We start from the raw sequence: 57,671 nt of genomic DNA, 5'->3' as shown, positions 1-57,671 counted from the left end.
CTTTCCATACGCCGCGTCGTCAGCACCTTCTCCAGCCAGCCGATCTCCATTTCCGGAACGGATTTCAGCAGCAGGTCGGTGTAGTCGTCGAAAGGCGGCGACAGCACCTTGGACTTCGGCCCGAAGCGCACCAGCTTGCCGCGATGCATGACGGCGACACTGTCGGCAATCGCACGGACGATGGCGATGTCGTGGGTGATAAAGACATAGGAAACAGCGGTTTCCTCCTGAAGCTTCAGAAGCAGATTCAGGATGCCTTCGGCCACCAGCGGGTCGAGCGCCGAGGTCGGTTCGTCGCAGAGGATGAGTTCCGGCTTTGCCGCAAGCGCGCGGGCGATGGCGACACGCTGTTTCTGGCCGCCGGAGAGTTCGGCCGGATAGCGGTCGAGGAACCGGTCGCCCATCTCGATCTGGTCGAGCAGTTGCTTGACCCGTTCCGTCTTCTTGGCCCCATGCAGGCCGTAGTAGAAGGAGATCGGCCGGCCGATGATGTCGCGCACCGTCTGGCGCGGGTTCATCGCAGTGTCGGCCATCTGGTAGATCATCTGGACGCGGCGAAGCTCTTCCTTGGTACGTGATCGCAGCGCCTTCGGCAGTTCCTTGCCGTCGAAGGTGATCTTGCCTTCGGACGGCGGGAGAAGGCCGGTGATGACGCGGGCCAGCGTCGATTTGCCGGAGCCGCTTTCGCCGACGATCGCCAGCGTCTGGCCCTTGGGCAGATGCATGGAAACGTCATGCAGAACCTTGAAGCCGTTGGCGTAACCGGCGCTGATATGTTCGATCTTCAGCAGCGTATTGCTCTGGTCGTGCGCTTCCTCGCGCTTGGTCTGGCGGACGCTGACCAGCGCCCTTGTATAGTCCTCGTTCGGTGCCTCGATGATCTGCTTGGTCGTTCCGTATTCCACCGTCTTGCCATGGCGCAGCACCATGATGTCGTCGGAAATCTGGGCGACGACGGCAAGATCATGCGTGATGTAGAGGGCGGCCGTGTGGGTTTCCTCGATCGCATGCTTGATCGCAGCCAGCACGTCGATCTGCGTTGTGACGTCGAGCGCCGTCGTCGGTTCGTCGAAGACGATCAGCTCGGGATTGGGGCAGAGCGCCATCGCTGTCATCGCGCGCTGGAGCTGGCCTCCGGAGACCTGATGCGGGTAACGCTGCCCAAAGGTTTCCGGGTTGGGCAGACCAAGCACCCTGAAAAGGTAGAGCGCTCGTTTCTCAGCATCTTCACGGCTCATGATCTTGTGCCGCAACGACGCCTCGATCACCTGCTCGCCGAGGCGGTGCGCCGGGTTGAAGGCTGCGGCTGCCGATTGCGCGACATAGCAGACCTTGCAGCCGCGGATCGTGCGGATGCCATTGCGATCGAGCGCCAGGATGTCCTTGCCGTTGATCAGCACTTGACCGCCGGTGATCGATGCGCCGCCACGGCCATAGGCCAAGGCGGAAAGTCCGATAGTCGATTTGCCGGCGCCGGATTCACCGATCAGGCCAAGCACTTTGCCCTTCTGGACATCGAAGGAGACGTTTTCGACCAGGGTCACGGTCTTTGGCGGCTCGCCCGGCGGATAGCTTGTTGCTTCGATCTTCAGGTTTCTGACGGAAAGTAGATCAGGCATCGCCGCGTCCTCCCTTGAGGCTTGAGGTTCGCTTCATCAGCCAGTCGACGACGAGGTTGACGCAGATGGCAAGACCGGCGATCGCGCCGCCCGGCACAAGTGCTGCCGAGATGCCGAAGATGATGCCGTCCTTGTTGTCCTTGACCATGCCACCCCAGTCTGCGGCCGGCGGCTGGATGCCGAGGCCGAGGAAGGAGAGGGTGGAGAGAAAGAGGATCGAGAAGGCAAAGCGCAGGCCGAATTCGGCCAGTAGCGGCGACAGCGTGTTGGGCAGGATTTCCCGGAAGATGATCCAGCGGGTGCCTTCCCCACGAAGACGCGCCGCCTCGACGAATTCCATCACCGCCACGTCGAGGGCGACGGCCCGCCCGATACGGAAGACGCGGGTACTGTCGAGGACCGCCATCACGAGGATCAGGATCCAGAGCTGCTGCGGCAGAACGGCCAGTACGACGAGGGCGAAGATCAGTGTCGGGATCGCCATCATCAGGTCGTTGAAACGCGAGAACAGCTGGTCGATGAAACCGCCGGTAACGGCTGCGGTGAACGACAAAAGCATGCCGAGCGAGAAGGAGATGACCGTCGCGGCAAGAGCGACGAAGATCGTGGTTCTCGCCCCGAAGATCAGCCGGGACAACAGGTCGCGGCCGAGATTGTCGGTTCCCAGCAGGAAGTCGCCGCCCATCGGGAGCCAGATATCGCCGACGACGTCGCGTTCGCCGAACGGGGCGATCCATGGCGCGAATATGGCGCAGAAGAGGGCAAGGGTGATGCCGGCGATGCCGACCCAAGCGCTTATGGGAATTGAACTCAATCTCATCGCGGGTGCCTCAATCTCGGATTGGCGAGGATGGCGAGAATATCCGCGGCCATGTTGAGGAAAATGTAGAAGGCGGCGAAGATCAGGCCGCAGGCCTGCACCACCGGCATGTCGCGCACCGTCACCGCATCGACCATGTACTGGCCCATGCCCGGATAGACGAACACCACTTCCACCACGACGACGCCGACCACGAGATAGGCGAGATTGAGCGCGATGACGTTGATGACCGGGGCGACGGCGTTGGGAGCCGCGTGCTTGGCAATGATGCGGAAAGCGCCGAGGCCCTTCAGTTCCGCCGTCTCGACATAGGCCGACGACATGACGTTGAGGATGGCGGCGCGGGTCATGCGCATCATGTGGGCAAGAACGACCAGAACCAGCGTTGCAACCGGCAAGGCAATGGCCGAGAGCCGTTCGCCGAAGCCCATGCTGTCATAGACGGTCGCTGGGAAGGTTGCGACACCCAACTGCACCGCAAAGAACAGGATCAGCAGGTAACCGACGAAGAACTCGGGCAGCGAGATCGCCGCGAGCGAAACGACATTGATGATCTTGTCCGGCAGCCGGTTTCGATATTGCACGGCGAGCATGCCGAGGGCGACGGCAAGCGGAACCGAGACAATCGCCGCGAAGAATGCAAGGAACAGGGAGTTTCCGAGGCGCTTGCCGATCTGCTCGCTGACGGAGTTCTTGCTGGCCCAGGATTTGCCGAAGTCACCTTTGACCGCACCACTCAACCAGGTGACGTAGCGCTCCGTCAGCGGCCGGTCGAGGCCGAGATCCTTGCGGATATTTTCGACGGCCTGCGGCGTGGCCGACTGGCCGAGATAGGTGGTGGCGAAATCGCCGGGCAGGGCTTCCACGCCGCCGAAGATCATCAGCGACACGGCAAAGAGGAGGCCAACGCTCAAGCCGAGCCGCTGGATTATGAGGGCCGCCAAAGGACGGCGCAGGGTGAAACGGCGCCAGAACGTACCGGTGACCTTGCCCGCTGCGGGCAAAGCGGCTGTCCCGGATAGAGTACCGGTTTGCGGGAGGCTTTCGCCCCCCGCTACCGTACCCGTTGTCAGCGCCGGACCACTTTCAGGTCCAAGCGCGGCCATTAGGCGTCGAGCCAGACGCGGGTCGCGACGTAGCCGTTCGACATGTCGTTGCCGATGTCGTGGACATAGCCCTTCACCTGCTTGGTGGAGGCGTTCACGAAGTCGTTGAACATCGGCAGGATCAAACCGCCTTCGTCGCGGACCATCATGGCCATCGAGCGGTACATCTCCTTGCGCTTTGTTTCATCCAGTTCCGAACGGGCCTCCAGCAGGAGCTTGTCGAAATCCGGGCGCAGGAAACGCGTGTCGTTCCAGTCGGCGGTCGAAAGGTAAGCCGTGGAATACATCTGGTCCTGGGTCGGGCGGCCGCCCCAGTAGGATGTCGAGAAGGGCTGGACGTTCCAGACGTTCGACCAATAGCCGTCGCCGGGTTCGCGCTTCACTTCGATTTCGATGCCGGCCTTCTTGGCGCTTTCCTGATAGAGTACCGCCGCATCGACCGCACCCGGGAAGGCGACGTCGGACGTGCGAAGGAGAACCGGGCCGCTATGACCGGATTTCTTGTAGTGGAAGGCCGCCTTGTCCGGATCGTAGGCGCGCTGCTCGATGCCTTCCGGGAAGAGGGCATAGGTCGAGTTGATCGGGAAATCGTTGCCGACCTTGCCGTAGCCGCCGAGGATGGTCTGCACCATGTTCTCGCGGTCCATCGCGTATTTCAACGCCATGCGCAGGTCGTTGTTGTCGAACGGCGCCGTGTTGCAATGCATGATGAAGACGTAGTGGCCACGGCCCGAGGTCGAGAGTATCTCGACGGTCGGCGCGCGCTTCAGGAGCGAAACGGTCTTCGGATCGACGCGGTTGATGTAGTGAACCTGGCCGGAGGAGAGGGCCGCGATACGGGCCGTGGCGTCGTTCATGTTGATGATTTCGACGCTGTCGACATAGCCGCGGTTCGGGTTCCAGTCGTTCGGGTTCTTTTCGAACGTGGCGCGCACGCCGGCTTCGAAGCTGGTCAGCTTGTAGGGACCGGTACCGATGGCGGCATTCGGATTTTCGTAGCCGCCGCCCGGCTGGATGATCAGGTGGTAGTCGGTGAGCAGCAGCGGCAGGTCGGCATTGCCTTCGGTCAGGGTCAGGACGAGATCGCCGCCCTTGTCCTCGATCGTCTTAATCGACTTCATCACGCCGAGCGCACCGGATTCCGACTTCTCGTCGGTGTGGCGCTGCAAGGTCTTGACGACGTCGTCGATCGTCAGTTCCTTGCCGTCGTGGAACTGCACGCCCTTGCGGATCTTGAAGGTCCAGACGGCGGCATCCGGCGACGGCTCCCAGCTTTCAGCCAGTGCCGGAACGGCGGCACCGGTCAGCGGGTCGGATTCGACCAGCATGTCGCCCCAGTTGCGGCCGACGCAGAAAAGCACCTGCGACAGCGCCTTTGCCGGATCGAGCGTATCGGTTGCTGAGCCGCCTTCGAGGCCGAGCTTCAGGTGCCCGCCTTTTTTCGGCTCCTGCGCCGAGGCGCTGGTGGCAAACAGCGTGCCGGCGCTCGACAGAGCCACGCCTGCGGCCAGGGTGCGGCCCATGAATTCACGGCGGTTCATCTTGCCCAGCATGACCTGATTGGCGAGGTAGTTCTTGTAATCGCTCATTCCCCTGTTCCCTTTGTTTGATGGCTTTTCGCCGTTTTTCATTGTTGTTTTCGATCGTGATTGATCGGGTTGTTGCTAGAATGCATGCCCGAGGGCAGGTAAGCCAGTCACTTCTGCGGTTTGCAGGCCGTTTCGTCGCCTTTTGTGAAGTCGGCCGTCCGTTACCGGAAAGCCCTGTTAAAATTCATGGTATCGTCCAAATGACGACCTGTATTCACACAAAAATTCCGCAGTTTTCATAAATTCAGCTTATGGCATCTTGCCGTAAGAAGGTATGCGAGGCAGTGCGTTTCCGTGCTGAAGCCTTGGCGGGTTATTTCCCCTTCCACACCGGATCGCGTTTTTCCGAAAAGGCCCGCGCGCCTTCCAGCTGGTCGTCGCTCGAATAGAGGATATCGACCGTCTTGAACTGGCGCTTGGTGATCTTGTTCATCGTCGTCTGGAAGTCCTCGCCCTCTGCGGCGCGGACCACTTCCTTGATCGCGGCATAGACCAGCGGCGGACCGCTTTCGAGCAGGCGGGCGAGTTCCCAGGCACGCTCCATAAGCTTGTCCGCAGGCAGGATCTCGTTGACGAAACCCCAGCGATGCGCTTCCGTCGCGTCCAGCCAGCGGCCGGTGAACAGCATGTCCATGGCGATGTGATAGGGAATGCGCTTCGGCAGCTTGATCGAGGCAGCATCGGCGACCGTGCCCGAGCGGATTTCCGGCAACGCGAAGGTCGCATGCTCGGCGGCAAGGATCATGTCGGTGGATAGGGCAATCTCAAGCCCGCCGCCGCAGCAGATGCCGTTGACGGCCGATATGATCGGTTTGTTGAGGTCGCGCAGTTCCTGCATGCCGCCGAAGCCGCCGATCCCATAGTCGCCATCGACAGCGTCGCCGGCAGCAGCGGCTTTCAGATCCCATCCCGGACAGAAGAATTTTTCACCCGCGCCGGTGATGATCGCGACGCGCAAGGTTTCGTCATCGCGGAAGTCGCGGAAAATTTCGCCCATGATCCGGCTGGTCACCAGATCGATCGCGTTGGCCTTCGGCCGGTCGATGGTGACTTCGAGAATGCCGCCTTCGCGGCGGGTTCTGATAGGTCCGGTCATAGGTGTCATTTCCTTCGACGGATCAGGGCATCGGCCGCGACGGTTCCAGAACCTTGCGGTAACACCATGATAGGATTGATATCGAGTTCTTCGAGCTTTGTAGCGTTTGCAGCGACATAGGATGCCACGGTAGCGACAGCGGCCGCGAGGGCCTGAATGTCGCCTTTCGGACCGCCGCGATACCCGTCGAGCAGTTTCCTGATTTTCAGGCCGGAAATGACCTTGGTTATGGCTTCCGGCGTTGTCGGCAGGGTCAAAATCGCCGAATCTTCGAGCAATTCCACCAGAATCCCGCCGGCACCAATGGTCAGTACCAGACCGGCAACGGGATCGCGTAGCGCCCCGACGATGATCTCAGCGACGGGTTTTGCGATCATTTTTTCGACGAGATAGCCGGAGGCGACGCCCTTCATGGCGTCGGCCGCATCGAGGACGGACCGGCGGTCGGCGAGATTGAGCTTGACGGCTCCGGCCTCGGTCTTGTGGGCGATGCCCAAGCCTTTGAGCACGACTGGAAATCCAAGCTCTTCGGCCGCATCCGCAGCTTCAGTAGCGGTGATGGCCACCTTGCCCATCGGCACGACGAGGCCGAAGCGCGCCAGTTCTGCCTTGGCATCGCTCTCGCTGATGGTGACGATCTCGCCATCATCGGCTGTGGGAGAGAGGAGTGGTTCGGGAGCGGGTTTTGCCCAGGCCGCGCCGATCCCTGCGGAAATTTCAGCGGCTGCCAGCGCCTCATCGATGCCGGAGAAGGCCACGACATCCGCGCTCATGAGCGACAGCGCCGTTTCCTCTGGCATGTTCTCGCCAAGGCTGGCGACGATGCCGGCGACGGCGCCCGTCGCCCTGGCCGATGCGATGACGGCGTCGCAGGTGGTGTTCCAGTCGGTTGCGTCGCAACGGTCCTGACGCGGGAAGTCGAGTACGATGAGGTTCAGCGCATAATCGCCCTTCATCATCGCCGTAAAGGCCGTTGTCTGCTTCTCCAGATTGCCCCAGACGAAGGTGTGATAATCGAGCGGATTGGCGATGGTGACCATCTCGCCGAGGCTTTCGCGCAGCGGCTGGCGCTGCTCGTCCTTCAAGGCGCGGAACACGGTCTTTCGCTTCACGCCGGCATCGGCCATCAGCGATGCCTCGCCGCCGGAGCAACTCATCGAGGAGATATCGAGGCTTTTCAGCGGCGGATGCAGGTGCAGCAGCTTCAGCGTTTCCAGCAGTTCCGGCAGGGTATCGACGCGACCAATGCCGAGCCGCTCCAGCAGGGCGCTGGAGACGGTGTCGTTGCCGGCCAGCGATGCGGTGTGCGAGACCGTGGCAAGCTGGGCGGCTTCGGATTTGCCAACTTTCAGGGTTACTACCGGCTTTTTCAGTTCCCGCGCTCTGACCGCAAGCCGCTGCAAAGCCTCGATGCTGTCGAAACCTTCGATATGCAGGCCGACGGCAGTGACGCGCGGGTCTTCAAGGGCTGCGATCGCAAGTTCGGAAAGGCCGGTCTGCGCCTGGTTTCCGGCGGTCATGATGTAGGCAAGCGGCAGGCCGCGCATCTGCATGGAGATGTTGCAGGCGATGTTAGACGACTGGGTGAGAACCGCGACGCCACGTTCGACACGCTGCATGCCATGCTGGTCCGGCCAGAGCAGGGCGCCGTCCAGAGCGTTGATGAAGCCGTAGCAATTGGGGCCGACGATCGGCATGTCGCCGGCCGCTTTGACCAATGCTTCCTGCAGGTCGTTGCCATCGGCGAGTTCGCTGACAGCTTCCCGGAATCCGGATGCATAGCAGATGGCCCCGCCGGCACCACGTGCGGAAAGATCGCGGATGATCTCGATGGTGAGCTGGCGGTTGACGCCGACGAAGGATGCATCGGGAGCGGCGGGCAGTTCCGCCACCGAGCGGTAGCATCTGCGCCCGAAAATCTCGTCCTGTTTCGGGTGTACGGGCCAGATGTCGCCTGTGAACCCCATCTTGTCGCATTGCTCGATCACCCGGCGCGCTTCCTTGCCGCCGAAGACGGCAATGGATTTTGGCCGGATTAGACGGTCGAGGGATCGCGTCATGCTCACGCTCCCAGCGGGCGCAAGAGGTCGCGGCTGATGATGTGCCGCTGGATTTCCGAGGTGCCGTCCCAGATGCGCTCGACGCGGGCATCGCGCCAGAAGCGGGCGAGCGGCAGGTCGTCCATCAGGCCCATGCCGCCATAGATCTGGATCGCCTCGTCAGTGACGCGGGCAAGCATTTCGGAGGCGTAGAGCTTGGCAGAGGCGATCTCGCGGTTGGCGGGCAGCTTCTGGTCGAGCCGCCAGGCTGCGGCCAGTGTCAGATAGTCGGCGGCGTCGATCTCGGTGATCATGTCGGCGAGCTTGAAGGACACGCCCTGGTTGGCGCCGATCGGCTTGCCGAACTGCTTGCGCTCGGCGGCATAGGGCAGGGCATAGTCGAACACCCGGCGGGCGCGGCCGACGCAGGTGGCGGCAACGGTGATGCGGGTGGCGTAGAGCCAGTCGTTGGCGATGTCGAACCCCTTGTGGACTTCGCCGAGAATGGCGGACGAGGGCAGGCGGCAATCGTCAAACGAGAGGATACAATTCTTGTAGCCACGATGGGAAACCGAGTCGTAGCCGTTGCGGATTTCGAAGCCCGGCGTGCCGCGATCGACGAGGAAGCAGGTGATCTTCTTTTTTGGCCCGCGCGGGGTTTCTTCCTCGCCCGTGGCGATGAAGACGATGACGAAATCGGCGATATTGGCATGCGAAATGAAATGCTTGGTGCCGTTGACGATCCAGTCGTCGCCATCGGGCTTGGCAAAACACTTCATGCCGCGCACGTCGGAACCGGCATCGGGTTCGGTCATGGCCAGCGCATCGAACTTCTCGCCCTTGACGGCGGGGATCAGATATTTTTCGCGCTGCTCTTCGTTGCAAGCCATGAGGATGCCGGAGGGGCGACCGAAGAAGACGGTCAGGCCCATCGAGCCACGGCCGAGTTCGCGCTCGACCAGCGTGAAGGTCTGATGATCGAGCCCGGCGCCGCCAACCTCTTCCGGCATGTTGCAGGCAAAGAAACCGAGATCCTTGCACTTCTGCGCGATCTCCTGGCCAAGTTCCTTCGGCACGATGCCGGTGCGCTCGACCTCGTTTTCATGCGGATAGATCTCGGTCTCGACGAAGCCGCGAACGGTGTCGACGATCATCTGCTGTTCTTCGGTCAGTGCGAAATCCATCTTATAGTCCTCCGTATCGTTCCGTAGGTGCGCCTTTGGCGCCACCCCCCTCTGTCCCTTTCGGGACATCTCCCCCTCAAGGGGGGAGATTGTTCTTCACCTTCGTGCCCCAAAAGCTGGCGGCTGATCTCCCCCCTTGAGGGGGAGATGTCGGCGCAGCCGACAGAGGGGGGTAGGTGTCCGCGAACTCTGTGCCTTACAGCTTCTGCCCCACACTCCGCCCGACACCCTCGGGCTTGACCAATCCCGCATGCGCCTCGGCAATCGCCTTCACCCTGTCGAGGACGACGGCCGATGCCGGCACAGCCTTGCTGGCCTTCGAGTCCACATGCAGCAGCATCTGCTCGGCGGTGGCAACCGCTTCGTTGGTCGCGCCGTTGTAGATGGTCGAGAAGATGTGCAGCCGTTTTTCGTCGTGCGACAGGATCTGGCAGGTTGAGTAGAGCGCGTCGCCGAGCTTGGCTTCGCCGAGGTTGCGGATATGGGTTTCGACCGTGTAATAGCTGTGGCCGTTCTTGACGTATTCTAGATCGACGCCAATCAGGCGCAACAGGCCGTCGGACGTGTCGCCGAACACCTGCAGGTAGCGATGCTCGGTCATGTGGCCGTTGTAATCGACCCAGGCGGCGTTGACCTTGGTGTCGAGAATGCGGATCGGCTGCGCTTGTCCGAGATCGGTCTTCGGCTTTTCGGCGGAGGCCCAGAGGCTCTGCTCGAAATCCGCCAGCAGCTTGCCGGCACCCCAGCCCTTGCCGCCATCGCCGCTTTTCAGCGCGTGCATGATGCCGACGAGGTTTTCGTCGCGGATGCGTTCAAGGTCGCGAATGCCACGGGCGCCCGACTGCGCATCCGATTGGCCGGCGATCTTGTCGACCAGTTCATCATCGAGATCGACGACGTCCATCAGCTTGGTCCAGGGCCAGGAGAGGCAGGGGCCGAACTGGGCGAGGAAGTGGCGCATGCCGGCTTCGCCACCGGCGATGCGGTAGGTCTCGAACATGCCCATCTGCGCCCAGCGCATGCCGAACGAATAGCGGATGACGTCGTCGAGCGTCTCGGTATCGCAGATGTCGTCCTTGATCAGCCACAGGCCTTCACGCCAGACGGCTTCGAGCAGGCGATCGCCGACGAAGGCCTCGATCTCCTTGTTGATGATGACGCCCTTCATGCCGATCGGCGAGAGCTTTGCCTTGGCGTCCTGCAGGGTCGCCTTGGATGTCTTCTCGCCGCCGACGAGTTCGGCGAGCGGCAACAGGTAGACCGGATTGTAGGGATGGGCGACGAACATGCGCTCGGGATGTTTCATGTCCCTCTGCAATTCCGTCGGCATGATGCCGGAGGTGGACGAGCCGATCAACGCCTTTGGGTCTGCGGCAGCATCGATCTGGGTGATGACGTTGCGCTTCAAGTCGACCCGCTCGGGAACGCTTTCCTGAATCCAGTCAGCGCCTTGCACGGCCTCTTCAACGCTCTTGACGAAGGTGAGCTTACCCTTCTTCGGCAGCGGCGCCATGGTCAGCATGGCATAGGCGCGCTCGGCATTGGCCAGCACTTCGCCGACGATGCGTTCCGCTTCCGGATGCGGATCGAACATGTTGACGTCGATGCCGGCAAGCAGGAAACGAGCCGCCCAGGCCCCGCCGATAACGCCGCCGCCGATGCAGGCCGCCTTGGTGATTTTGGTCATTGTTGTCGTGTTCCCTCTTGTATGTCCGTTTCGCGGTTCCCCCTCATCCGGCCCTTTGGGCCACCTTCTCCCCGCTGGGGAGAAGAGGGTGCGCGCAGCGTCTTCGCGGGTTCATTTCCGACCTCGGCGATTGCCGCGGTTTCCCCTTCTCCCCAGCGGGGAAAAGGTGCCCGAAGGGCGGATGAGGGGGCTTACCCCCCACTCCGCCCGTTCGCCTTTATCGCTTCACCAGCTTCAGCTTCTCCCGCACCTCAGCCGGCCCGATGATCCGTGCGCCCATGCCTTCGATTACGGTCACCGCCTTTTCGACGAGCTGCGCGTTGGTGGCGAGCTGGCCCTTGCCGACATAGAGGTTGTCTTCCAGCCCGACTCGGACATTGCCGCCGGCAAGGATTGCCGCTGCCGGATAGGCCATGGCATTGCGGCCGATGGAGAAGGCGGAGAAGGTCCAGCTCTTCGGCACATTGTTGACCATCGCCATGAAGGTGTTGAGGTCGTCGGGGGCGCCCCACGGAATGCCCATGCACAGCTGGATCAGCACCGGATCCTCGATCAGGCCTTCCTCGACGAGTTGCTTGGCAAACCACAGATGGCCGGTGTCGAAGGCTTCGATTTCAGGGCGCACGCCAAGATCGGTCATCATCTTGGCCATGGCGCGCAGCATCGAGGGCGTGTTGGTCATGACGTAATCGCCGAGCGAGAAGTTCATGGTGCCGCAGTCGAGCGTGCAGATTTCCGGCAGGCATTCGGCGACGTGGCTAACGCGCTCGGTGGCGCCCGCCATGTCGGTGCCCTGCGGATTGAGCGGCAGCGGGCTTTCGACATTGCCGAAAATCAGATCGCCGCCCATGCCGGCCGTCAGGTTCAGCACCACATCGACGTCGGCGGAGCGGATGAGGTCGGTCACTTGCCTGTAGAGATCATTGCGGCGGCTCGGAGCACCGGTTTCCGGATCGCGCACGTGACAATGAACGATGGCGGCGCCGGCCTTGGCGGCATCGATGGCCGAGGCGGCAATTTCTTTTGGCGATCTCGGCACGTGCGGAGACTTGCCGGCAGTGTCGCCGGAGCCGGTCACGGCACAGGTGATGAAAACGTCGCGGTTCATGCTCAGCGGCATAAAAATCTCCCCTTGTTCTTGTCGTCCATTACGAGCCAAGAAGGAGCGCTCTGCTTTCCTTTTTCAGATTTACATTATACATTTTCAGAATTCAAAGTGGGAGAAAGGCGAATGCTCGTTCCACGGGATGAAACCCAGCATATCGATCTGCTGGTGTTGCCGGAGACCAATCTGATCCTTGTTGCGTCGGTGATCGAGCCCTTGCGCGCAGCAAATCGCATTGCCGGAAAAACGCTCTACGACTGGGATATCTTCAGCCCGGACGGCACCGCGATCGAGACCAAGAGCGGTATTCCGATCCCGGTTGCCGGGCCCTTCCGGCCGCAGAAGGAAACCGCACCGCTCTTCGTGCTGTCGAGCTACAACTGGCAGGCCTACACGACCTCGCACCTGCGCATGCAGCTTTCTCAGACCGCCCGACATCGCGAGGTGATGGCCGGCATTGAATCGGGCTCGTGGATGCTGGCCGAGACCAGCCTGCTCGACAATTGCTCGGCCACCACCCATTGGGAGGATTTCGAGGATTTCACCGCCGCCTATCCGCAGATCACCATGGTGCGCGAGCGCTTCGTCATCGATGGCAAGAGGATCACCACCGGCGGTTCGCTGCCGACGCTCGATCTGATGCTGGAACTGATCCGCCGTCAGCACAGCTACTCGCTGGCGCTCGAAGTTTCCCGGCTGTTCATCTATGAGCAGGAGCGGACGCGGGGTGACCTCTTGCAGGTGCCTGCCATCGGCAACATGCGCATTCTCGATGCGCGGGTCGGTGCTGCCGTCAGGCTGATGGAGGAGACGGTCGATGCGCCATTGACGTTGACCCGTCTTGCCCGCCGGGCCGGCGTCAGCGCCCGCCATCTTCAGGACCTGTTTCACGAGACGATGGGTGTAGCGCCTCATGCGCATTATCTGGCGCTCAGGCTCAACGCGGCCCGGCGCAAGGTGATCGAGACGCGGGCCGATTTCGCCGACATTGCCGCTGCCACCGGCTTCAATTCATCCTCGGCCTTTTCGCGCAGCTATCGTGCGCACTATCGCGAAAGTCCGAGCGAGACGCGCCGGCGGCTGAAGCTCAAGAACTGATTCAATTCGCTCATGTGTCGATTCAATTGGCGATGAATTCCTGAGTCCCGTCAGGGCTTTAATCGCCATTGGAGAGAAAATGATTCAAGCGTGAAGAATGGTCGTGGCGGATTTCCGATCTGCGAGCATCATGCCGAGCATGGCTTCCGCCACCTGCCGGGAGAGAGCATTTTTCTGCCACGCCAGCGACAGGCTCTGCATGTAGCCGGGCCCGAGCCTGCGCATCGCGGGGGCGTTTCGCACGCGCGCGGCGGAGCTTTCCGGGAGCACCGAGAGATAGCCATGGTCCATGACGAGATTGAGGATGACGGGGATGGAATCGACTTCCGTCAGCGTCAGCATGCCGCGCTCCTGTTCACTCAGTGCTGCCTCGATGAAACGGGTCGCCTGCTGGCGTAATCCGCTCTTGAGGCTGGGGACGGCGATGGGATTGGATTGAAGCAACCCGCGGATATCGTCGCCATGTCTGGCAAACAGCGATGCGTGTCCCGCCAATGCCAGCGGCGTGCGGGAGATAAGTGTACCTTCGAACTCGGACGGGAATGATTCCAGATCGAGCAGCACGACGTCGAAGCGGCGATTCTTCAATCCGGCGATCAGTTCGTCGGCCGTGGTGCTGGACACGAACAGGGGCTGGCGCGGGCGGGCGCGGTGCCATTCGGCGGTCAGCGCTGCCAGCATGCGGGCGATCTCGCTTTCCGGACCGAGCGGCATCACCGAGCCGAAACGCCAGGTCGCGGCCGTCCGGCGGAACCGGTCGCTTGATGCACGCGACAGGCGCCGCCAGATGTCGAGCAGGTTTTCGGCGATCGGGATCACGGCCAGGCCTTCCGGCGTGCAGGCGATACCGGAGGGCGAACGGACCAGCAGATCATAACCGAGATCACGCTCCAGATCGTTCATCTGTCGCGTCAGTTGCGGCTGGCCGGTCCCCGAAATCTTCGATGCGCCGCGAATGCTGCCGCTGCGGGCGACGGTGACGAAACGGTCGAGCGCCGTCAGGCTGATCGATGGCGTGGGGCGCGGTTGCGCATCGGATCGGCATGACAGTAGCGACTGCACCGCCTGGTTTGCCGCAGCGAGATCCGCCATCCGGCTCTGCGCCTCCAGCGTCGGCACCAGATTGCCGCCCTCGCGTCTGACGAGCGGTACCGCAATAGCCGCTTCGAAACGCTTCAATGCAGCGCTGACGCTTGCGACGGGCCGTCCGCTCGTTTTTGCCGCCGGGCGGATTCCGCGTGCTTCAAGGATTGCATGAACAAGGGCAAGCGTGGCGATATCCATGGCCTGTTTTCATCTTCGTGATCGCAGCGGCAGAACCGCAGCGATGTGTTCCGGTATCGGCATCTCATGTTTCGTTATTGGGATATATCACAACCGGGGGAATTGGGCATAGCATACCGGGCAACAACGTGAGTCAAAGCATGCACGCATCGGTGAAAACCATCCTGCTCAACGGTAACCCGCTCGACTTCGCGGCGCTGGAGAAGATTGGTTCCGGCTTTTTCGTTCCTGTCGTGGCCGAGCAATCGTTCGAGCGCGTCGATGCCGCGCACAAAGTCATTGCCGATCGTATCGCCATGGGCCTGCCGGTTTATGGCGCCAACACCGGCGTCGGATCGATGAAAGACCGCCTGTGGACGATCGATGACCTCTCGGAATTCAACACCGCGCTGGTGAGGGCGCATCACTTCGGCACGGGACCGCTATTTTCACAGGCGATCGTGCGCAAGGCCATTGCCATTCGCATCAACACCGCGCTCGGCGGTCATACCGGCTGCAGCGTCGATCTCGTCAAGGCTTTCCTTGGCCTTCTGGAGTGCGGCGTCGTGCCGGCCGTCCATCGCCATGGCTCGATCGGCTGCGCCGATATCGGCCTGATGGGGCAGGTGGCCTCCGTACTGACCGGGATCGGCGAGGCCTTTTTCGGTGGCGAACTGCTTGCTGCGGAGGAAGCCTTGCGCCGCGCCGGGCTTCAGCCTTTCGTGATGCTGCCGCGCGATGCGCTGGCGGCGCTCAGCGTCAATGCGACGGCTTTCGCCGCGGCAACCGACGTTCTGCGCGAGGCGGCCTCCGCCGTCCGCGTTTCGATGGCAACCGGCCTGATGTCGTCCCTGGCGCTCGGCGCCTCGGCCGATCCATGGCGGGTTGCCGCGGCACTGGGAACGCGCGGCGAGGCGCTCGTCGGGTCCTGGCTTTACGGTCAGTCCGATTGTGTCGATTGGCCGCTGCCGACGGCGATCCACGATCCCTTGAGCCTGCGCATGACCGCCCAGGTTTTCGGTGCAGCCGTCGATACACTCCTTGTGGCCGCCGAACGGCTGGTCGACGCGACCTATCTGTCCGACGACAATCCGGTGGTGCTCGGCGGGCAGGTTCATGCCTCCGGCGCGTCGCTGCCGCTGACGACGACGCTCTATATCGAGACGGCGCAGATCGCCTTTTCCCACGTGGCGCGCAACATGCTCAACCGCTGCATTCTGCTGTCCAATGGTGTGCGGCGAAACCTGCCGATCAATCTGGTGGCACCCGGCGAAATCGCCAGCGGTCTCGGCCCGTTGATGAAGCTGGTCGTCGAACTCTACATGCGCGTCCAGTCGCTGGCCGTTCCCTTGTCGGCGCAGTCGATCGTCGTTGCCGGCGGGCTTGAGGAGGAGGCGACCTTTCTGCCGCTGATCGTCGAGCGCATGGAAACGCAGGTGCGCGACCTCAGACAGATGGCGGCGATCGAGGCTCTGCTGTCGGCCCAGGCGATCGACCTTCTCGGCGATACGTCGCAAGGGGTCACGCGCATCGCCTATGATCGCGTCCGGGCGCTGAGCCCGATGTACATGAAGGATCGGCCACTCTCCAGGGAGATCGAGGCGCTGCATGTCGCATTTGCGTCCGAGGATTTGCTGCGGGCCATCGTTGCGGCGGCGCCGATGCCGGAATTCGACGATTTTTTCGCGCTCGGCAATTAGGGGGAACTGCGATGTCTGATTTCGATCTGGTCCTGAAAGGCACTGTGGTTCTGCCCGATCGTCTCGTCGAAGGCGGGCTCGTGGCGGTGCGCGACGGCAAGATCGCCTTCGTCGGGCAGGGCGCCATGCCGGCCGCGCGTGAACGCCACGATCTCGGGCAGGCACTCATTTTGCCCGGCGCCATCGATGCGCAGGTGCATTCGCTTTCCCAGAAGGACCAGGAGGATTTCGTCTGGTCGACGCGCTCGGCCGCTGCCGGTGGCGTCACGACGATTGTCGACATGCCCTATGACGAGGGCGATCTCGTGTGTTCGGCCGAGGCCGTACAGCGCAAGATCGATCATGCCGGCGCGCAGGCCCGCGTCGATTTCGCGCTCTATGGCACGATCGATCCGGAAGACGGCCCGGTGCGCATTTTGGAGATGGTCGAGGCGGGTGTCGCCGCCTTCAAGTTCTCGACCTTCGGCACCGATCCGAAACGTTTTCCGCGCATTCCGGCAGCTTTGCTGGAAGACTGCTTTGCCGCCATCGCCCCGACGGGGTTGACGGCGGGTGTTCACAACGAGGATGACGAGGCGGTGCGGGCTGCGATCGACAAGGTCAAGGCCGCCGGCATCACCGACTACCGCGCTCATGGGCTTTCGCGTCCGCCGCTGACGGAACTGCTGGCCACCAACCAGATCTACGAGACGGGTGCTGCAACGGGTTGCCCGGCCCATGTGGTGCATTGCTCCGTCGGGCGCGGCTATGAGATTGCGAGCGCCTATCGGGCGCAGGGATATCGCGCCACCATCGAGTGCTGCATCCATTATCTCGTCCTCGACGAGGAGAACGACGTGAAGCGGCTCGGCGGCAAGGCGAAGATCAATCCGCCGATCCGCCCGCGTGCCGAGGTGGAAAAGCTCTGGCGGCATGTCGCTGACGGCACTGTGACGCTGGTTTCGACCGATCACGTCAGCTGGTCGGAAAACCGCAAGACCAATCCGGATATGCTGGCCAATGCCTCTGGCGTACCGGGGCTGGAAGTCATGGTGCCGCTGTTCGTCAAGGGCGCGCTGGAACGCGGCATTCCGCTGACCCGCGCGGCCGAGCTGGTGGCGCTCAATCCGGCTCGCCATTTCCGGCTTGATCACCAGAAGGGTGCGCTCGAAATCGGCAAGGATGCCGACATCGCGGTGCTGACGCCGGAGCCCTACACCTATGACGCGGCGGCAAGCGGCAACAATGTCGTCGGCTGGTCGCCCTACAACGGCATGCATCTGCCCTGGCGCGTGGCCGCCACCTATAATCGAGGCCGGCTGGTTTTCGATGGGAAGGCCGTGCTTTCGGCGCCGGGTGCTGGTCGGTTTGTCCGGCCGTTGCCCAGCCTGCCACTGCGCGAGGCAGTCTGATGGCCGCTGTCGAGACCAATCTCCCGGTCGATGCCCGCCGCATCGCCGATATCATCAAGGGGCTCGCCCGTATCACCGAGCCGGACCGGCCCTACACGCGCCGCGCTTTCACGCCGTTGTTTCTGGAAGGCCGCGCCTTTCTCGAACAGCGTTTCAAGGCTGCCGGGCTGGAAACCCGGATTGATGCATCCGGAAACCTGATCGGTCGCCGCAAGGGCCGTAAATCGGGGCTTGGGACGATCATGCTTGGCTCACATTCGGATACGGTGCCGGAAGGGGGCCGGTTCGACGGCATCGCCGGTATTGCCGCTGCGCTTGAAGTCGCGCAGGCGCTGAACGATGCCGGCATAAGACTCGATCACGACCTTGAGGTGGTCGACTTCCTGGCCGAGGAGGTGTCGATCTTCGGCGTCTCCTGCATCGGCAGCCGTGGCTTGGCCGGACTGATTCCGGACGGCTGGCTAAGCCGGACGCAAGGGGAACTGACTCTCCGGCAGGGGATGATCGATGCTGGCGGCGATCCGTCGCGGCTGGCACGGCAGAAACGATCCGACATCAAGGCGTTTCTGGAACTGCATATCGAGCAGGGGCCTGTACTCGAAATGGAGCGTTGCGACATCGGCATCGTCACGGCCATTGCCGGCATCACCCGGATTGAAATCCTGTTCGAAGGCCAGGCTGATCACGCCGGCACGACGCCGATGGGGCGGCGGCGCGATGCGCTGACGGCTGCCGCGCGCATGGTCGGCGATGTCGAGCGGCTTGGCTTCGCGTTTTCGAAGGGCGAGGGGCATTTCACGGCGACGGTCGGCGAATTCTCGATCGAGCCGAATGCGGCCAATGTGGTGCCGTCTCGCGCACGCATCCTGATCGATGCCCGCGCGGAACTGCGGCCCGACATGGAGCGCTTCATCGGCGAGATCGATCAGCTTGCCGTCGATATCCAGCGCGACACCGGCGTTTCGATCGCGTCGCCGAAGCTGATTTCCGACAACTTCCCGACGCCCGCCGATCCCCTCGTGATGGGCAATCTCGAAGAGGCCTGCGACCGTGTCGGCGCAAAACGCCGCCGGATGGCGTCGGGCGCCGGTCATGACACCGCCTGGATGGCACGGATTTCGAAGGCTGCGATGATCTTCATCGCCTGCCGGGAAGGGCGCTCGCACACGCCGGACGAATGGGCTGAAAACGACGATATCGCGCTCGGCACGGCTGTTTTGTTCGAGGCCGTCAAAAAACTCGACGCGGCTTTACAGGGAGAGCGCTGATGGGCCGGATACTGACGGAAAAAGACGTCGAGGCGGCGGTCAAGGGCGGCTCGGTCTATGCCGCCGGCGGCGGCGGCTGGGCGGATCATGGGCGTATGCTCGGTTATGCCGCCGTGTCGATCGGCAAGCCGGAGCTGGTTTCGATCGACGAACTCGACGCTGATGATTGGGTGGCAACGGCTGCTGCGATCGGTGCGCCGGCCTCGACCACGCCTTGGGAAATGCGCGGCGTCGATTACGTCAAGGCGGTGGAACTGCTGCAGGAGGCGCTGGGCGAAAAGCTCTCGGCGCTGATGGTCGGGCAAAACGGTAAATCTTCGACACTGAACGGCTGGCTGCCGTCGGCGATCCTTGGCACCAAGGTTCTGGATGCCGTCGGCGATATGCGAGCGCATCCGACCGGCGACATGGGATCGATCGGCATGGCCGGCTCGCCGGAGCAGATGATCCAGACGGCGGTCGGCGGCAATCGCGACGAGAACCGCTATATCGAACTGGTCGTGCGCGGCGCGACCGCGAAAGTATCGCCGATCCTGCGCACCGCCTCCGACATGTCCGGCGGCTTCATTGCGTCCTGCCGCAATCCGCTTCGGGCGTCCTATGTCCGCAAGAATGCCGCGCTCGGCGGCATTACGCTCGCCTTGACTCTGGGTGAGGCGATCATCGCCGCGGAAGGCAGGGGCGGCGGTGCCATCATCGATGCCATCGCCAAAACCACCAACGGCACGATCCTTGCGGAAGGCGTCATCACCGACAAGTCCGTCCTCTACACCAAGGAAGCCTTCGACATCGGCACGGTGACTCTGGGGAAGGGCGATGACTCCACGGTACTCCACATCATGAACGAATATATGGCGGTCGAGGATGCCGGCGGCACCCGGCTCGCCACCTTCCCGGACGTCATCACCACGCTGTCGCCCGAAGGCGAACCGCTGAGCGTCGGGCAGTTGCAGGTCGGAATGACGATCTTCGTGCTGCATGTGCCGAAGACCGTCATTCCGCTGGCGTCGAGCGTGCTTGACCCGAGCGTCTATCCGTCGGTCGAGAAGGCTATGGGGATCGAGTTGGCGAAGTACGCGTTGGGATGATGCAAATGAAACCGACCCATGTAACGATCGTCGAACACAATCGAGTGCTTGTTGAGTTGGGGTCGCTTTCCGAAGCATTCCAGTTTCTACAAATGGGCTTCATAAGGAGTGAAACCTACAAAGATGTCTACGGCTTTGAATCGTTGGAGGAGGAACGCGTTTTCCGCATGTGCGAAACTCTTCGAGACATGAACATACCTTTTTCAACCCATCGAATGGGCGGCGCGGATTATTTCATCGAACTGTTCCGCGACAAGGGCTGTGTCAGTGGAAGGTTCAAGCGCATGAATTTCTTTGGAAACGATCGTGACAAAGATGCTCCGTTTGAAATTGAAGAATTTTGAGGGAAAGACCATCATGCCCAAACCGAACCCCCGTCATCCGAACTTTCCCATCCCCAGTGGCCCCGAGCTTCGCGCGAAAGGCTGGCGGCAGGAGGCGTTGCTGCGGTTGCTGGAAAACGTGCTCTCGGTCGGCGAGGATCCGGACAATTTGATCGTCTATGCCGCGCTCGGCAAGGCGGCGCGCAACTGGGCGTCGCACAAAGCGATCGTCAAGACGTTGCTGGAGATGGACGAGGACCAGACGCTGGTGATCCAGTCGGGCAAGCCGGTCGCGCTCCTGAAGACCCATGCCAAGGCGCCGCTGGTGATCATGGCCAATTGCAACATCGTCGGCCAATGGGCGAAGGCCGAGGTGTTCTATGAGCTGGAGAGGCAGGGGCTGATCTGCTGGGGCGGGCTGACCGCCGGCGCCTGGCAATATATCGGCAGCCAGGGCGTCATCCAGGGCACCTACGAAATCTTCATGCGCATCGCCGAAAACCGGTTTGGCGGCGATCTGGCCGGACGCTTCATCCTGACCGCCGGGCTCGGCGGCATGGGCGGCGCACAGCCGCTGGCCGGTCGCATGGCGGGGGCAGCGATCCTCTGCATCGATATCGACCCCGTCCGGGCCGAAAAGCGCCGGGACATCGGCTATCTCGAACATGTGGCGCCGGACCTCGACACCGCGCTTGCCATGATCAACGAGGCAGTCAAGGAAAAGCGTGCCACCTCGATCGGTCTCGTCGGCAACGCGGCGGCGCTTTACCCGGAAATCGCCAGACGTGGCATCGTGCCGGATATCGTCACCGACCAGACCTCGGCCCATGATCTGGTCTATGGCTATGTGCCGAAGGGCATGAGCATCGAGGAGGTCAAGCGCCTGCGCGTTGACGGGCAGGGACAGCTGATGGCCGCCAGCCGCGCCTCGATCGTCGATCATGTGAGGGCCATGCTGGAGTTTCAGGCGAAAGGTGCTGAGGTATTCGATAACGGCAACCTGATCCGCACCCAGGCGCGCGAGGGCGGCGTCACGAACGCCTTCGATATCCGCATCTTTACCGAAGCCTATCTGCGGCCGCTGTTTGCCCGGGCCATCGGGCCCTTCCGCTGGATGGCGCTGTCGGGCGAGGAGAGCGACATCGCCCGTATCGACGACCTGCTGCTCGAAATGTTTCCCGACAACAAGATCGTCACCAACTGGATCAGGCTGGCGCGGGAAAACGTGCCCTTCGAAGGCCTGCCCGCCCGTATCGCCTGGCTCGGGCATGGCGAACGGACGGAACTTGCCGTCGCCGTCAACGCGCTCGTCGCCTCCGGTGAGTTGAAAGGTCCGATCGCCTTTTCCCGTGATCATCTCGACGCCGGTGCCATGGCGCATCCCAACATCATGACCGAGCGGATGAAGGATGGCTCCGATGCCATCGCCGACTGGCCGCTGCTCGATGCGATGCTGCTCTGCTCGTCGATGGCCGACCTCGTCGTCGTGCATTCCGGCGGCGGAGGCTATGCGGGCTACATGACCAGCTGCGGTGTGACGGTGGTCGCTGATGGTACGGAGGGCGGGGCGGAACGGCTCGGCCACGCGCTGACCAACGACACATCGCTCGGGGTCATCCGCTATGCGGATGCTGGTTATGAGGAGTCGCTGGACGAGATCGAGAAGAAGGGGATTGGATATATCGCGCTGGATTGAAGCGTGACGGTGACAATTGTTCTCTTGCGCCGGATGTCGCAACCGCGTGAATTGGTATTCCGTGATTTCGACAACGGCACGATTTCGGAGGCCAGATTGACAACGATTTCCAATGTAACACCCGCCCTGCGTTTGCCGACATTCGACGACGTCAAGGCCGGGCGTGAACGCATTTCCGGAATGGCACATGTCACGCCCGTCCTGACATCGCGCACGGCCGATGCGATGGCGGGTGCCAGCCTGTTCTTCAAGGCGGAAAACCTGCAGCGGGGCGGAGCCTTCAAGTTTCGTGGCGCCTACAATTCGATCGCCGCGCTGGAACCGGCGGTCCGGCGCAACGGTGTCGTTGCCTTCTCGTCCGGCAACCACGCGCAGGCGCTGGCCTATGCCGCCAAGCTCTTCGGTATCTCGGCAGTCATCATCATGCCGCAGGATACGCCGGCGATGAAGGTGGCTGCGACAAGGGGGTATGGCGCCGAGGTTGTCTTTTACGACCGCTACACCGAGGACCGCGAGGCGATCAGCCAGCAGATTGCCACCAAGCGAGGGGCGACGCTCATTCCGCCCTATGATCACGCCGATGTCATTGCGGGCCAAGGCACCGCAGCGCTGGAACTGATCGAGGAGGTCGGCGAGATCGACTATCTCGTCGTGCCGCTGGGTGGCGGCGGCCTGCTGGCCGGTAGCGCCCTCAGTGCGAAGGCGCTAGCGCCCGGGTGCAGGATTATCGGTGTCGAACCGGAAGCAGGCGACGATGGCCGGCAATCGTTGCTCAAGGGCGAGATCGTGCGCATTCCCGTTCCAAAATCGATCGCCGATGGCGCACTGACCACCTATCTCGGACAACACAACTTTCCAATCCTGAAACGCGATGTCGATGACATCGTCACAGTCAGTGATGCGCAGCTGATCGAGACCATGCGCTTTTTTGCCGAGCGGATGAAGATCATCGTCGAACCGACCGGCTGCCTTGCCGCCGCTGCCGTTCTCCACGGAACCATCGCCTGCCAGGGCAAGCGGGTGGGCATCGTTCTCAGCGGCGGAAATGTCGATCTCAAAACCTTCAGTGCGCTTCTCGATGGGCGATAAAACGCCGCCTGCCGGAATCCAATCCGAGCGCGAAGCATGACGACGAAAACGCCATCCGGCAGGATGGCGCAACCATAATCGAAAGCAGCAACGGCACGTTTACGGCACTTCTCAAGACGTTCAAAAACGCGTGCCGGACTGATCGCCTTCAACAGCCTGCAGCCCCCTAAATCCGATCAACGATTAAACATTGTCCACAATCGATTTCGCCGATTGCGACCCTCTTGACATTTGCTTTCGGCGGGATCATTTCCGCCTTGCAGGGCAATATGTTTTGCACTGCAACAATCAACCGGAGTCATCAACCCAATGCCAAGCGACAGTAACAGTCGATTGCAAGTGCCGTCTGCGGCCTTCGTGGGGTGATCCGCTGGATTGACCTGCCACGATCCGCCGTCGACGGCGGGAAGGCAAGTCAATGAACACCAAGTTTTTTTCCAACTGGGTCGGCCGCAAGTCCGACGTTCACGATCCCATCCTGACTGTCGCGGAACGCGTCGAGCAGTTCAATCTGCTGAAGGCCGCGGATGCGGCACGTGCGCTTGCGGGCTTGCCGCAGGAACAGGCTGTCGCCATTCTGGACCGGCCGGAACTGCACCATGCCGCAGCCATTGTCGGCCGCATGCCGGTCGAGATCGCCGGCCGGCTTCTGAACGCCGCCTCCAACGACCGCGTCGCCGACATTCTCCACGAAATGGCGGAGGACCGGCGCATGCTTGTTCTCGGCGCGCTGGATGCCGATGCGCGGCTGGCGGTCCAGACGCTGATGGGCTATCCGCCGAAGACGGCGGGCAGCATCATGACGACGGAGTTCGTCAGCGTCTCCTCCGGCTGGACCGTGGCGGAAACGCTGGATCACGTCCGCCGTGTCGAACGCTCGCGCGAAACGGTCTATGCCATCTATGTGCTCGATCCCGACAGCCAGGCGCTGGTCGGCCTCGTCACCCTGCGGCGGCTGATCACCGGCGAACCGGATGCGCCGATTCTCTCCGTCGCCCACAAGAGCGCGCCGGTGACGGTGGATCCGATGACCGGTCAGGAAGACGTGGCACAGCTGATCAGCAAGCACGACCTTCTGGCACTGCCGGTGGTCGATGACGCGCATCGTATGCTCGGCATCGTCACCGTCGATGATGTCATCGATACGATGGTGGCTGAAACGACCGAGGACGTGCATCGTTTTGGCGGCATGGAGGCGCTTGGCAAGCCCTATATGAAGATCAGCTTTGCCGGCATGATCCGCAAGCGCGGCGGCTGGCTGGCAGCGCTTTTCCTGGGCGAAATGCTGACGGCGACGGCCATGCAGCATTTCGAGACGGAGCTGGAAAAGGCGATCGTCCTAACGCTGTTCATTCCGCTGATCATGAGCTCCGGCGGCAATTCCGGTTCGCAGGCAACCTCGCTGATCATTCGCGGGCTGGCGCTCGGCGAGGTCCGGCTGCGCGACTGGTGGCGTGTACTTCTGCGCGAAATTCCGACGGGGCTGACGCTCGGCGCCATTCTCGGCGTCATCGGCGTCGCGCGGATCGTTGCCTGGCAGTGGCTCGGTTTCTACGATTACGGGCCGCACTGGATGCTGGTGGCGCTGACGGTCGGCGTCGCATTGACGGGTATCGTCACCTTCGGCTCGGCAACGGGATCGATGTTGCCGTTCCTGTTGCAGCGTATCGGCTTTGACCCGGCCAGCGCGTCGGCGCCGTTCGTCGCGACGCTGGTCGATGTCACCGGGCTGGTGATCTATTTCAGCGTGGCGATCGTCATTCTGCACGGCACCTTGCTTTAGGCGACGGCTTCCCCGCCATCGACCACCAAAATCTGACCGGTCATATAGGATGACCGGTCAGAGACCAGAAACAGGATCGATTCCGCGATCTCGTCGACGCTGGCCCATCGGCCCATCGGCACCTTTTCCCGCACATAAGCCTCAATCGCTGCGCGCCCGCCCATCTGGGCGATGAAAGGGCTGTTGAAGGGCGTATCGACCCAGCCGGGGCAGAGCGCGTTGACGCGGATGCCGAACTTGGCGTAGTCGCCGGCCATCTGCCTGGTCATGGCGATGACGGCGTGTTTGGTGGTGGTGTAAGCGATCATCTCGCGGTCGTAGAGTACGCCGGAGGAGGAGGAGGTGTTGAGGATGACGCCGCGCCCTTGCGCCCTCATCGTCGGCATGACGAAGCGGGCGGCCATGAAATGGGCGCGGACGTTGAGGCTCCAGGAACGGTCGAAACCTTCCACCTCCACCTGCTCGAGATCGCCGGCCACCTGCGCACCGGCGTGATTGTGCAGGATATCGATACGGCCGTGGCGGGTGAGCACCGAAGCGATACCGGCTTCGAGGGAGATATCGTCGGTGACGTCGAGAATGAGGCTTTCGGCGGTGCCGCCGGCATTGCGGATCAGTGCCACGGTTTCCGCGGCACCTTCGGCGCTGCGGTCGGCGACGGCCACATGGGCGCCTTCACGGGCCATGATCGCGGCACCCGCCTGGCCGATGCCGGAGCCGGCGCCGGTGACGATGGCCACATGGTCTTTCAGGATCATGATCTACTCCCCGGCATGCGCTTTTGTCGTCTTGTCCCGCATCAGCACGCGGGCGATCAGGATCATCAACAGCGAGGCGACCAGAACCATGGTGGCGATCGCGTTGATTTCCGGCGTCACGCCGCGCCGGATTGAGGCGAAGACATAGATCGGTAGCGTCGTCTTCGAGCCCGCGACGAAGAAGGCGACGATGAAGTCATCAAACGAGAAGGTGAAGGCGAGCAGGAAGCCTGCCAGCACTGATGGCAGGATCTGTGGCAGGACGATCTGGCGGAAGGTCGTGAACGGCGTGGCATAGAGATCGCTGGAGGCTTCGACGATGTCGCGGCCGAGGCTGGCGATGCGGGCCTTGACGATCATGGTGACCAGCGCCAGCGAAAACAGGCCGTGCGCCGCGATGATCGAGCCGTAGCCGAGGCCGAGTTGCGGCGGCTTGTCGCCGGGCCAGATGCTTGCGAGTGCCGGGTTGAGGAAGGAGAACACTTCGACCAGCGCCACCAGCGTGGCGATGCCGATGACGACGCCGGGGATGACGATGGCGGCGGCAAACAGGCCGTCGAAGATGGCACGGCCGCGGGCACTCAGCCGCTGCATGCCGAGCGCTGCCATCGTGCCGAACACGGCGGCCAGCACTGCGCTGGTGAAGGCGATCATCAGGCTGTTCTGCAGGGCGGTGATCAGGAATGTGTTTCCGAGCGCCTTGCCGTACCACATGGTCGAAAAACCGGTGAACTCGCTGGCGCTGCGTCCCGCGTTGAACGAGAACAGCACGACCAGCGCGATCGGCGCATAGAGAAACAGATAAACGAAGGTGACGAGCGCGCGCATCAGACGAGATCCACCTGTCTTGAGCCGGAGACCTTCCAGGCGACGCGCATGGCAACGCTGAGCACGATGACGACGACCACCACCAGCGTTACGGCGATCGCCGAGCCGAACGGCCAGTTGCGCGATTGCAGGAAGAGATCGACCAGCGCATTGCCGATGAAGAACACCTTGCCGCCGCCAAGCAGCTGCGGGATCAGGTATTCGCCGAGCAGCAGAATTGTGACGAGCGCGACGCCGGTCATCACACCCGGAAGCGACAGGGGCAGGGTGATGCCGAAGAAGGTCGAGACCGGCTTGGCGCCAAGGTCGGCGGAGGCTTCGAGCAGGCGGCGGTCGAGCTTTTCGAGGCTGACATAGATCGGCATGATCATCAGCGGCAGGTAGCCATAGACGATGCCGAGCAGCACGGCGCCGGGCGTGTTGAGCAACCGCACGTCCTCGATGCCGATCATGCCCAGCAGATTGGGGATGCCGCGCGAGCCGAGGATGTACATCCAGGCATAGGTGCGCACCAGCAGGCTGGTCCAGAAAGGCACGACGACCAGCGAGACGAGTACCAGCCGGTATTTCGGATTGGATTTGATCGCCAAATAGTAGGCGACTGGATAGGCGACGATCAGGCAGAGGAAGGCGCCGACGGGCGCGATCATCATGGTGTTCCAGAAGGCGGCCGCGCGCGAGGGAAGATTGGCGAACTGGGCAAAGGTGAAGGCCGCCTGATAGCCGCCTTCCGGCGCGCGTTCGCCGAAGGAGAAGACCACCATGGCCATGAACGGCAGGACGAGGAAGACGAACAGCCAGAGGCCGGCGGGCGCCACAAGCGCGGCCGTGACCAACTGTCGTTTTCTGTCCGGGGTGAGGGGCATGTACGGGTTGTCCTGTTGGTGTGTGGGTGGGCAACAAGGATTGGGTTTGATCTCCCCCCTTGTGGGGGAGATGTCGGCTTTGCCGACAGAGGGGGGTAACTTGCCTCGTGCTTGTGGCTCGCTTACCCCCTCTGTCACTACGTGACATCTCCCCCACAAGGGAGGAGATTAAACAGTACCCTCAAGCCGACTTGAACCGCGCCATCAGTTCCGCGCGCGCCGGGTCCGTCAGCGTCACCGCAGCGCCGAATTCCAGCTTGGTCAGCGATGCCTCGTCCGGATAGACGATCTTGTTCGAGGTCACGTCGGCCGGCAGTAGGGCAAGCACGCGGCTGTCCGTCGTCGGTGCGCCGTTGGCGATATGTTCCTTGACGGCGTTTTCCGGTGTCATCAGGTAGTCGAGCAGCGCATAGCCGGCCGGCTTGTTGGCGGCGCTCTTCGGGATGGCGTAGAAATCGGTCCAGATCTCGCCGCCGTCGGTGCCGAGGATATAGGCGATCTCAGGCATGTCGCGGTTGAGCTGGGCGCCGTCATTGGTCCAGCACATGGTCATCCATGCGTCTGTTGCGCGCATGCCCGGCTGGTAGTCGCTGTTGATGCCGTAGAGATGCGGTTTGACCTTGATCAGCAGTTCCTCGGCCTTGGCCAGTTCTTCCGGCTTGATCGAGTTGAACGAATAGCCGAGCGAGACCAGCGCGTTGCCGATGGTGGTCAGCTGGTAGTCGTGGACCATGGCGCGGCCGTCGGCCTCGGTCATGGCGACCTCGAAGAAGTCCTTCCAGGAGGTCAGCTTCGTCTTGATCTTGGCGGTGTTGACGGCCATGCCGGTTGTGCCCCAGTTCTTCGGCAGGGCATAGGTCGTGCCGTCGATCGCGCCTTCCGAGGTGAAGCGCGCCGATTCCGTTGCCTGCGAGAACGCCGGCAGCTTGCTCATGTCGAGTGGGTCGATGAGGCCGAGCTTCACATAGGTGGAGATCGTGTAGTTGGTCGGAACGAACAGGTCCCAGCCGGTGCCGCCGGCCTGGAGCTTGGCCAGCATCTCCTCGTTCGAGCCGAAGACGTTGACTTCGACGGCAACGCCGGTCGCAGCCGTGAAGGCCTCGAAGGTTGCCGGATCGTGATAGTTCGGCCAGGTGGCGAGCGACATGGTCGTGCCGAGGTCTCCGGCATAGGCTGCGGAATTGAACAGGCCCGGCTGGCGAGCGAGCACGGCGGCGGCCAGACCGAGGCCGGTAACGCCCAAAAAGTGGCGGCGGGTGACCGAGCCGCGCTTCAGGCGCATCCATTCGTCGGTGAGGTTTTCGGCAGTGATCGGGGCATTTTCTCTGTACCACTTTGTCATGACTTCGTTCCCTTTTTTGTCTTGACGCGTACGGCCGTTCCTCAGGCCGGAAAAACATGCACTTTGCCGGGGTCGAAGGTGAGTACGACCCGTTCGCCCGGTTCGACGAGGTCGCTTTCCTGCACGCTGCGTCGGTCGGCGGTGACGAGGAAATCGCCAAGGCCGTCGACGTTGATCTGGTATTCGGCCGTGGAGCCGAGGAAGATGCGGTGGGTGACGGTGCCGGCCAGTTCACTGCCGCCGCCGCCTGATTGCCGAACAAGGTCGATCGCTTCTGGCCGCAATGCGACCGTCGCTGCGCCGGGCTTGAGGCCTGCCTTGGCGTTTGCCGCCAGCGCCATTCCGTTCGACAAGCGCAACGTCGATCCATCAGCCTCGACCGTTGCTGCAATCCGGTTGGTCTTGCCGACAAAATCGGCGACGAAGAGATCGGCGGGCCGGTCGTAGATTTCCCGGGGCCTGGCCATCTGGACGATCCGGCCGGCATTCATGACGCAGACCATGTCGCTCATCGACAGCGCCTCTTCCTGATCGTGGGTGACGAGGACGAAGGTGATGCCGAGTTCGCGCTGCAGCGTCTGCAGTTCGATCTGCATGGCCGTGCGCAATTTCTTGTCGAGGGCTGCCAATGGTTCATCGAGAAGCAGCACCGAGGGCTTGTTGACAATGGCGCGGGCGAGCGCCACGCGCTGCTGCTGGCCGCCGGACATTTCATGGATGCGGCGCTTTTCGAAGCCGCCTAGCCGCACCATCTCCAGCGCCTCACGTGCACGGGCGGAAATCTCGGCCGCGGCCAGTTTCGGCCGGGCCTGTTTCAGTCCGTAGGCGACGTTCTGCTCGACGTCGAAATGCGGGAAGAGCGCATAATGCTGGAAGACCATGTTGACGGGGCGGCGATAGGGCGGGACGCCGTTCATCTCGCGGCCATCGATCAGCACTGTGCCTTCGCTCGGCTGCTCGAAGCCGCCGATCATCCTGAGACACGTGGTCTTGCCGCAGCCGGAAGGCCCAAGCAGCGCCACGAACGCACCCTTGGGCACGGCCAGATTGATGTCCGATACGGCGGTCACGCTGCCATAGCGCTTGGTGACCGAACGGAACTCGATATCGTTCGCTGGAGCGGCTGTCACGTCTCAATTCCCCGCGGTTGTTTTTCAGAATGCCGGGCAGTTTCATGCTGCCCCGCTTCTCACCGTCTGACCAGCAGCCTATTCAAAGCGGTCATTGGCGGTATATACCCCGAAAGAGGTATTTCAAGCCGATCATCGTTGTGGAAGGTGTATACCCTGAAGGCAATTGCCGTTCTTTTTTGCAAAGGCTGGACATGAGCTATGGGCATTGATCTGGAGGCATTGTTCAAAACGCTCGGGCCGATGATCGGCGGAGTGTCCACGGGTGACGAGCAGACAGGCAACGTCTTCTGCTCGCTGATGCACTCGCTCGTGAGTTTCGACTATGCCGTCATTTTCGCCTATCGCGAAAAGGAGCGGCCGATCGATCTCTACAGCACCTTCACGCCGGAGGAGCATGTGATCTTTGTCAGCCTGTATCAGGCCGGGCCATTCCTGCTCGATCCGTTCTATCACGCCGCGCGCGAGCCGAAACCAGGGGTCTGGCGGATGCGCGAACTGGCCCCGGATCGCTTCTTCTCAAGCGAATATTTCCGCAGCTACTACACGCAGACCGGACTGGCGGAAGAGATCGGTTTCTTCATTGTGCTGGAAGAGGGCATCACGGTTGTCCTGTCGCTGATGCGGCGGGAGCGGTCGGGTGTGTTTCCGGCTGCCGAATTCGCGTTGCTGAAAAAAGCGGAACCGGTGGTTGCCGGTCTGGTTCGCCATGCCTGGCCGGATCTCAGTCGGCGTTTCGATGCAGCGCTGGCCAAGAGGGAGAGGGGTGGGCGCAAGTCGGCCCATCCGGCGGCCGACCGCGTGTGGCGCAATCTCAACCTGACGGAACGGGAGGCCTCGATCGTGGAACTGGTGCTGCAGGGCCATTCGTCGGAATCGATCGGGCTGCGGCTGGGCATCTCCACCGGTACGGTGAAGGTTCACCGGCGCAACGTCTACCGCAAGCTCGGCATCTCCTCGCAGACGCAGCTGCTATCGATCTATCTGAAGAATCTCGGGCAATAGGCGTTTAGCAGGTCACGAAAGACAAGATGCTCTTGGTCTTTCGTATTTACAGCGAACTCCCGCCGGTGAAGTTGGCTTGTCAGCATCCTCTCTTCTCGTCATTCTCGCCCTTGTGGCGGGAATCCAGCCGCCGCGCGTCTGCGCGGCGAGGGACCTTGTTTACAAAAAAGTCTTTCGCACCGCAGACGCGGCGCTGCTGGATCCCGGAACAAGTCCGGGATGACGGTGGGAGATTATATTCTGACGGCTTGGATCACGCTGCCACGAGTGCCAGTTGCGCCCGCGCTGCCAGAATCTGCGAGCAAGCGTTCGCCGCTTCCACGCCCTTGACGACGAAATGGTCGCGGAAGAAGCGGATGTGCTGTTCGGATTCCTGGAAGTGATGCGGCGTCAGCACGGTGGAGAGAACCGGGATACCGGTGTCGAGTTGCACCCGCATCATGCCCTCAAGCACGGTGCCGGCGACGAAATCGTGGCGGTAGATGCCGCCGTCGACGACGAAGGCGGAACCGATGATGGCCGAGAAGCGGCCGGTCCGGGCCAGCGTCTGGGCATGCAGCGGGATTTCAAGTGCGCCCGGAACGTCGAAGATCTCGACATCGGATGCCTTGCCGCCGAGTTTTTCCCATTGCGCGACAAACGAATTGACGCATTGGTCGACGATATCGGCGTGCCAGCGGGCGCGGATGATGGCGATTGTCTGGGTGGGGTGGGAAGCGATTGTCATGTCGGTCTGGCCTTTCAAGGTTGCCATTTTTCAATGATCCCCTTGGGCGAACACGCAGGCGCGGCGACCCCTTGAAAATAGGGGCCTCCATATCTGCTTGCTCTCTTTCATCCGGACTTTAACCGTCGGCTCCGGAATTCAACCGGATCTGCTGACCTCCAGGCCGAAACCTGGAGCGCTCGCGGGCTCCGGAAGTTGCCTTCCGTTACCGCCGGTGGGGAGTTTCACCCCGCCCTGAGAACGTGCAAGGCCGACTATAGAGGTTGGCCGTCGGGCGTCAAACGCGCCATGCGACGCGCGCAATGAAAAAGGCGACAGATTTTTTCTTAAAATCCGTCGCCTGAAACATATTTTTCCGCAGTGCCGGTTGTTATTCGCGGATGATCAGCAGGTCGCTTGCCGTGAAGCGCAGCGTTGAGACCTCGCCGACGGCCGGCGGGCTGCGGCCCGGAGCGTTGAACATGTCGAAGGAGATGACGGCGTCGCCGACCTTCATGCGCGTGCGGATGACGGAGCCCAAGAAATTGCTGGAGACGACTTCGCCGGTCAGCGCCGTGTCGCCCTTCGCACCTTCGGCAATCGAGCCTGCTTCCGGGCGGAGCGCCAGCGAAACCGTGTCGCCGGCCTTGACCGTGGAGCCGAGGGGTTCGCGCAGCGTGATGCCCTGGTCGCCAATGACGATCCGGTTGGTTGCGGGATCAACCACCTTGGCCTCGATCAGGTTCAACGTGCCGACGAAGGACGCAACGAAGCGGGTCGCCGGCTTGTTGTAGATGTCGAAAGGCGTACCGATCTGGTCGGCGCGGCCACTGTTCATGACAACGATGCGGTCGGAGATCGACAGGGCTTCTTCCTGATCGTGGGTGACGAAGACGGTGGTGATGCCGAGCTGCTGCTGGATCATGCGGATTTCCTCGCGCAGCGAGACGCGGATCTTGGCGTCGAGCGCCGATAGCGGTTCGTCGAGCAGAAGCACCTGCGGTTTTGGTGCAAGCGCGCGGGCAAGGGCAACGCGCTGCTGCTGGCCGCCGGACATCTGATAGGGGAAGCGGTCGGCGAGATGGCCGAGATGGATAAGACCGAGCATTTCCTTGACGCGGGCATCGATCGCCGATTTTTCCATGCCGGCGATTTTCAGGCCGAAGGCGACATTGTCGTGCACCGTCATGTTCGGGAACAAAGCATAGGCCTGGAAGACCATGCCGATGTTGCGCTGGTTCGGCTTCAGTTCGTTCTGGTTGCGGCCGTTGATGACGACCGTTCCCGCCGATGGCGTCTCGAAGCCTGCGACCATGCGCAGGATGGTCGTCTTGCCGCAGCCGGACGGGCCGAGAAAGGAGACGAACTCTCCCTTTTCGATAGTCATGTCGAAATCCTTGACGACCTGGACGGGGCCAAAGCTCTTCTGAATGCCGGAGAGTTCGAGAAAGGACATGGACGATCAATACCTCAGGGCTTGGAAGGAGCCGATTTGCTGAAACGGGAAACGAGCTGAAGAAGAGCCATGCATCCCCAGGTGATGGCAAACGCGATGATCGCGAGCGCTGGCGGCTCATAGGCGCGATTGGCGCCGATCAGCTGCAGGTAGGGACCAAAGGCCGGGCGGTTGAGCAGCGACGGCATGGTGAATTCGCCGATGACGATGGCAAATGTGATGAAGGCGCCGGACAGGACGCCGCTCATGACATTGGGGAAAATGCATTTGAACATGATGGTCGGCCACGAGGCGCCGAGGCTTTGTGCTGCTTCGGTCAACGTGCCGACGTCGATGGTGCGCATGGCGGTATCCACCGAACGGTACATATAGGGCAGCGACAGTGTCATGAAGGAGAACATCAAAAGCATGTCGGTGCCACGGGCGGAGCCGGTGAACGGAATGTAGGAGGACGAATTATAGAGGCGCAGATAGCCGAAGACGATGACGATGGCCGGGATGACCAGCGGCATCAGCGTGATGAACTCGACCACCGGCCGCATCTGTGGCAGGCGCAGGCGAACCCAGTAGGCCGTCGGTACGACCAGCAACACTCCGAAGATGATCGTCAGGATCGCCATCATGATCGAGTAGCTGAAGGACTCGCGGAACTGGATGTCCGAGAAAACCGAGCGGTAGGCGTCGAAGGAATATTCGCCACGACGCATGCGCAACGAGAATTCGAACGTGGCGATCAGCGGAACGATGAAATAGGAGGCGCCGAACAGGACTGCGATCCAGGCACCGATTTTTTGTGTCTTCATTTCTGCCACCGTTCGGCGCGCATGCGGAGCCAGATATAGATGAGATTGGAAATGCCGGTGATGACGATCATGCCGAGCGCCAGGGCGTAGCCGAGGTTCGGATTGTGCAGGACATCGCCGCGGATCTGGGCATAGAGCTGGATCGGCACGATGTTGAAGGTCGATCCGGTCAGCGAATAGGCGGTGGCGATGGCGCCGAAGGCGTTGGCGAACAGAAGCAGCGTCGTGCCGAGGATGCTCGGAAACAGGATGGGCATGGCCACCTTCGTCCAGTATTGCGTGTTGGTCGCGCCGAGGATTTCGGCGGCTTCGCGCCATTCCTTCTTCAGGCCATCCAGCGCCGGCGTGATAATCAGCACCATCAGTGGAATCTGGAAATACATGTAGGTCAGCGTCAGGCCGATGAAGCTGAGCAGATTGAAGCCGGATGCATAAAGGTTGATGCCGAACCAGTCGCGCAGCAGCATCGTCACCAGGCCGGTGCGGCCGAGGGTGGCGAGAAACGCGAAGGCAAGGGGCACACCGGCGAAATTGGAGGCGACGCCGGAAAAGGTCAGGAGCGACGAGCGGATCCAGGAGGGCAGTCCACCGAGGACCACGGCCCAGGCCAGGAAAAAGCCGATGAACGCGCCACCGATCGAGGAGGCAAGGCTGATCTTGATGGAAATCCAGTAGGACGCGAGAATCTTGTCGGTGAACAGGCCGGCAACGTTGTCGAAGGTGAATTCGCCCGCCGGATTCACGAACGCGCCTGTAACGAGATAGAGCGTCGGGGCGATCAGGAACATGACTGCGAACAGCAGGAACGGCGCGATGCCGAGCCAGTCGATAGCCGTCTTCTTCAAATCAATGGCCTGTTTTGAGCTCATCCGGCAACCGTTTCTTGAAAAGGGAAAATGGTCTTCCCGCGCGATCGCGGGAAGACCGAAATGCGGCAGTCTTACTGGACGTTGGCGCCAACGACTGTATCCCAGCCCTTGGTGATCGTTTCCTTGTAGGCTTCCTGTTCGGCGAGCGTCGGGAACACGGCCTTTTCATAGGCAGCAGCCGGCGGCAGCTTGTCGAGCAGTTCCTTCGGGATCTTGTTGTTCTTGGCAAGATCGTTGAAGCGGATCGGGTGGCAATAGCCCTTCAGCCAGCCGAGCTGACCTTCGTCGGAATAAAGGTATTCCATCCAGAGCTTGGCGGCGTTCGGATGCGGAGCATAAGCCGAGATCGCCTGAACATAGACACCGGCGACGACGCCGGAAGCCGGGATTACGACATCGACCGGCGGGTTGCCGGCCAGCGTGTCACGGTCGGCAAGGGCATTGTAGTCCCAGCGCAGGATGATCGGGGTCGTGCCCTGAGCGAGCGGAGCGGACTTGCCGATGACCGGGACGAAATTGCCCTTGGCGTTCAGTTCCTTGAAGAAGGCAAGGCCGGCTTCGCCGGACTTGGCAACGTCACCGCCGGCGCTGGAAAGACCAGCTGCGAAAACGCCCGAGATAGCCTGGTTTGCCGTGCGCGGATCACCGGCGAGAGCAACCATGTTGGCGAATTCCGGCTTCAGCAGATCGGCCCAATCCTTCGGGCTTTCCTTGACGAGGTCCTTGTTCACTTCGAAAGCCATGACGCCGTAATAGTCGCCGTACCAGAAACCATCGGCGTCCTTGGCTGTATCCGGGATCGAATCCCAGGTAGAGACCTTGTAGGCCTGGATCAGGCCTTCGGCCTTGGCGGACGGGCCGAAGGACAGGCCGACATCGATCACGTCAGGTGCCTGGTCGCCCTTGTTGTCCTTGTTGGCCTTGATGGCTTCGATTTCATCGCCCGAACCGGCGTCGGGGTTGAGTTCGTTGACGGTCAGGCCGTATTTGGCCTTGAAGCCTTCGATGACCGCGCCATAGCCGCACCAGTCGTGGGGCAGGGCGATCGTCGTCAGGGTGCCTTCTGCCTTGGCAGCGGCAATCAGCTCGGCGCTCGGCTCGGCGGCGGCGATGGCGGTCGATGCCATGACCATGGCGGTCGAAAGCGAAAGCAGGCGGCGCATATGTGAAATCACTGGTCTTCTCCTTGTGGTTATATCAGTCAACTTCGATGAAGCTGATACTGGGGTCCGATGAAGCTTATGTGACAGGTGTTGTCCCCTTTGCGACCAGACGTTCGCAGGCGGAACACCTTCATTTCATTTTCAAAATTTAAATCCGCTCAGGTGCAAGCGTCTCTTGTGCTGTTTTCGAATTGCGGTTCGCGACACCTCTGCGCCGGCCAGGCCGGCGCCGCGTTCCTTGCCTCGCACTCCTCCTAAAGCGGCTTTCGAAAAAGCCTTGTTGAATCGAACAGGCCTTCGAGCGTTTTCATGCGATCGTGCGTCTCATCCCAGATGGAACTCTGCACGGCCTCGATCAGCGCTTCGACGGCAAACAGGATGACGACCGAACTGTCCCACGCGGAGGGCGCTTCGATCTGGATGCGGAAGACGCGTCGCGCCGACTTGGCGACAGGCGAACTCCACTGGTCGGTAAACAGGATGATTTCGACGCCACGCTCGCGGGCGATCTTTGCCAGCGTTTCCATTTCCTGCTCGTAGCGGCGGATGTCGAACATGATCAGGACGTCGCCCTTTTTCATATCGAGCACGTAATGCGGCCAGGAGCTGGAATTGGAGGCGATCTGGGTGACGCCGGAGCGGATGACCTGAAGATGGGTGAAGAAATAATCGGCCAGCGCCCGGGTGATACGGCCGCCGACGAGATAGATGTTGCGCTTGCGATCGGCGATCATCGCCGCCGCGCCATCGAATTCCGCCGTCTCCAGCTGCGCCAGCGTGGCGCGCATGTTGTTCATCATCGCATCGGCAAAGCGGTTGAGGATGTGCGTACCCGGTGCGTTTGCGGCCCAGCGGTCATGCTTGCTGATCGGGTTGGAGATCGTCGCTTCCAACTCCTGATGCAGGCGCTGCTGGAAATCGGGAAATCCGCGAAAACCGATCTTCTGTACCATGCGGGCGACCGTCGGCGTCGACACACCGGCGTTCTCGGCAACCGTCGTGATGCTGCCAAGTCCGGAAACCGGATAGTTGTCGAGAAGCGTCGCTGCCAACTGTCTTTCCGCGCGGGTGAGCACGGCAAAGTGGGCGTTGATCACATCCGACACCGTCATGGTGCCTGCAGTGTTGGTCAAAATCGATCCCCTGGGCCGGTCTCTGCCGGCTTTGTGACAGAGTAAACATCGCTGTCACAATTCGAGTCAATTGATTTTTTGAAGAGATCGTTTCAGATTCCGGTTGACACAGGTCAAAACGTGAAGAATTCTTTTCAGTATCGAACGATGACGGCCGCCTTGACGGCATGGTTTGTCGTCCGAGTGTTGTTTCCACGCATGATTTCACGGCTTCACGAAACTTTTGCGAAAATGAGTGCGGCGGACAGCAACCGGAAGGGGACCGGAGTTGACGGGACTTTTGACAGAGGCGGATGGTTCGCCCGTGGCAGTGGACAATGCCGAGGCGTCAGGCCCGGTGCTGCTGGTCTGCGAACACGCGTCGCGCCGCCTTCCGGAAAACATGGGTTCGCTCGGTCTTTCCGCCGCTGCGCTTGAAAGCCATATCGCATGGGATCCCGGTGCGCTCGCCGTCTCGCAGCTGCTGGTCCAAAGCCTTGACGCAGCACTGATTTACCAGCGCTTTTCCCGGCTGGTCTACGACTGCAATCGCCCGCCGGAGGCGGAGGCAGCCATGCCGCCCGTCAGTGAAGTCTTCGAAATACCCGGCAATGCCGCCATTTCGGCGACAGAACGACAGGCCCGGACCGAGGCGCTTTATGTGCCCTTCCGTGACGGCATTTCGGATTTCATCACCAGCCGCAAGGCCGATGGCCGCTCGCCAGTGCTTGTCACAATGCACACGTTCACGCCAGTCTATCACGGCAAGCAGCGCGACGTTGAAATCGGCATCCTGCATGATGACGACCACAGGCTGGCGAACGCGATGCTGGCCGCGGCCGAAAAATCGACACGCTACGTCGTGCGGCGGAACGAGCCCTATGGACCGGCCGACGGGGTGACGCATACACTGATCGAGCATGGCTTGAAGAATGGCCTGCTCAACGTAATGATTGAGATCCGCAACGATCTCGTTCGGGATGAAATCGGTCAAAAGGTCATGGCCGATTATCTGACAGGCGTTTTGGGCGAAAGCCTGATCGCACTGTCGCAATAAAAAGACCTGGGGAGCGGCATGTCCGCGGAGACTGGTCCATGGGCTTCCATGGACACCGGCATTTCAGCCGTCCGGCAATACCGCCGGAGGCTGGTCGATACAGGGGAAAAAGATGTCAGACTATTCAGAAACAGACAAAAAGCACGACGTGGGCGTGCTGCATTCTATGGGCTACGCCCAGGAACTTGAACGGCGGATGAGTTCATTCTCGAATTTCGCCATTTCCTTCTCGATCATCTGCATCCTGTCCGGCGGCATCAATTCGCTGGGGCAGGCAACCTCGGGAGCGGGCGGTGCTGCCATCGGCATCGGTTGGCCGCTCGGTTGCCTGATGTCGGGCCTTTTCGCGCTTGGCCTGGCACAGATTTCATCGGCCTATCCGACGGCGGGCGGTCTCTACCACTGGGGTTCCATCCTCGGCAACCGCTTCACCGGCTGGCTTGCCGCCTGGCTGAACCTGCTCGGGCTCATCACAGTGCTCGGCGCGATCAATGTCGGCACCTTCTACTTCTTCCTCGGAGCATTCGGTGCGCAGTTCGGCATTGAGGACACGATCACGGACCGCGTCCTGTTCGTGGCCGTCATTACCGCCCTGCAGGCAGGCATCAACCATTTCGGCATTGGTCTGACGGCCAAACTCACCGACTTGTCCGGCTACCTGATTTTCGCCGCCGCCGCCGCGTTGACGCTGGTTTGCCTCGGCTCGGCGTCCTCGTTCGAGGTCTCGCGCCTGTTCACCTTCGCCAACTATACCGGTACCGAAGGTGCAAGCGCCGTCTGGCCGGTGGTGACGTCTGGCGGCATGGCATTCCTGCTTGGCCTGCTTCTGCCGATCTACACGATCACCGGCTACGATGCATCGGCCCATACATCCGAAGAGACCAAGAAGGCTTCCGTCTCCGTGCCGCGCGGCATGGTTTCGGCCGTCATCTGGTCCTCGATCTTCGGCTACATCATGCTGTGCGCCTTCGTTCTGATGATCCCGAACATGGACGACGCCGCCAAGCAGGGCTGGAACGTCTTCTTCTGGGCCATGGATGCGCAGGTCAACCCGACCGTCAAGACCATCCTCTACTGGGCGATCTTCGTGTCGCAGTTCCTCTGCGGTCTTGCGACTGTCACCTCGGTTTCGCGCATGATCTTCGCGTTTTCGCGCGACGGCGGCCTGCCGGCTTCGGCGGCACTCGCCAAGGTCAGCCCGAAGTTCCGTTCGCCGGTTGCGGCGATCTGGACGGGGTCCATCCTCTCGGTGCTGTTCGTCTGGTTTACCTCGGCAATCACGATCGCAGGAACGCCGGCCTATTCGATCGTCGTGTCCTGCACCGTCATCTTCCTGTTCCTGTCCTTCGCCCTGCCGATCGCGCTCGGCATCGTGACGGTCGGAACGCCGAAATGGCCAGCCATGGGACCCTGGAACATGGGGGCAGGCGCCTTCAAGGTTGTCGGCGTTCTCTCGCTCGTCTCGATGGCGCTGATCTTTTATATCGGTATCCAGCCGCCGAACGATTGGGCGCTTGAAATTACTATCGGCTTCTTCGTGCTGACGGCAATCGTCTGGTTCGTCTTTGAAAACAAGCGTTTCAAGGGCCCGCCGATCGGCGACATGATTGCCGCGCGCAAGGCGGAGATCGCCGCTGCCGAAAAGGCTGTTGGTCAGATCTGATCATAGCATGACGAGACGGAAGCCGCCCGGTCGGCGGCTTCCGCAACACGTCCAACGGAGCGCGCACCGGCGGCGTTCCTGTCAATCACGGGATTTTTTATCATGAGCGCGAGCTATTCGTTTGAAGAGTTGAAAAAGGATGTCGCCGAGGGCCGCATCGATACGGTGCTGGCCTGCCAGGTGGACATGCAGGGACGACTGATGGGCAAGCGCTTCCATGCGCAGTTCTTCGTCGACAGCGCCTGGGAGGAGACCCACAGCTGCAACTACCTGCTGGCAACCGACATGGAAATGGACACCGTCTCCGGCTACAAGTCGACCAGCTGGGAAGCAGGCTATGGCGACTATACGATGAAGCCGGACCTCTCGACGCTCCGGCGTATTCCATGGCTCGAAGGCACGGCGCTGGTTCTCTGCGACATGCTCGACCATCACACCCACAAGGAGGTGCCGCATTCGCCGCGCGCCATCCTGAAGAAGCAGGTCGCAAGGCTCGAGGCCATGGGCCTCAAGGCCTTCATGGCGACCGAGCTCGAATTCTTCCTGTTCGACCAGAGCTATGACACCGCGCGCGAGAGCGGCTACCGCGATCTGAAACTGGTCAGCGGTTATAACGAGGACTACCACATCTTCCAGACCACCAAGGAAGAGGATGTGATGCGGGCGATCCGCAACGGTCTGCAGGGCGCCGGCATCCCGGTCGAAAACACCAAGGGCGAAGCGTCAGCCGGCCAGGAAGAGGTTAACGTGCGCTACGCCGACGCGCTGACCATGGCCGACCGGCATGTGATCATCAAGAATGGCTGCAAGGAAATCGCCTGGAGCAAAGGCAAGGCGATCACCTTCCTTGCGAAGTGGAACTACGACGCGGCCGGTTCCTCGTCGCATATCCACCAATCGCTCTGGAGCGTTGACGGCAAGACGTCGAAATTCTTCGATAAGGAAGCCGAATACGGCATGTCGGAGATGATGCGGTATTATGTGGCCGGTCTTTTGACCCATGCCGGCGAGATCACCTATTTCCTGGCCCCCTACATCAACTCCTACAAGCGCTTCGTGGCCGGTACCTTCGCGCCGACCAAGGCCGTCTGGAGCAAGGACAACCGCACCGCCGGCTACCGCCTGTGTGGCGAAGGCACCAAGGCGATCCGCATCGAATGCCGCGTCGGCGGCTCGGATCTCAATCCGTATCTCGCCATGGCCGCGCTGATTGCTGCCGGTATTGCCGGTATCGAGGGCAAGATGGAGCTGGAAGCACCGTTCGTCGGCGACGCCTATGGCGGCAAGAACATCCGTGAGATTCCGCGCACGCTGCGCGACGCGGCCGCTGCGCTCAACAGCTCCAAGATGCTGCTCGACGCCTTCGGCGAGGACGTCATCGAGCACTACACTCGCGCTGCCGAATGGGAGCAGGAAGAATACGACCGCCGCGTGACCGACTGGGAAGTGGCACGCGGATTCGAGCGGGCGTAACGCCTTATTTCGGGTGCAGTCGCACTCTATCTGCCACGGTCAGGCCATCGGCCGGTCCGTGGCATCCAGCATTCTCAAAGACGACAAGACAGGAAGATGATCATGACCATGATCCAATGTATTTCCCCGGTGAACGGGGAGGTTTACGCGGAACGTCCGGCGGTAGATGCAGCTGTTGCCTCTGCTGCGGTTGTCCGCGCCCGCGCAGCGCAGAAAAGCTGGGCGAAGCTCGCCATTGAGGACCGCGTCAAGCTGGTCATGGCCGGCGTCGCGCGGCTCAACGAGATGGTCGACGAGGTCGTGCCGGAACTGGCCTGGCAGATGGGCCGGCCGATCCGCTATGGCGGCGAGTTCCGTGGCTTCAACGAACGCTCCAACTACGTGGCGGCGATCGCGGCCGATGCGCTGGCGCCGATCGTCGTCGAGGACAGCGCCAGCTTCGAGCGCCGCATCGAGCGGGTCGCCCACGGCGTCGTCTTCGTCATCGCGCCGTGGAACTACCCCTACATGACCGCGATCAACACGGTGGCTCCGGCGCTGATGGCGGGCAATGCCGTCATCCTGAAACATGCCAGCCAGACGATCCTCGTCGGCGAACGCATGGTGCGCGCTTTCGTCGAGGCCGGCGTTCCGGAAGATGTGTTCCAGAACATCTTCCTTGATCACGCCACGACTTCGGCGTTGATCGCGGCCAAGAGCTTCGACTTTGTCAACTTCACCGGCTCCGTCGAAGGCGGCCGGTCGATCGAGCGGGCAGCGGCCGGTACCTTCACCGGACTTGGCCTCGAACTCGGCGGCAAGGATCCTGGCTATGTCATGGAAGACGCCGATCTCGACGCTGCCGTCGAAACGTTGATGGACGGTGCGATGTTCAATTCCGGGCAGTGCTGTTGCGGCATCGAGCGCATCTATGTGAATGAAAACCTCTATGACGATTTCGTCGAGAAGGCCGTCGCCTTCGCCTCTGCCTACAAGCTCGGCAATCCGCTGGAGCAGGAAACCTCGCTCGGCCCGATGGCGCACAAGCGTTTTGCCGCCGAAGTGCGCGCGCAGACTGCCGAGGCCGTTGCCAAGGGTGCCAGGGCGCTGGTCGATCCGAAGCTGTTTCCACAGGACGACGGCGGTGCCTATCTTGCGCCGCAGGTCCTCGTCGATGTCGATCACTCCATGAAGGTGATGACGGAAGAAAGCTTCGGGCCGGTCGTCGGCATCATGAAGGTCAAGAACGATGCCGAAGCATTGGCCTTGATGAACGACTGCAAATACGGCCTGACCACCTCGCTCTGGACCAAGGACGCCGAACGCGCCGCCCGCATCGGCCAGGACCTTGAAACGGGCACCGTGTTCATGAACCGCGCCGACTATCTCGATCCGGCGCTGTGCTGGACCGGCGTCAAGGAAACCGGACGCGGCGGCTCGCTGTCGGTCATCGGCTTCCAGAACCTGACTCGCCCGAAATCCTATCACCTGAAGAAAGCCTGACCGATGACCATCACAGCCAACTGGAGCTATCCGACATCCATCAAGTTCGGAGCCGGCCGTATCAAGGAACTCGCCGACCATTGCAAGGCGCTGGGGATCAAGAAGCCGCTGCTGATCACCGACCGTGGCCTGGCGCCCATGCCGATCACCCAGAACGCGCTCGACATCCTCGACGCCGCTGGTCTTGGCCGTGCGTTGTTCGCCGATGTCGACAGCAACCCGACCGACGTCAATCTCGAGGCTGGCGTCAAGGCCTTCAAGGCGGGCGGCCATGACGGCGTCATCGCCTTTGGCGGCGGCTCGGGCCTCGATCTCGGCAAGTGCGTCGCCTTCATGGCGGGGCAGACGCGCCCTGTCTGGGACTTTGAAGATATCGGCGACTGGTGGACGCGCGCCAGCGTCGAGGGCATTGCCCCGATCATCGCCGTGCCGACGACGGCCGGTACCGGCTCGGAAGTCGGCCGCGCCTCGGTCATCACCAACTCCGAAACACACACCAAGAAGGTGATCTTTCATCCGAAGTTCCTGCCGGCGATCACGATCTGCGATCCGGAGCTGACGGTCGGCATGCCAAAGGTGATCACCGCGGGCACCGGCATGGATGCGTTTGCCCATTGCCTGGAAGCCTATTCCTCGCCGTTCTACCATCCGATGTCGGCCGGCATCGCGCTCGAAGGCCTGCGGCTGGTCAAGGAATACCTGCCCCGCGCCTACAAGGACGGAACGGATATCGAAGCGCGCGCCCATATGATGTCGGCCGCGGCCATGGGCGCCGTCGCCTTCCAGAAGGGTCTCGGCGCCATCCACTCGCTGTCGCACCCGGTCGGCGCCATCTACAACACCCATCATGGGATGACCAATGCCGTCGTCATGCCGCCGGTGCTGCGCTTCAATCGTCCGGCGATCGAGAGCAAGATCGGTATGGCGGCGGCCTATCTGGGCATTGCCGGCGGCTTCGACGGCTTCTATGACTATGTATTGAAGCTGCGGGAGGAACTGAGCGTTCCGGACAAGCTGTCGGCGCTTGGCGTGGGCACGGACCGTATCGACGAGATGGCCGCCATGGCGATCGTCGATCCGACGGCGGGCGGCAATCCGGTCGAGCTGACGCTCGATGCTGCCAAGCAGTTGTTCCACGATTGCATCTGACCCTGCGCAAACCGCCGTCGCGATGGCGGTTTTGATTGCTTCCTGGAATGGAGCCGGCTCCCGTGGCCGGCTCCATTTTTCATTTTCCGGCTAATAAAAATTCCATCATGTAAAATGCTACTTTCCCTTGTGCAGTTTTGTCGTAAAATTGTCACCGAAGTGTCATGGAGCGCATGAATTCGGGTGTTCGTTTCCCCTTCGTTAACGCTGTTTTGCAAGGCTGATGTTGGAGACCGCTGTTTCGCGAATGGAGTCGGCAGAAGGCAATGGCAGCTGCGGCGTGCCGGCAGGAATCATATGACTGTAATTTCAATTGCGAACGCCAAGGGCGGGGCCGGAAAGACGACAGTTGCATTGCTTCTGGCCATGGAGTTTGCGCAGAAGGGTGAGAAGGTCGTCCTTTTTGATTGCGATCCCCTTGCGTTCGCAGCCAAGTGGCATCGGTTGCCCGGTGCGGTAGACGCCATATACGTGGTGACCGGCATCACATTCGCCAATCTCGGCGGCAATCTGCGTGCACAGCAAGATCAGGCCACCCACATCATCATCGACCTGTCCGGCGCGCGCGACGCGCTGATTGCGCTGGCCGCCGGTCTTTCCGATCTCGTTCTCATTCCCGTGCAGGGATGTGCCATGGATGCGCAGGGCGCTGCACATGTGCTCGACCTCATCGGGCAGGTGGAAAGCAATGCGCGCAGCCATATCAATCATGCCGTTGTCCTGACCCGTGTCAGTTCTTTCGTGACGACGCGCGCCCTGCGCAGCGTCAAGGCGCTTCTGGCCAGCCGCAATATCGCGCTCCTCGATACGCCGATCATCGAGCGCAGCGCCTATCGCGACATGTTCGAGCATGGCGGAACGCTCTATACGATCGATGAAGCAAGGGTCAGCAATCTGGCAAAAGCGCAGCGAAACATGCAGAGTCTGGCGCTGGAAGTGCAGCGCCTCGTGGCGGCACCGGCGCATCCCCAATCGAGCGGCCCCTTTGCCCGGATGTGTCAGAGGGCGCCGGCGGATGTGCCCCTATCGCAAAAGGCCTTCGAGCATCCGTTGACGCCGCGTCCCGCTCAGGCGTTCCAGCTCGATACAGTGCACGCGGATCGCTGATTCCTTAAGTTCGACAGACATTTATCGTCATCTCCTTGAGCGATTTGCATACATCTGCGGATCGACAATCGTTAATTCTCGGGAGGGGTGTCTTCAGTCTTTGTTAACCACGATCTGAAAGATTTGATTAACCGAAGCGCGATGGATTTTGCGTCTTGCGGGAGCCATGCCGGGGCTCGGATTTCTTTTCAGACAGGGACAGACATGCCAGTCATTACATTTGCAAACACCAAGGGCGGCGCGGGCAAGACGACCGCCGCCTTGATCCTGGCGACGGAACTTGCGCGACACGGCGCGCGCGTCACCATTCTCGACGCCGATCCGCAGCACTGGATTTCCCACTGGCACGATATTTCCGGCAAGGTCCCGAATGTCGAGGTAATTTCCCATGTGACGATGGCGTCGATTCAGGGCCACATCAGCGAAAACCGGGTGGGAACCGACTATTTCATCATCGATCTGGCTGGCGCCCGCAACACGCTGATGGCGACCGCCATCGGCCTGTCCGATCACGTGATGATCCCGATCCAGGGCTGTGCCATGGATGCCAAGGGCGGCGCCCAGGTTCTCGAACTGCTCGGCTATCTCGAGGAAAAGGCAGGCATCCGCATCAACCACTCCGTCGTGCTGACCCGCGTCAATTCGCTGGTGACGACGCGGGCGCTGCAGGTGGTCAAGCAGCTGCTCTCCGAGCGCTCGGTCCCCGTGCTCGATACGCCGATCATCGAGCGGGCGGCGTTCCGTGATATTTTCGACTGTGGTGGCACCTTGCAGACGATGGACCCGAACCGGGTCAGCAATCTCGACAAGGCCTGCGAGAATGCGCGCGCTTTCGGCGACGAGGTGCGCAAGCTGGTTCCGCTCAGGCTTACGCGCGGCATGCGTCGCGCCGCCTGAAGATCAAGGCAAGGCATTGGATGATTTCAGCGCCGTGCGTTTTTCGCGCGGCGTTTTTGTATTGAAGGGCTCTAAAACCTGCGGTCGATGAAATGCTTGGCCTGTGCGCCGGCATGGTAGAAGGCCGACTTGAGGTTGCGCCATGGATCCGGCGTCAGTGCTGTTTCCGCAAGCGGCAGGGCGTTCGGTTCACCCGTGACATGGTTGGCCAGCGCACGGCCGAAGACTGTGCCCGGCGCGATGCCGCGTCCGTTGTAACCGCTGATCGAAAAGACGTTCGGCGCCATGACATGCATCTGCGGCAGGTTGTTGGTCGTCATGCCGATCCGGCCGTCCCACCAGTATTCGAAACGGAAATCGCCGATCGCCGGGAAAAGCTTGCGTAGCGAGCGCTCGGCAAAACCCCGATGCGTGCCTTCCGCCAGGGCATCGAGACGGCCGACGCTGCCGAAGATCAGCCGGTTCTGCTGGTCCATGCGGAACGAGGTCATGACCAGACCCGTGTCCCAGCAGCCTTGCCGCTCGGGCAGGATGCTCCGGGCGATGTTGTCCGACAGTGGGTTCGTGGCGAACTGGAAGTAGGGCAGGATCGTCAGTTCCTGGGTATAGGACGTCCAGGGCGTCCGGCTGAGCATGTCGCCATAGGCATTGGTGGCGACGATGACGGATCTGGCTGATATCGTGCCGCCTCCCACAGTCAGCTTCCAGAGATCGCCCTTGCGTTCGGCGGAGCGCAGCGGCGTTTCGGTGTAGATCTGCGCGCCGGCGGCAAGCGCCGCGCGGGCAAGGCCGCGGGCATAGGCAAGCGGCTGGATCGTGCCTGCCCGCCGGTCGAGCAGGGCGCCGGCGAAACCCGGGGCGCCAGTCAATTCGCCGGCACGGTCCGCCCCCACCACTTCCACCGGAGCACCGAATGCTTTCCACTGGCGCTCGCGATCCTGGATGTCCTTGAGCCCCTCGGGGCCGACGGCGAGATGCAGGGTGCCGTTGCGAACGGCTTCACAGGAAATGCCGTGTTTTTCGACAAGCTGGTAGACCAGTGACGGCCCGTCGCCCAGTTCGGTCAGCAGCCGCGTGCCGACCTCGGCGCCGAGCGTCGCGATCAGGTCTTCCGGCTTGGTCCACATGCCGGCATTGACGAGGCCGACATTGCGGCCGGAGCCGCCGAAGCCGATCATCTTCGCCTCGGCGACCGCGACTGTGACGCCCTTTTCCGCCAGATGCAGCGCTGCCGAAAGTCCGGTGAAGCCGCCGCCGATCACCGCGACATCGACGCTGATGTCGGCCGAGAGTGGCCTTGTGTCGGGGGCTGCGGGCGCCGTTGCATGCCAGAGGTTGGGAAGGGTGCGTTCGGCGGCCATCACGGCATTCCTCGTCTGTCGGAATTGGTCTTCATGTTCTCCGACAGATAGAGCATTGCGGCAATGTTTTTTAATGACAATATCTGATGAGGTCATGAACCCCGGCGATGTCTGTAGACACGAAAAAGTCGTGGCGCGCTTCCAAGCTCAACGCCACGACCTTGATTTCCGTCTTCGCGAGAAAAGTACCTTAATATCCAGGTATCCGAACCGCAGACGCGTCCCGGAGAATGTTTTCGTACTGAAGGTGCCCGGCTGCGGTTTGATCGCAGATCCAAGCCCCTTTATTCTCAACAGCATTCAGCCTTCGTCACTCCCCCAAATAGGGGATAAGCTGCGATTTTTTCACGTCAGTCCAGAAATTCGACGGTCGTGCCGACGCTGACCATCTTGGCGAGTTCCGTTGCATCCCAATTGGTCAGGCGCACGCAGCCATGGCTCTGGGTCTTGCCGATCTTCGACGGCTCAGGTGTTCCATGGATGCCGTAGGTCGGCTTCGACAGGGCGATCCAGACCGTGCCGACCGGGCCGTTCGGGCCGGGCTGCAGCGTCAGGATCTGGTCGTTTTCGCCCTGCTTGAAGTTGATCTTCGGATTGTAGGTGTAGCCGGGATCGAAAGCGATGCGATCGACCTGCACAGTGCCCGAGGGTGACGGTGTGTCGGACGAGCCGATCGTCGCCGGATAGGCTGCTATCAGTGTTCCAGCCTCGTCATAGGCAAAGACCTGCTTGCGGTACTTGTCGGCGACGATGCGTGTCACCTTGCCCTTTTTCATTTCGCCGGGGTTGATCACCTTGATGATGGTGCCTGGAATGGTGAAATCGACGCCGGGATTGAGTTCGCGCAGATAGGTCTCGTCCATGTGGAATTTCTCGCCGAGCATCTCCGTCGTCGAGGTGAAGGAGAGGTGCGGAAGCGCCGCCTTGTGGGCGTAGTCTTCCGGGATGGAGGCGACATAGGGGCCGGCGGCATCCGCCGCGGTGATCGTGTAGGTGGTGATCGGCAGCCCGCCGGTGAAACGCAGGCGCTCGAGAATGTCGTCGGTGTTGTTCGGATCCAGCGTCTCGCCGGTTGCCTGCTGCCAGGCTTCGATCGCCTTGGTGACGTTCGAGCCGGTCTTGCCGTCGATCACGCCCGGAGAGAAACCCTCGCGGTCGAGAAAGACCTGCAGCGCAGTGATCTCGGCGCTCGATTTCTTGGTGATCTGCGTTGCTGGGGGCAGAGTCTGGCGTGGCTGTGTGTTTTCCTCCGGCGGCAGCGCCGCCATGTCGTTCTCGTCCTCCAGTGGAAGGCTGGTCGGCAATTCCTGGCGCTCGACGTTCGGCGGCGCGGCATTGCGGAAATCCTGAATTGAGCCGGTCACATCGCCGGGCTGGGAAAAGCCCTGGTCGGTAAAGGCGGGATCGGAATAGCCGTAATCCGGATTGGTATAGACGTCGCGGTTCACCTCGCGGCGGCGCACGGGCTCGCGCTGGCGGCCGGATCCCATGACGGTCGCAACGACATTGCCCCAGGCATCGACCAGAACGGTGCGGCCGCGCCGGTCGCGCATCATCTGCACGTCGCCGGATTCCGGAATGTAATCGAGGATTTCACCCTGCGGTGTCACCAGAACCGCATCGGCGGGCAGGCGGGCGACGCTGTCCTGCGCCTTGGCGGCGGAGGCAAGTGCGAACACGCTGGCGGCGGCAAAAAGGGCAAAGCCGGTCTTGAAAACGAACGTCACGGTGAAACCTGTTGTCTGGCAGTTGAACTCGGGGCGTACAAATCAAATGGGACGGTAATATGAATAAACTGAATTCATTATGAACAGTTCCCTAAAATCATTCGAATTCTGTGGCTTGACGGCTTCAGGCAGGTGATGCGCGACTTTCTTTGCGGTAGTTTCTGCTGATGGATTTCCGCTGGCTTCCGCCGGTGGAAAGCAGTGGGGGGAGCGCAATGCCGATCACGATATCCGGTGGTGTACGCGATGGCGACTTCCAGATCCTTCTTGATCGGCAATCCGCGCTGGATATCGGCGCCTTCGCTGTCGACGGCGTCGATATTTCGCCGGGCATCGCGGTCCCATCGGATGGAGACAAGCGCATCGACCATGCACTGCAGGGTTTCTTCTTCACCTGTGGCCCGGACCATATTCGTCATCCCGAGCCGGTCGACGGAGATGGGGACGTTCGAATGTTCCCATTGCATGGTTCGCTGTGCGGGACACCGGTCGGGCGAACGGAGATGCCGGCAGCGGGCGAGTGGCCCGGATGTTTCGCCGAAACCGAAGTTCGGCTTGCGAGTGGCGGCGTGGCGCGCGTCTCCCGGCGATGGACCGTCAGCGCCGACACGGCAGAGGTCATGCTTTCGGACCGAATCACTAACACCGGAGATGCGCCGTTTGCCCCGATGCTGATGTATCACATCAACATCGGCGGCTGGCTGCTCGGCGATGGCACTCATATCACGGGGGCGATGTTTGGTGGCGAGCCGCGTCCATGGCGATTCGGCGAGGGGGAAAGCGCGCATTTCTGCGTGCCTGCCGCGCCGGCGGCGGAAGACGGCTGGGCGCAGGTGGCGCTCGGGCCATTCGATGCCCTGTCCGACCGCTCGCTGATCGTCCGGTTTTCCACGGCGAGATTACCGTTCCTGCAGATGTGGCGATGCCAGCGCGGTTCTGCCGACGTCATCAGCATCGAGCCTGTTTCGCACCGGATCGCGAAGCGTACCGAACTGGCGGCGGCCGGCGAAATGCCGATGCTTCAACCCGGTGAGGCGATCGACTACGCGCTGGCTTTCCAGATCCGCTAAGCCGCCTTTCCAATTGACGCGTCAGGCTGCCGGTCTTACATCAGTCCGGGCATTATTTTGAGGAAGGCACCCCCCCCCATGGACATTCGCCAGATCAACGATGAGTATTCGGTCACCGGACAGATTTCCCTCGAGGACCTCGATGCGATCAAGGCGCTGGGGTTCAAGTCCATCGTCTGCCATCGCCCGGATTTTGAGCAGCCGGACCAGCCGCAGTTCGAGACGATCGCTGCCCGTGCCAAGGAGCTCGGCCTTGAGATCACCCATATTCCGGTCGGCCCGATGGGCGTGACGGCGGACGCCGTGCGCGAAATGGTCGATGCGCTGGATACGTTCGAGCGTCCGATGCTCGGATACTGCCGCTCAGGCGCCCGTTCGACCAATGTCTACCAGCAGACCCAGCACATTCGCGGCTGAGATATTTTGCGAACGGCGCGCATTCTTCTGATTGCGCGCCGTTCGTGTATTCACAGTGTCTAACCGTTTCTGATCTGGCTCAGCGTCCGCGTCGGCGTGATTGCCTCGGGATCGAGCCTGATCTCGATGATCGACGGTTTGCCGCTTTGGCGGGCCCGCTCGAACGCGCCGGCGAACTCTTCCGTCTTCTCCACCCGTTCGCCATGGCCGCCATAGGCGCGGGCGAAGGCTGCGAAATCGGGATTGGTCAGGTCGGTTCCGCTGACCCGGCCCGGATATTCACGTTCCTGATGCATGCGGATCGTGCCGTAGATGCCGTTGTTGATGACCAGCGTGATGATCGGCAGGTGGTAGCGGACGGCGGTGGCGAATTCCTGCCCGTGCATCATGAAACAGCCGTCGCCGGCAAAGCAGATCACCTCGCGGTCGGGGAATAGGTGTTTGGCCGCGACTGCCGCAGGCAGGCCGTAGCCCATCGAGCCCGAGGTCGGCGCCGCCTGCGTATTGAAACGCCGAAACCGGTGGAAGCGATGCAGCCAGGTCGCGTAATTTCCAGCGCCATTGGTAAAGATCGCGTTTTCCGCGGTATTTTCCTCGATGAACCGCATGATCGGCCCCATCTGCACGTCGCCCGGGCCGGTTTTCGGCGGAGTCGACCAGGTCAGATAGGCCTGATGCATTCTTGCCGTCCGTTCGGACTGACGATGTGGCTGCGCCGGTTTCAGGGTCTCAAGGGCCGCTGAGAAATCATCGGGCGCTGCGGCGATCGCCAAATCCGGGCGGTAGACGCGGCCGAGTTCGCCGGGATCGGGATGGACGTGCACCAGCGTCTGGTGCGGGTAGGGCACGTCAAGAAGCGTGTAGCCCGAAGACGGCATTTCCGAAAAGCGCCCGCCGATCAGGAGTACGAGATCCGCGTCGCGGATTTCCCTCGCCAGCGCCGGATTGATGCCGATACCGACGTCTCCGGCATAATTCGGATGCAAATGATTGAACAGCATCTGGCGGCGGAAGGAGCAGCCGACCGGCAGGTCGAAACGCTCGGCAAAAGACTGGAACTGCCTGACCGCCTGTTCGTTCCAGCGCGTACCGCCGAGGATGGCGATCGGCCGTTGCGCCTTGGCGAGGAGGGCTTCCAGCGCGTTTAGTTGACCCGGGCCGGGATGGCCTTCCACCTGTTGATAGGGCTTTGCGGATACGGCCTCCGTCTTCTGAGTCAGCATGTCTTCCGGCAGGGTCAGGACCACCGGGCCGGGGCGGCCGGAGGTGGCGACCGAAAAGGCGCGGGTGACGAATTCGGGGATGCGGGCGGGATCGTCGATCTCGCCGACCCATTTGGCGATTTCGGTGAAGGCGCGGCGGTACTCGATTTCCTGAAAGGCTTCGCGCTCGCGGGCGTCGCGCTGGACCTGGCCGATGAACAGGATCATCGGGATCGAATCCTGCCGGGCGATGTGCAGGCCGGCGGACGCATTCATGGCGCCGGGACCGCGCGTCACCATGCAGATGCCGGGCTCGCCTGTCAGCCGGCCCCAGGCGTCGGCCATCATCGCCGCTCCGCCCTCCTGACGGCAGACCACCACGTCTATATCCGTATCGTAGAGTGCATCGAGCACGGCAAGATAGCTTTCGCCGGGCACACAGGACACCCGCCTGACGCCGTTTGCCTTCAGCGCCTCGACGATCAATTCTCCGCCTGTCTTCATGTCCGCTCCTCCCAAAGCCTCTCGAAAACTGTCTGCGTCAGATGGCCGGCGATACCGGCGCGATACTGGCTGTCTTGTTGATCTTGCGTTCGCGCCAGATGATGTAGAGGCCGGATGCGATGATGATGGCAATGCCCAGCCATTTCAGCGCGTCCGGCAGGTCGCCGAACACCAGCCAGCCGAAGATCGTCGCCGAGACGATCTCCAGATATTGCAGCGGCGCCAGCACCGAGGCGGGTGCTGCGCGATAGGCGTAAACGCCGAGCACCCCGGAAATCGTCGCCGTGATCCCGACGCCCAGCAGATAGAGACCGGCGGTCCTGTCCGGCATGACGGGGTCGAAAATCTCCGAGCCGGTGCCGTCACCGATATAAAGCAGGATGCCGCAGAACACCGCGCCCCAGATGCCCGCGTGAAACTGCATCGACCATGGATCCTCGTTCTGCGCGACGAGGCGGGTCACCAGCAGGAACACGGCAAGCCCGAAGGCAGAGACGATCGGCAACAGGGCGATCCAGCCCACCTCCTGCATGCTGGGCTGGATGACCAGCAGCGCGCCGAGGAAGCCGACAGCGCAGGCGGTATAGCGCCGCCAGCCGATGGTCTCCTTCAGGAAGATGCTGCCGAGGATGGTCAGGATGATCGGCTCGACGAAGAAGATGGCGATGGCATCCGCCACTTCCATGGCTTTCAGCGTGGTGATGAAGGACAGCATGGTGACGACCAGAAGGCCGCCGCGCAGCATATGCAGCCCAGTCTTCTTCCAGGTGAGATCGAGCAGCGTGCCGCGGATGATGACGATCGGCAGGATGAAAATCACCTGCAGCACGAAGCGGACGGCGGTGATCTCTGCCGACGGAATGGTGGTGATGGCCAGCTTGGCGAAAATATCGATCAGCGGCGAGATCAGCACCGCGATGACCATCAGGCCCAGTCCGAATGAAATATCGTTGCGGCTTTTCGCAGCCTTTGGAGAAATATCGGTCATGCCATGCCTTCGCTTACGTCCGCCGGTCCACGACAGAAAGGCACCAGCCGGCAAAATCGCGCATGGCGCCGTCGCGTTCCGTTTCGTTCAGGGTTTCGTGGCGCATCGTCGGGTAGACGATCGTCGTCACGCGCTTCAGTCCCACCTTTTCCATGCGCTGTGCCAGCCAGCGGATTTCACGCCCGCCATTGGTGGCGGGATCCTGCCCGCCGCCGACAAGATGGATGGGCAGGTTTTGCGGCAACCGTCGCAACCGGTCGGGCCGCGCCCCGGCAAAGGTCAGGTCGAACAGGTCGATCCACAGCGAGACGCTTGCGTCGAAACCGCAGAGCGGGTCGTTGATGTATTTTGCGACCTCCACCGGATCATGCGACAGCCAGTCGAACGCGGTCTTGTGATTGGGAATTGATTTGCCCCAGGTACCGAATGTCAGCTTCGGCAGGATGCCGCTCGGAACGTCGGAGCCTTTCAGCATCTTTTCGATGGCCAGGATCACTTGCGCGGCGCGGCCGGCAAGGCCCGGATTGAAGTTGGAGTTCCAGACAGCCAGACCATCATAGAGGCCCGGATCGTTCTCCGCCGCATTGAGCGCGATCAGGCCGCCCATGGAATGGCCGAACAGGATGATGGGAAGGCCGGGATGGTTGCCCGCCGCCATGTCGCGCATCGCCCGGACATCGTCCAGGACCTTGTCGATACCCTGCGACTGGGCATAGCGGCCGAACGGCGCATCGGCAGCCGTGGTTGCGCCGTGACCGCGATGGTCGTGCGCATAGACGTGGAAACCGCTGGAGGCCATGACATCGGCGAAACGCGCATAGCGAGCGGAATGTTCGGCAAGTCCGTGGCTGATGATCAGCACTCCTTTTTCAGGTGCTGTGGCACGCTGACGGCGCCAGGCAAGAGCAGCTCCGCTCGGGCTTTGCAATGTTTCGAGCTTGGCAAACACTCCCGAATCCTCCCTGGGCCAAGTTCCGGCACTTCATCGCTATCAACTTGATTTGTCTGCCAAACGCAATCGGCGCTTGTTGCCTGTTCGGCATCAGGTCAGGAAATAATCGACCAGATAAGGATTCCAGGTTGCATTTTTCCCGTTTTAGTCCTCATATGATCATGTTTTGTTCTTTTTTGGAGAGGCCTGTCATGCAAGGAAATGTGAGGAATATCTTTGTGCCGCTTCTGTGCTCCCTGGTTACGGCCATACTCGCCGTGATGGTTGCGCCACCGGCATTTGCGGAGGAAAAGGCAACGTCGCCGAAGGGAAAGACCGAGTACATTCTCGCTGTCAGCTGGCAGCCCGGATTCTGCGAAACGCGGCCGAACCGCAAGGAATGCACCGGGCAGACCTCCGAGCGCTACGATGCGACGCATTTCTCCCTGCATGGTCTCTGGCCGATGAAGAAGAGCTATTGCGGCGTGGCGGCGGATATCCGGGCGCGTGACAGGAAGGGGGACTGGCTGGAACTGCCGCAACTGGCAATGGCTGAGGATACGGCTGCCAGGCTTTTGGTCGCCATGCCGGGTACGCAATCGGGTCTCGACCGGCATCAATGGCTGCGCAGCGGCACCTGCCAGGGCGGCACTGTGCAGGACTATTTTGCCCTGCAGCTTCGTTTTCTCGATGAACTCAATGGTTCTGCGGTGCGCGCATTGTTTGCCGATCGGCTCGGGCGCGATGTGACGGAAAGCGATGTCAAGCAGGCCTTCGATACGAGCTTCGGCAAGGGAGCCGGCGACCGCGTCCGGATGCGCTGCCAGAAGGCGGGCGCACGCAGCGTCATTACCGGGCTGACGATCGGCCTTTCGGGCGATGTCGCCGCCAATACCGGTCTTTCGGCACTGATCCTTGCCGCCGGCGATACCGATTTCAAATGTGGCAAGGGCACCGTCGATGCAGCCGGTATTCAGTGAATGGCACGGGTGAAGCCGGTTTCTTCATTGCTCCGCCGGGATAATTCGCCTACATAGCGGGCAAAATCCCATTCCGTCGGAGCAGTCTCTCTATGGCACGTCAATTCATCTATCATATGTCAGGGCTGAACAAGTCCTACGGCACCAAGAAGGTGCTGGAGAATGTCAACCTGTCGTTCTATCCGGATGCCAAGATCGGTATCCTCGGTCCGAACGGTGCCGGCAAGTCGACCGTGCTGCGCATCATGGCCGGACTCGACAAGGAATATACCGGCGAAGCCTGGGTCGCTCAGGGTGCGACGGTCGGCTATCTGGCACAGGAGCCGCAGCTCGATCCGAACAAGACGGCGATGGAAAACGTCATGGAGGGCGTTGCCGACAAGACCGCCATACTCGAGCGCTACAACGAACTGATGATGAACTATTCCGACGAGACGGCGGAAGAGGGCTCCAAGCTTCAGGACATCATCGACGGCCAGAACCTGTGGGATCTCGAAAGCCAGGTCGAGATGGCGATGGAAGCCCTGCGTTGCCCGCCGGGCGACGCCGATGTAACCAGCCTGTCGGGCGGTGAGCGCCGCCGTCTGGCCTTGTGCAAGCTGCTGCTCTCCAAGCCGGACTTGCTGCTGCTCGACGAACCGACCAACCATCTCGACGCCGAAACCATCGGCTGGCTGGAAAACCATCTGCGCCAGTATGCCGGCGCCGTGATGATGATCACCCACGATCGCTACTTCCTCGACAACGTCACGGGCTGGATCCTCGAACTCGATCGTGGCCGCAGCATTCCCTATGAAGGCAACTATTCGGCTTACTTGCTCGCCAAGGCCAAGCGCATGCAGCAGGAAAATCGTGAAGACGCCTCCCGCCAGAAGGCGATCAGCCGCGAGCAGGAATGGATCGCTTCCAGCCCGAAGGCCCGTCAGTCGAAGTCGAAAGCCCGCATCAAGGCCTATGACGAACTGGTCGATGCGGCCGACAAGATGCGTCTTGGCGATGCGCAGATCATCATTCCTATTGGTGAGCGCCTCGGTCAGGTGGTTATCGAAGCCGAGAACATCACCAAGGGTTACGGCGACCGCGTCCTGATCGACGACCTGTCGATCAAGCTGCCGCCAGGTGGCATCGTCGGCGTCATCGGCCCGAACGGCGCCGGCAAGACGACACTGTTCCGGATGATCACCGGCCAGGAAAAGCCCGATAGCGGCACCTTCCGCGTCGGCGATTCCGTCAAGCTCGGTTATGTCGACCAGAGCCGCGACGCGCTGGATGGAGCCAAGACCGTCTGGGAAGAAATTTCCGGCGGTGCCGAAGTCATCAAGCTCGGCAAGCTGGAAATGAATTCGCGCGCCTATTGCGGCGCCTTCAACTTCAAGGGCACAGACCAGCAGCAGAAGGTCGGCAACCTCTCCGGCGGTCAACGCAACCGCGTTCACCTTGCCAAGATGCTGAAGGCCGGCGGCAATGTGCTGCTGCTCGACGAACCGACCAACGACCTCGATACCGAAACGCTGGCAGCGCTCGAAATCGCGCTGGAAAACTTTGCCGGCTGCGCCGTCATCATCAGCCACGATCGCATGTTCCTCGACCGACTGGCGACGCACATCCTCGCCTTTGAAGGCGACAGCCATGTCGAATGGTTCGAAGGGAACTTCGAGGACTACGAGAAGGACAAGATCCGCCGCCTCGGCCCGGAATCGGTCAACCCGAGCCGCGTCAGCTACAAGCGTCTGACGCGCTAAGCGGATGCGGGCGTCGCTGCCCGTCACACAGCCAAGAACGAAAAAGGCGGTCCGCTCGGGCCGCCTTTTTCGTTTGATATCGCCTGTGAACAGAACCCATGCCACATTTCAACTTGCAGCATGCCTGAAAATCACATAAACATATCTTTATGTGTTGATGGGGTGGGTGATGGCGCGAGAACAAGGGTTGGGTTTGGACGCGATGGTCGACGTTCTGAAGGCGGCGGGCGAGCCGACGCGCATGCGTCTTCTGGCTCTTCTGGCGGCCGGCGACCTGACCGTCACCGATCTTACCGAAATTCTCGGCCAATCGCAGCCCCGGATTTCCCGTCACCTCAAACTGCTTTCCGAAGTCGCGCTGATAGATCGCTATCAGGAAGGCGCCTGGGCCTATTTTCGCCTGAAAGGCGAGGGCGCGGGCGTTGCACTGGTGCGGGATCTGCTCTCGGCCTCCGATGTCGCCGATGCGGTGCTGGTGCGCGACGGCGAACGGCTGGCGGCGCTCAAGCAGGCGCGATCTGAAAAAGCCCAGGACTATTTCAGCCGCAACGCCTCCGAGTGGGACGAACTGCGTCGCCTGCATGTCAGCGAGGCGGATGTCGAGGCAGCGCTGAAGACTGTCGTCGGCACCGATCCTGTCGATGGGCTGCTCGATCTCGGCACCGGCACCGGCCGCATCCTGCAGCTTTTCGAGGGCATTTACCGCCGCGGCGTCGGCGTCGATGCCAGCCGGGACATGCTGGCCGTGGCCCGCGCCAATCTCGATCGGGCCGGCATCACCAAGGCGTCGATCCGGCATGGCGATATCTTCAACCTGCCGCTCGACGGTCGCCAGTTCGACCTCGTCACGATCCACCAGGTCCTGCACTTCCTGCAACAGCCGGAAGCAGCCATTGCCGAGGCTGCCCGCATGCTGGCGCCCGGCGGTCGGCTGGCGAT

48 protein-coding genes and 1 riboswitch (2 of these 49 running past the window's edge) are annotated in these 57,671 nt (G+C 61.6%); of the genes, 22 read left to right on the top strand and 26 right to left on the bottom strand.

Annotation, left to right across the window (positions count from 1 at the left end; genetic code table 11):
- The 9 genes from J2Z75_RS04935 to J2Z75_RS04895 all read right to left on the bottom strand — a co-directional run.
- Positions 1-1,619, bottom strand: the 5' portion of a protein-coding gene (locus J2Z75_RS04935; protein ID WP_209848444.1) for an ABC transporter ATP-binding protein. 13 nt of this gene lie to the left of the window's left edge; 1,619 of the gene's 1,632 nt are visible here — the first part of the coding sequence; its start codon is at positions 1,617-1,619; the stop codon falls past the left edge of the window.
- On the bottom strand, positions 1,612-2,439 hold the full coding sequence (locus J2Z75_RS04930; RefSeq protein WP_209848441.1) for an ABC transporter permease: 828 nt from the start codon (positions 2,437-2,439) through the stop codon (positions 1,612-1,614). Before J2Z75_RS04930 ends, J2Z75_RS04935 begins: the two co-directional genes overlap by 8 nt.
- Positions 2,436-3,545 (bottom strand): ABC transporter permease, encoded by a 1,110-nt coding sequence (locus J2Z75_RS04925; RefSeq protein ID WP_209848438.1) that lies wholly within the window; start codon positions 3,543-3,545, stop codon positions 2,436-2,438. Before J2Z75_RS04925 ends, J2Z75_RS04930 begins: the two co-directional genes overlap by 4 nt.
- A complete protein-coding gene (locus J2Z75_RS04920; RefSeq protein ID WP_209848435.1) occupies positions 3,545-5,134 on the bottom strand; it encodes an ABC transporter substrate-binding protein in 1,590 nt (529 codons plus the stop codon). The genes J2Z75_RS04925 and J2Z75_RS04920 overlap by 1 nt, the downstream gene beginning before the upstream one ends.
- A 313-nt stretch (positions 5,135-5,447) precedes the next feature.
- Positions 5,448-6,230 (bottom strand): carnitinyl-CoA dehydratase, encoded by a 783-nt coding sequence (locus J2Z75_RS04915; protein ID WP_209848431.1) that lies wholly within the window; start codon positions 6,228-6,230, stop codon positions 5,448-5,450.
- Positions 6,231-6,235: 5 nt separating this feature from the next.
- On the bottom strand, positions 6,236-8,290 hold the full coding sequence (locus tag J2Z75_RS04910) for an acetate--CoA ligase family protein (protein WP_209848428.1): 2,055 nt from the start codon (positions 8,288-8,290) through the stop codon (positions 6,236-6,238).
- A 2-nt stretch (positions 8,291-8,292) separates the two neighbouring features.
- Positions 8,293-9,453, bottom strand: coding sequence for an acyl-CoA dehydrogenase family protein (locus tag J2Z75_RS04905; protein ID WP_209848425.1), 1,161 nt, complete (start codon positions 9,451-9,453; stop codon positions 8,293-8,295).
- 196 nt (positions 9,454-9,649) lie between these two features.
- On the bottom strand, positions 9,650-11,140 hold the full coding sequence (locus tag J2Z75_RS04900) for a carnitine 3-dehydrogenase (RefSeq protein ID WP_209848422.1): 1,491 nt from the start codon (positions 11,138-11,140) through the stop codon (positions 9,650-9,652).
- A gap of 217 nt (positions 11,141-11,357) precedes the next feature.
- Positions 11,358-12,260: a BKACE family enzyme gene (locus tag J2Z75_RS04895; protein WP_209848419.1), complete on the bottom strand. Its 903-nt coding sequence runs from the start codon at positions 12,258-12,260 to the stop codon at positions 11,358-11,360.
- A 111-nt stretch (positions 12,261-12,371) separates the two neighbouring features.
- On the opposite strand from J2Z75_RS04895, the gene J2Z75_RS04890 reads away from it, so the two are divergent.
- Positions 12,372-13,343, top strand: coding sequence for a GlxA family transcriptional regulator (locus tag J2Z75_RS04890; protein WP_209848416.1), 972 nt, complete (start codon positions 12,372-12,374; stop codon positions 13,341-13,343).
- 84 nt (positions 13,344-13,427) lie between these two features.
- Here J2Z75_RS04890 and J2Z75_RS04885 read toward each other — a convergent pair whose 3' ends face one another.
- Positions 13,428-14,627 (bottom strand): LysR family transcriptional regulator, encoded by a 1,200-nt coding sequence (locus J2Z75_RS04885; protein ID WP_209848414.1) that lies wholly within the window; start codon positions 14,625-14,627, stop codon positions 13,428-13,430.
- 140 nt (positions 14,628-14,767) lie between these two features.
- Between J2Z75_RS04885 and J2Z75_RS04880 the strand changes: the two genes are divergently transcribed.
- The 8 genes from J2Z75_RS04880 to mgtE all read left to right on the top strand — a co-directional run bounded on the left by J2Z75_RS04880 (position 14,768) and on the right by mgtE (position 24,944).
- Entirely contained in the window at positions 14,768-16,306 is a 1,539-nt protein-coding gene (locus J2Z75_RS04880) for an aromatic amino acid lyase (protein ID WP_209848411.1), read from the top strand.
- A gap of 11 nt (positions 16,307-16,317) precedes the next feature.
- Positions 16,318-17,697 (top strand): dihydroorotase, encoded by a 1,380-nt coding sequence (locus J2Z75_RS04875; protein WP_209848409.1) that lies wholly within the window; start codon positions 16,318-16,320, stop codon positions 17,695-17,697.
- Complete coding sequence (locus tag J2Z75_RS04870; RefSeq protein ID WP_209848406.1) at positions 17,697-18,965, top strand: Zn-dependent hydrolase; 1,269 nt, start codon at positions 17,697-17,699, stop codon at positions 18,963-18,965. Before J2Z75_RS04875 ends, J2Z75_RS04870 begins: the two co-directional genes overlap by 1 nt.
- Entirely contained in the window at positions 18,965-20,053 is a 1,089-nt protein-coding gene (locus J2Z75_RS04865) for a DUF917 domain-containing protein (RefSeq protein ID WP_209848404.1), read from the top strand. The genes J2Z75_RS04870 and J2Z75_RS04865 overlap by 1 nt, the downstream gene beginning before the upstream one ends.
- Before the next feature lie 5 nt (positions 20,054-20,058).
- Positions 20,059-20,397: a hypothetical protein gene (locus J2Z75_RS04860; RefSeq protein WP_234937119.1), complete on the top strand. Its 339-nt coding sequence runs from the start codon at positions 20,059-20,061 to the stop codon at positions 20,395-20,397.
- A 13-nt stretch (positions 20,398-20,410) separates the two neighbouring features.
- Positions 20,411-22,072 carry a urocanate hydratase gene (locus J2Z75_RS04855; RefSeq protein ID WP_209848402.1) on the top strand — a complete coding sequence of 554 codons (1,662 nt, stop codon included), beginning with the start codon at positions 20,411-20,413 and terminating at the stop codon, positions 22,070-22,072.
- A gap of 3 nt (positions 22,073-22,075) precedes the next feature.
- Positions 22,076-23,161, top strand: coding sequence for a threo-3-hydroxy-L-aspartate ammonia-lyase (locus J2Z75_RS04850; RefSeq protein WP_327791205.1), 1,086 nt, complete (start codon positions 22,076-22,078; stop codon positions 23,159-23,161).
- Positions 23,162-23,579: 418 nt separating this feature from the next.
- Complete coding sequence (mgtE, locus tag J2Z75_RS04845; RefSeq protein WP_209848400.1) at positions 23,580-24,944, top strand: magnesium transporter; 1,365 nt, start codon at positions 23,580-23,582, stop codon at positions 24,942-24,944.
- Here the strand turns inward: mgtE and J2Z75_RS04840 are convergent.
- From J2Z75_RS04840 to J2Z75_RS04820, 5 genes are all read right to left on the bottom strand, one after another.
- Positions 24,941-25,702, bottom strand: a complete 762-nt coding sequence (locus J2Z75_RS04840) for an SDR family NAD(P)-dependent oxidoreductase (RefSeq protein ID WP_209848399.1) — start codon at positions 25,700-25,702, stop codon at positions 24,941-24,943. The genes mgtE and J2Z75_RS04840 overlap by 4 nt on opposite strands.
- A 3-nt stretch (positions 25,703-25,705) precedes the next feature.
- The gene (locus J2Z75_RS04835) at positions 25,706-26,530 is read right to left on the bottom strand and encodes an ABC transporter permease (protein ID WP_209848397.1); all 825 of its coding nucleotides are present in this window, start codon (positions 26,528-26,530) and stop codon (positions 25,706-25,708) included.
- A complete protein-coding gene (locus tag J2Z75_RS04830) occupies positions 26,530-27,396 on the bottom strand; it encodes an ABC transporter permease (RefSeq protein WP_209848395.1) in 867 nt (288 codons plus the stop codon). The genes J2Z75_RS04835 and J2Z75_RS04830 overlap by 1 nt, the downstream gene beginning before the upstream one ends.
- A gap of 181 nt (positions 27,397-27,577) precedes the next feature.
- Positions 27,578-28,738: a polyamine ABC transporter substrate-binding protein gene (locus J2Z75_RS04825; protein ID WP_209848392.1), complete on the bottom strand. Its 1,161-nt coding sequence runs from the start codon at positions 28,736-28,738 to the stop codon at positions 27,578-27,580.
- Between the two features lie 41 nt (positions 28,739-28,779).
- Positions 28,780-29,868, bottom strand: a complete 1,089-nt coding sequence (locus J2Z75_RS04820; protein WP_209848389.1) for an ABC transporter ATP-binding protein — start codon at positions 29,866-29,868, stop codon at positions 28,780-28,782.
- A 201-nt stretch (positions 29,869-30,069) separates the two neighbouring features.
- On the opposite strand from J2Z75_RS04820, the gene J2Z75_RS04815 reads away from it, so the two are divergent.
- On the top strand, positions 30,070-30,873 hold the full coding sequence (locus tag J2Z75_RS04815) for a helix-turn-helix transcriptional regulator (RefSeq protein WP_209848386.1): 804 nt from the start codon (positions 30,070-30,072) through the stop codon (positions 30,871-30,873).
- Between the two features lie 253 nt (positions 30,874-31,126).
- On the opposite strand, the gene J2Z75_RS04810 is transcribed toward J2Z75_RS04815, so the two are convergent.
- The 6 genes from J2Z75_RS04810 to J2Z75_RS04785 all read right to left on the bottom strand — a co-directional run bounded on the left by J2Z75_RS04810 (position 31,127) and on the right by J2Z75_RS04785 (position 36,982).
- Positions 31,127-31,600 (bottom strand): 6,7-dimethyl-8-ribityllumazine synthase, encoded by a 474-nt coding sequence (locus tag J2Z75_RS04810; RefSeq protein WP_209848839.1) that lies wholly within the window; start codon positions 31,598-31,600, stop codon positions 31,127-31,129.
- A 95-nt stretch (positions 31,601-31,695) separates the two neighbouring features.
- Positions 31,696-31,846: riboswitch (FMN riboswitch) on the bottom strand.
- 124 nt (positions 31,847-31,970) lie between these two features.
- Positions 31,971-33,035 carry an ABC transporter ATP-binding protein gene (locus J2Z75_RS04805; RefSeq protein ID WP_209848384.1) on the bottom strand — a complete coding sequence of 355 codons (1,065 nt, stop codon included), beginning with the start codon at positions 33,033-33,035 and terminating at the stop codon, positions 31,971-31,973.
- A 14-nt stretch (positions 33,036-33,049) separates the two neighbouring features.
- Positions 33,050-33,838: an ABC transporter permease gene (locus J2Z75_RS04800; RefSeq protein ID WP_209848382.1), complete on the bottom strand. Its 789-nt coding sequence runs from the start codon at positions 33,836-33,838 to the stop codon at positions 33,050-33,052.
- Positions 33,835-34,707 carry an ABC transporter permease gene (locus J2Z75_RS04795; RefSeq protein WP_209848379.1) on the bottom strand — a complete coding sequence of 291 codons (873 nt, stop codon included), beginning with the start codon at positions 34,705-34,707 and terminating at the stop codon, positions 33,835-33,837. The genes J2Z75_RS04800 and J2Z75_RS04795 overlap by 4 nt, the downstream gene beginning before the upstream one ends.
- A 71-nt stretch (positions 34,708-34,778) precedes the next feature.
- The gene (locus J2Z75_RS04790; protein WP_209848376.1) at positions 34,779-35,882 is read right to left on the bottom strand and encodes an ABC transporter substrate-binding protein; all 1,104 of its coding nucleotides are present in this window, start codon (positions 35,880-35,882) and stop codon (positions 34,779-34,781) included.
- A 242-nt stretch (positions 35,883-36,124) separates the two neighbouring features.
- On the bottom strand, positions 36,125-36,982 hold the full coding sequence (locus tag J2Z75_RS04785) for a MurR/RpiR family transcriptional regulator (protein WP_209848836.1): 858 nt from the start codon (positions 36,980-36,982) through the stop codon (positions 36,125-36,127).
- Positions 36,983-37,271: 289 nt separating this feature from the next.
- Between J2Z75_RS04785 and J2Z75_RS04780 the strand changes: the two genes are divergently transcribed.
- From J2Z75_RS04780 to J2Z75_RS04750, 7 genes are all read left to right on the top strand, one after another.
- Complete coding sequence (locus tag J2Z75_RS04780) at positions 37,272-38,039, top strand: N-formylglutamate amidohydrolase (protein WP_209848373.1); 768 nt, start codon at positions 37,272-37,274, stop codon at positions 38,037-38,039.
- Positions 38,040-38,151: 112 nt separating this feature from the next.
- The gene (locus J2Z75_RS04775) at positions 38,152-39,702 is read left to right on the top strand and encodes an amino acid permease (RefSeq protein ID WP_209848370.1); all 1,551 of its coding nucleotides are present in this window, start codon (positions 38,152-38,154) and stop codon (positions 39,700-39,702) included.
- A 102-nt stretch (positions 39,703-39,804) separates the two neighbouring features.
- Positions 39,805-41,175, top strand: a complete 1,371-nt coding sequence (locus tag J2Z75_RS04770; RefSeq protein ID WP_209848367.1) for a glutamine synthetase family protein — start codon at positions 39,805-39,807, stop codon at positions 41,173-41,175.
- A gap of 102 nt (positions 41,176-41,277) precedes the next feature.
- Positions 41,278-42,657 carry an aldehyde dehydrogenase family protein gene (locus J2Z75_RS04765; protein WP_209848364.1) on the top strand — a complete coding sequence of 460 codons (1,380 nt, stop codon included), beginning with the start codon at positions 41,278-41,280 and terminating at the stop codon, positions 42,655-42,657.
- Positions 42,658-42,660: 3 nt separating this feature from the next.
- Positions 42,661-43,806: an iron-containing alcohol dehydrogenase gene (locus J2Z75_RS04760; protein ID WP_209848361.1), complete on the top strand. Its 1,146-nt coding sequence runs from the start codon at positions 42,661-42,663 to the stop codon at positions 43,804-43,806.
- A 297-nt stretch (positions 43,807-44,103) separates the two neighbouring features.
- Positions 44,104-44,913 (top strand): ParA family protein, encoded by an 810-nt coding sequence (locus J2Z75_RS04755; RefSeq protein WP_209848358.1) that lies wholly within the window; start codon positions 44,104-44,106, stop codon positions 44,911-44,913.
- A 204-nt stretch (positions 44,914-45,117) separates the two neighbouring features.
- Positions 45,118-45,810 (top strand): ParA family protein, encoded by a 693-nt coding sequence (locus tag J2Z75_RS04750; RefSeq protein ID WP_209848355.1) that lies wholly within the window; start codon positions 45,118-45,120, stop codon positions 45,808-45,810.
- A gap of 71 nt (positions 45,811-45,881) precedes the next feature.
- Here the strand turns inward: J2Z75_RS04750 and J2Z75_RS04745 are convergent, their stop codons facing one another.
- Complete coding sequence (locus J2Z75_RS04745; RefSeq protein ID WP_209848352.1) at positions 45,882-47,171, bottom strand: NAD(P)/FAD-dependent oxidoreductase; 1,290 nt, start codon at positions 47,169-47,171, stop codon at positions 45,882-45,884.
- Positions 47,172-47,521: 350 nt separating this feature from the next.
- Complete coding sequence (locus tag J2Z75_RS04740) at positions 47,522-48,898, bottom strand: L,D-transpeptidase family protein (protein WP_209848349.1); 1,377 nt, start codon at positions 48,896-48,898, stop codon at positions 47,522-47,524.
- 215 nt (positions 48,899-49,113) lie between these two features.
- Here J2Z75_RS04740 and J2Z75_RS04735 point away from each other — a divergent pair, with 215 nt between their 5' ends.
- Both J2Z75_RS04735 and J2Z75_RS04730 read left to right on the top strand, forming a co-directional pair.
- The gene (locus J2Z75_RS04735) at positions 49,114-49,968 is read left to right on the top strand and encodes a DUF4432 family protein (protein ID WP_209848346.1); all 855 of its coding nucleotides are present in this window, start codon (positions 49,114-49,116) and stop codon (positions 49,966-49,968) included.
- Positions 49,969-50,046: 78 nt separating this feature from the next.
- Complete coding sequence (locus J2Z75_RS04730; RefSeq protein WP_209848343.1) at positions 50,047-50,385, top strand: TIGR01244 family sulfur transferase; 339 nt, start codon at positions 50,047-50,049, stop codon at positions 50,383-50,385.
- 59 nt (positions 50,386-50,444) lie between these two features.
- Here J2Z75_RS04730 and J2Z75_RS04725 read toward each other — a convergent pair whose 3' ends face one another.
- The 3 genes from J2Z75_RS04725 to J2Z75_RS04715 are packed head-to-tail and all read right to left on the bottom strand — an operon-like array spanning position 50,445 to position 54,028.
- Positions 50,445-52,091 carry a thiamine pyrophosphate-binding protein gene (locus J2Z75_RS04725; protein WP_209848341.1) on the bottom strand — a complete coding sequence of 549 codons (1,647 nt, stop codon included), beginning with the start codon at positions 52,089-52,091 and terminating at the stop codon, positions 50,445-50,447.
- Positions 52,092-52,128: 37 nt separating this feature from the next.
- Positions 52,129-53,079, bottom strand: coding sequence for a DMT family transporter (locus tag J2Z75_RS04720; RefSeq protein ID WP_209848337.1), 951 nt, complete (start codon positions 53,077-53,079; stop codon positions 52,129-52,131).
- A gap of 13 nt (positions 53,080-53,092) precedes the next feature.
- On the bottom strand, positions 53,093-54,028 hold the full coding sequence (locus tag J2Z75_RS04715; RefSeq protein ID WP_209848334.1) for an alpha/beta hydrolase: 936 nt from the start codon (positions 54,026-54,028) through the stop codon (positions 53,093-53,095).
- A gap of 194 nt (positions 54,029-54,222) precedes the next feature.
- Here J2Z75_RS04715 and J2Z75_RS04710 point away from each other — a divergent pair, with 194 nt between their 5' ends.
- The 3 genes from J2Z75_RS04710 to J2Z75_RS04700 all read left to right on the top strand — a co-directional run.
- Entirely contained in the window at positions 54,223-54,990 is a 768-nt protein-coding gene (locus J2Z75_RS04710; protein ID WP_209848331.1) for a ribonuclease T2, read from the top strand.
- A 92-nt stretch (positions 54,991-55,082) separates the two neighbouring features.
- Positions 55,083-56,732, top strand: coding sequence for an energy-dependent translational throttle protein EttA (ettA, locus tag J2Z75_RS04705; protein WP_209848328.1), 1,650 nt, complete (start codon positions 55,083-55,085; stop codon positions 56,730-56,732).
- A 169-nt stretch (positions 56,733-56,901) separates the two neighbouring features.
- Positions 56,902-57,671 carry the 5' portion of an ArsR/SmtB family transcription factor gene (locus J2Z75_RS04700; RefSeq protein WP_209848326.1) on the top strand. It continues 259 nt past the right edge of the window, so only the first 770 of its 1,029 coding nucleotides appear in the window; it begins with the start codon at positions 56,902-56,904; its stop codon lies beyond the right edge, outside the window.

Origin of the sequence: Rhizobium herbae, from assembly GCF_017873135.1 — a bacterium.
Lineage (GTDB): Bacteria > Pseudomonadota > Alphaproteobacteria > Rhizobiales > Rhizobiaceae > Pararhizobium > Pararhizobium herbae.
Note: the sequence above shows the minus strand (reverse complement) of the source record. Positions and strands in the feature narration are given on the sequence as shown.

Bases quoted from the DNA above. Each gene is read 5' to 3' on its own strand.
- J2Z75_RS04930 (WP_209848441.1), bottom strand. From the start codon at position 2,439: ATGAGATTGAGTTCAATTCCCATAAGCGCTTGGGTCGGCATCGCCGGC.
- J2Z75_RS04925 (WP_209848438.1), bottom strand. From the start codon at position 3,545: ATGGCCGCGCTTGGACCTGAAAGTGGTCCGGCGCTGACAACGGGTACG.
- J2Z75_RS04920 (WP_209848435.1), bottom strand. From the start codon at position 5,134: ATGAGCGATTACAAGAACTACCTCGCCAATCAGGTCATGCTGGGCAAG.
- J2Z75_RS04915 (WP_209848431.1), bottom strand. From the start codon at position 6,230: ATGACCGGACCTATCAGAACCCGCCGCGAAGGCGGCATTCTCGAAGTC.
- J2Z75_RS04910 (WP_209848428.1), bottom strand. From the start codon at position 8,290: ATGACGCGATCCCTCGACCGTCTAATCCGGCCAAAATCCATTGCCGTC.
- J2Z75_RS04905 (WP_209848425.1), bottom strand. From the start codon at position 9,453: ATGGATTTCGCACTGACCGAAGAACAGCAGATGATCGTCGACACCGTT.
- J2Z75_RS04900 (WP_209848422.1), bottom strand. From the start codon at position 11,140: ATGACCAAAATCACCAAGGCGGCCTGCATCGGCGGCGGCGTTATCGGC.
- J2Z75_RS04895 (WP_209848419.1), bottom strand. From the start codon at position 12,260: ATGCCGCTGAGCATGAACCGCGACGTTTTCATCACCTGTGCCGTGACC.
- J2Z75_RS04890 (WP_209848416.1), top strand. From the start codon at position 12,372: ATGCTCGTTCCACGGGATGAAACCCAGCATATCGATCTGCTGGTGTTG.
- J2Z75_RS04885 (WP_209848414.1), bottom strand. From the start codon at position 14,627: ATGGATATCGCCACGCTTGCCCTTGTTCATGCAATCCTTGAAGCACGC.
- J2Z75_RS04880 (WP_209848411.1), top strand. From the start codon at position 14,768: ATGCACGCATCGGTGAAAACCATCCTGCTCAACGGTAACCCGCTCGAC.
- J2Z75_RS04875 (WP_209848409.1), top strand. From the start codon at position 16,318: ATGTCTGATTTCGATCTGGTCCTGAAAGGCACTGTGGTTCTGCCCGAT.
- J2Z75_RS04870 (WP_209848406.1), top strand. From the start codon at position 17,697: ATGGCCGCTGTCGAGACCAATCTCCCGGTCGATGCCCGCCGCATCGCC.
- J2Z75_RS04865 (WP_209848404.1), top strand. From the start codon at position 18,965: ATGGGCCGGATACTGACGGAAAAAGACGTCGAGGCGGCGGTCAAGGGC.
- J2Z75_RS04860 (WP_234937119.1), top strand. From the start codon at position 20,059: ATGAAACCGACCCATGTAACGATCGTCGAACACAATCGAGTGCTTGTT.
- J2Z75_RS04855 (WP_209848402.1), top strand. From the start codon at position 20,411: ATGCCCAAACCGAACCCCCGTCATCCGAACTTTCCCATCCCCAGTGGC.
- mgtE (WP_209848400.1), top strand. From the start codon at position 23,580: ATGAACACCAAGTTTTTTTCCAACTGGGTCGGCCGCAAGTCCGACGTT.
- J2Z75_RS04840 (WP_209848399.1), bottom strand. From the start codon at position 25,702: ATGATCCTGAAAGACCATGTGGCCATCGTCACCGGCGCCGGCTCCGGC.
- J2Z75_RS04835 (WP_209848397.1), bottom strand. From the start codon at position 26,530: ATGCGCGCGCTCGTCACCTTCGTTTATCTGTTTCTCTATGCGCCGATC.
- J2Z75_RS04830 (WP_209848395.1), bottom strand. From the start codon at position 27,396: ATGCCCCTCACCCCGGACAGAAAACGACAGTTGGTCACGGCCGCGCTT.
- J2Z75_RS04825 (WP_209848392.1), bottom strand. From the start codon at position 28,738: ATGACAAAGTGGTACAGAGAAAATGCCCCGATCACTGCCGAAAACCTC.
- J2Z75_RS04815 (WP_209848386.1), top strand. From the start codon at position 30,070: ATGGGCATTGATCTGGAGGCATTGTTCAAAACGCTCGGGCCGATGATC.
- J2Z75_RS04810 (WP_209848839.1), bottom strand. From the start codon at position 31,600: ATGACAATCGCTTCCCACCCCACCCAGACAATCGCCATCATCCGCGCC.
- J2Z75_RS04805 (WP_209848384.1), bottom strand. From the start codon at position 33,035: ATGTCCTTTCTCGAACTCTCCGGCATTCAGAAGAGCTTTGGCCCCGTC.
- J2Z75_RS04800 (WP_209848382.1), bottom strand. From the start codon at position 33,838: ATGAAGACACAAAAAATCGGTGCCTGGATCGCAGTCCTGTTCGGCGCC.
- J2Z75_RS04795 (WP_209848379.1), bottom strand. From the start codon at position 34,707: ATGAGCTCAAAACAGGCCATTGATTTGAAGAAGACGGCTATCGACTGG.
- J2Z75_RS04785 (WP_209848836.1), bottom strand. From the start codon at position 36,982: ATGACGGTGTCGGATGTGATCAACGCCCACTTTGCCGTGCTCACCCGC.
- J2Z75_RS04775 (WP_209848370.1), top strand. From the start codon at position 38,152: ATGTCAGACTATTCAGAAACAGACAAAAAGCACGACGTGGGCGTGCTG.
- J2Z75_RS04770 (WP_209848367.1), top strand. From the start codon at position 39,805: ATGAGCGCGAGCTATTCGTTTGAAGAGTTGAAAAAGGATGTCGCCGAG.
- J2Z75_RS04765 (WP_209848364.1), top strand. From the start codon at position 41,278: ATGACCATGATCCAATGTATTTCCCCGGTGAACGGGGAGGTTTACGCG.
- J2Z75_RS04760 (WP_209848361.1), top strand. From the start codon at position 42,661: ATGACCATCACAGCCAACTGGAGCTATCCGACATCCATCAAGTTCGGA.
- J2Z75_RS04755 (WP_209848358.1), top strand. From the start codon at position 44,104: ATGACTGTAATTTCAATTGCGAACGCCAAGGGCGGGGCCGGAAAGACG.
- J2Z75_RS04750 (WP_209848355.1), top strand. From the start codon at position 45,118: ATGCCAGTCATTACATTTGCAAACACCAAGGGCGGCGCGGGCAAGACG.
- J2Z75_RS04745 (WP_209848352.1), bottom strand. From the start codon at position 47,171: ATGGCCGCCGAACGCACCCTTCCCAACCTCTGGCATGCAACGGCGCCC.
- J2Z75_RS04735 (WP_209848346.1), top strand. From the start codon at position 49,114: ATGCCGATCACGATATCCGGTGGTGTACGCGATGGCGACTTCCAGATC.
- J2Z75_RS04730 (WP_209848343.1), top strand. From the start codon at position 50,047: ATGGACATTCGCCAGATCAACGATGAGTATTCGGTCACCGGACAGATT.
- J2Z75_RS04725 (WP_209848341.1), bottom strand. From the start codon at position 52,091: ATGAAGACAGGCGGAGAATTGATCGTCGAGGCGCTGAAGGCAAACGGC.
- J2Z75_RS04720 (WP_209848337.1), bottom strand. From the start codon at position 53,079: ATGACCGATATTTCTCCAAAGGCTGCGAAAAGCCGCAACGATATTTCA.
- J2Z75_RS04710 (WP_209848331.1), top strand. From the start codon at position 54,223: ATGCAAGGAAATGTGAGGAATATCTTTGTGCCGCTTCTGTGCTCCCTG.
- ettA (WP_209848328.1), top strand. From the start codon at position 55,083: ATGGCACGTCAATTCATCTATCATATGTCAGGGCTGAACAAGTCCTAC.